Genomic DNA, 57671 nt, shown 5'->3' on the forward strand with positions numbered 1-57671 from the left:
TACCTGCTACCCAACACTCCAGTTCTGGTCGGCACGACCGCCGCGCTGGTGAGTGTGACGGCGGTGTTGATGTGGGTGATCAACCGGCACGCACCACCGGCGGGGCGAGTCACGCCGAGCACAGTGCGGAAGGCGCTCGGCACACCGCTTGGCCGGACGGTGATCGGCTACACGGTAGCCACCGCGGTGGTCGCCACCTTGATCGCCGTCGGCCCGATCCCGGGTTACGTCGCGCTCGCCGGTTTGATCGCCTTCGCGGTGCGCGGCACCGCGAACCTGCTCAACCTGAGGTTCCCGAACCTGCCGCGCTGGGCCAAGACCGGCCTGGCCGCACTGGTCGCGGTCTCGTGGCTGGTGAACCTGACACTGCACCTGCCGGCGGCGTTCGCGACCGGTGGTCTGCCCGCGTTGATCAACGGGCTGTTCGCGGCCGCCGACGCGTTGTTCCTGGTCGCCGCGCTCCCGACCGCGCTGCACCTCCTGGTCAAGGCGCGGAAGCCGGACAACCAGGCGACCCGGTGGGCGGAGTGGCTGGCGTTCCCGACCATCACCCTGGCGGCCGGCCTTCTCGGCTACCAGCTCGGGTTCGTCACCGGCCCCTGGTTCGCCGCGCTCCCCATCGCCACCCTGACCGTCGGATTCGTCTACCTCACCCAGACCAAGCTCGCGGCCTCCCCGTTCGGCACGAAGCACATGAGCGCCTGGACCTGGTGGTCCGGCAGCCGCGTCGTGCCGGGCGCACTGGTGACCGCGAACATCTCCCTCGCCGGTTACGGCCTGCTACGACTGTGGACCGAACACCACGACACGGCGATCCCCACCACGATCGCACTGGCCGTCACCACGATGGGCCTCTGGGCGATCAACCCCCGAGGCCCGAACCCGCCCGCCACGCGAGTCCGTGCGGTGGGCATCGGGCTGGCCGCCGTCGTGTTCGTCGCGCTCTGGCCCGGGCTGCTGCCGTGGGCGCTGAACCTCGCCGGTCTCGGCGCGGGAGCCGTGGTCGGCCTGGTCATCGGCGTCTTCGGCGCGGGTGGCGCGTTGGTCACGATCCCCGCACTGAGCTTCGGCTTCGGACAGAGCCCCGTGCACGCCGCGACCGGGAGCCTGGTCATCGTCGGGGCGACGGCACTGATCAACACCGTGCACGGGCTGGTCAAGAAGGACCTCGACTGGCGAACCGGAGCGCTGCTCGGTCTCGCCGGGTTCGGCCCCGCGATCCTCGGCGGGCTACTGGCCGCGCGGCTGAACCCCAACGGTCCCGCGCTGGCGCTGGCGGCGCTCATGGGAGTGGCCGCGCTCAAGACGTGGAGTGGTTCGAACACCACCGGTGGAGCGACGAGCGTGACCGGCCTGCCCCGGCTCGTCCGGGTCGCCGTGATCGGGCTCGGCGCCGGCTTCCTGACCGGCATGCTCGGCATCGGTGGCGCGTTCCTGATCATCCCGGCGCTCGTGCTGGCGAAGGTCACCGACTTCAAGACCGCCGGTGCCACCGTCGTGATGGTCACCGCGATCAACTCGATCTCCGGGCTCAGCAGCCGTCTCGGCGAGCTCGCCACGCTGGACTGGAAGCTCATCGGCCCGTTCGCGGTCGCCGCGGTCCTCACCGGGCTGATCGGTAAGCAGATCAAGAACAAGCTGCCGATGACCGTCCTGCAGCGAGGCTTCGCCGGGTTCCTGTTCGGCGTCGCCGGACTCACCGCCTACCAGGCGCTCACCGCACTCACCGCGTCCCGCCTGACCGCGGGAATCGGCACCGCACTGCTCATGGCGGGGTTCGTGGCCACGAACGCCATCCGGGCGCACCGAGGGTCGAAGGGCAGCGGGGGACCGGTCGCCGACGGCGTCCCGAGCGATACCGCACGGCGGACGATGACCGAGCTGGTGCATGGCCTGCTCACCCGATCCCGTGTCCTGGACGGCACGGAGTTCCCGAACCTGGCCCGCGGGCCGCCTGCGCTGACCCGCCTCGTGCGGATCACCGACTCCCGGCCGCTGGACGGCAAGCTGGTCGCCTTCGGATGGCGCCCGGACGGCACCTCGCCCGCCGACGGCGTCATCCTCGTCCCGGCGCACGTCGCGGCACTCGTGGAACGGCTGATCGACGCGGACCCGAGCTTCGCCTCGTGGTGGGCGGACCTTCTGCGCCACGAGTGGACGTTCCACATCGACGGCCACACCCATACCGGCGCCCGTCACGATCGTTCCTCGGACCGCCTGGTCGCGAGGCTGCGAGCCGCGCAACGGGCGCTGTTGATCGCCGAACTGACCCCGATCCTGCGTGGTGATGCGTCACCGAGCCCCGGGACACGTCTCCTCCTGCCCGTCGCCTTCGACCAGGGCGGTACACCGGTGACGTTCGAGCCTCCGGTCATCGCCGCGGTGAGCGAGTTGGTCGCGCGGCTGCGCGAGCAGGGGCGGACGCCGACGAACAGCGACCACCTCGCCAAGGCCAGCCCGTCCGGCCTGTGGTCCGCCCAGGGCACGAGCTACCGGCTGCTGCTGGGCGACGCCGAGCTCCATGAGCTGCTGGCCGCGGCCCGACTTGGCACGACGACGGTCGTCTACCTGCTCGATCCCGCCGACAATGCGGTTCTGGTGACCCTGCGCACCGGCGGCGACATCCTCGACCGGTCCGACACCCAGCCCGCACGTGACGTGCTGGAACACGTGGTCGCTCGGTGGTTGCGCGAGCCGGACACCACCGTGGAGAACCTGTGGGCCGACCGGCAGCCCGCGACGGTGACGGCACGGCTGTTGCTGGGTGTCGCGGGGACAGCGGAAACCGCGCTCGACAGCTGGGGCGAGGTCGTCGAGGGCCTGGAGCGTGACGGCGCCGCGGCGGACCCGGCCGACGCGGACCGGGCCGGCGCCAACCTGGACCGGGCCGGTGTGCTCCTCGACCGCATCGCCAGGTTCCTCGGGGACAGTGGAACAGCCGAGGACGCCGCGCTGGGCGAGCTTCGCGTACGCCTCGCGGCGGCGCACGAGCAGCTCGGCTCACTGCGCGCCCGATTCGCTTCGGTGACCGAGGCACTACGCCGCTACTCCGGCCTGGACGACGAGGAACGTGACATTGCGCGTCACGCCGAGGAGACCGCCGAGTACTACCAGATGATGCTGGAAGATCTCACCTCGGACAGCCCGGCCGGCCGTGCCGAACAGCTGGGTGAGCTGCTGGACCGCGAACCCGGGCCCGGCGCCGAGGAGCTGGCGGCGGCGTTCGACGAGCTCACCGAGCTGCCACAGACCTCGCTGGTTCTCACCCTGTCCGTGGCGACCGACCGGCTGCGCCGCGAGTACCAGCAGATGCACGACGCGGTGCATCCTGAGGAACAGAACACCACCCACCGGGCCGTGATCGACCATGCGAGGTCCGTCGTGCGGGACTACCGCGAGTACCTCGACTGGCTCACCGGCGCCGATCCGGCCACGCGGGCCGCACAGCTCGGCGAGCTGCTGGACCTCGAACCGGGCCCGCTGGCCGTCGAGCTCACCGGGTTGCTCGACGAGTTGGCGACACTGCCGCCCACGACAGCGATCGCCGAACTGGTCGAGGCGGCGGACCGGCTGCGGGCCGAGTACCAGCTGATGCACGACGCCACCGACGTCGACGGCGGCACCGTGGCGGACGGCGTGGACAGCGCGGTGGCACGGATGGCCCTGCTGCCCCAGAGACGCCGGCTGGCCGAGGGTTCCCGGCCACTGGACCGCGGGGAGTTCCCCCACCTGGCGCGAGGACCGCCCGAGCTCGTCGCGCTGGTGCGCATCACCGACGAGGAGCCGCTCGACGGGAAGCTGATCGGCTTCAGCTGGCGCGACGGCGACGGCACCTCGGTGATCCTGGTCCCGGCACGGGTCGCCGCGCTGGTCAACCGCCTCATCGACGCCGACCCGACGTTCCTCGAATGGTGGCTGGACCTCCTCCGGCACGAATGGGAGTTCCACCTCGACGGCGACGAACACACCGGCCACCGCCACGATCGGCATGCAGCCGCGCTGGTCACGCGGTTGCGTGCCGCCGAGGGACTGCCCGCGCCGCGACCGGTGCTGCTCTTCAGGGCCCTGCGCGAGGGGGAGTCGGAGGCGGGGGTCAGCCGCGCCGGGATGGACGCCGACGTTCAGCCGTGGCAGCACCTGCTCGCCGATCCGCGGTCACCGTGGATCTCGGTCACCCGCGAGATCGACATCATGTACTACCGGTACGGCGAGGGCGGCAGCCACACCGACGGAGGCGCCCAGGGCTATCTCATGATCGACCGCGAGCGCCTCACGACCGACGTGGTCGACATCGCCGACGGCGTACGGATCCCCGCTCACGTGCGGGAGTTCATGCCGGACCTGGGGGACTGGGGCTTCAACAGCAGAGAAGTGCTGGTCAAGTGGAGCATCGGGCCCGAGTCCGTGGTGCGCTACTGGCCGGCCGGAACCAGCTACCCCGAGATGCTCTCCGACATCCACCGCCGGTACGGGCGAGGCGCGGTCGTCGACCAGGCCTGGGCGGTCATCTCTCAGCTGGCCGAGGGCATCACCCAGGGCGACCGCCTCTCCGTGGACCAGGTCACCGGGCCGCTGCTCGCCGTGGGTGCGCTGCCCGACCTGGCGGGAATGAACAGCCGGCTCGGCCGGATGGAACAACGATGGGCCGTCGACCAGCTGCTCACCGTCGCGTCCTGGCTCGCCGCGAGGGCCGACCGCTCGGGCGGCCCGGTCACCGAGCTGTTCGACGAACCCGTCGAGCACCTCGTCGACGACGCGTTCCGGCTGCTCATCGCACCGCATCAGAGCTCATCCGTCCCGACCGGGCGCTGGGACGAGCAGCTCGTCGTGACCGCCGCCCACTGGCACCTTCACCGGCTCGAGCGACTCCTCGCACTCGGGACGTCGAGCACCGAGGCGCACCGGTTGTTGCTCGCCGAAGGGCGGACGATTCTGCGTGCGGTCTGGGTGCTGACCTGGCGTAAACCCGGCCCTCTCGCCGACCGGGCAGCGGCGCTGCAACAACGGTTGGACGAGTCGGAACGGTCCTCGCGTGACGACGACGACCCGGGGGCCACCGGCGGCCATCCGGACGCGGCGAACAGCGATGGCGCCGCCTCGGGTTCCGCCGACGAAGCCGGAACCGGGCACGAAACCGGAGCGGAGTTCCGAGCTGAACGCCCGAGCGGATCGTGGGAACGCTGGCGGAAGCTGCTGCGCGGGCTGTGGCCCTCGGTCGTCGCCGCACAGGTCATCGCGGCGCCCCCGGCGCTCGCCGCCGAACCCGGCAGCGCATCCGGTGGCGGCCCGGTCCTGGTCGTCGTCGCGGCGGGCGTCGTCGTCGTGCTGACCCACCGCTGGGTGCGTGGTGTGCTGACCGGCGCCCGAGGAAAGATCGTCGCGTGGTTCGGTCGGCTGATCGGTGCCGCCGGCCGCGTCGGCGCCGGTGTCGGCACCGGGTTCGTGCTCGCGGCGCTGGTCGCGCATCCGCTGGCCGTGGGGCTGGTGCTGTGGGGCGGGCTGGTCCTGGCCGGGGGAGACCTGCTGCTACGGCTGCTGCCCGTCGAGTTCGCCAGGGAGCTGGGCAAGGCCTGGACCGAGCGCGGACCTCCGGCGCCGCGACTGTTCGGCGTCGGCACCGCGCTGGGCGCGTTCTGGTGGCTGCACACCAGCGCGCCCGACGCGCAGGCCGTCGCGCTGGTGGCGCCGGTCGTGGCGGTCGTCGGAATCTCGGTGCTGATCCACGGGCGCGCGCTGCTCCTCGGCTGGGCTCGTCAGGTTTTCGTGCTGCTCGCCAAGGCCACCGTCGAGCAGTGGGCGATCGCCGGTCTCGGTGTCGTGGCGGCGATGGTGGCCGGTTGGCCGGTGGCCGCGGGTGCGTTCGTGGTGCTGCTGGGCGGCCGGCTGACGCGACACCTCGTCCGGGCCGAGCATCCTGCCCTGGGCGTGACACTGTGGTTGATCGCCGAGTACCGCCTACCCCTGTTCCTGGGCGCCCTGACCGGCACACCGTTCTGAGAGCGACTTCGTGCGACCACGTCGGCTACGCGAAGTCGTCTCGGTGAGCCCACTTCGCCGCGGCCGCGCGGTCGTGGCTGGCGACGACCTCGATGCTGGCGGGGAGCGCGTGGAGGCGGTGCACGGTGGCGAACGCCGCCGCCCTGTCCGCATCGGTGAACCGGCCGGGGAAGGGGGCCGTCCCGCGCACGAGCGTGACCTGCAGCCCGTGCCACACCGCGTCGCCCGCGAGCAGCACCCGGTCGCCGCCGTCGACCGCGAGCAGAACGCCCACGCTGCCGGGGGTGTGTCCGGCGAGGTCGACGAGCACCGCCGAGCCGTCGCCGAACAGGTCGTGGCTGCCGGTGAAGGTCAGCACCGGCGGTCCGTCCAGCTCGAACGGGTCGAAGTGGCGGGACAGCAACGGTCCCCTGGCGACGCCGTGGGGCGCGACCGGCCCGGCAAGCGCCCAGTCACGCTCGACCGCGAGCGTGCGGACCGGCAGCTCGTGGGGGAGCTCGAGCAGGCCCGAGACGTGGTCCCAGTGCAGGTGGGTGGGCAGCGCGAAGTCGATGTCGGCCGGGTCGAGGTTCTCCGTGGCCAGGACCTCCGCGAGACCGGCGACCGGCTTCTCCGGCGCGATCGCGGCCCGCAACACCGGGGAGAGCTCGGGCAGGACGACGTCGTGGACATCCGTGCACATCGCCGGGTCGACCAGGAAGCGCGCCCTCGGGTGTTCCACGAGGAAGGTCGTCATGCTCAGCCGCAGCCGGCGCGGTCGCCTCGCTCCTTCCGCGACCACCGCGGCGGGGGCGCTCTGCCGGGCCTGGGGCAGCGCGGTCAGCCGGACGGTGGCGCGCGTGGGTGGGAGGCCGGCGTCACCGAGGGTGGCCAGGAGGCGACGGTCGGCGCGGCGCGGCCGCACCAGCCGCCCGGCGGTGGCGGCCAGCGCGCCGCAACAGGTGACGAGCGTGCTGCCCAGGGGAGGGTGGGGTGAGGTGGATGCCATGAAGCAAAATATAGAGACTGGTCTACTGATTCGCCAGGCGTCGTAGGCTGACGACGTGAGCGAACTCTCCCCCGAAGTGGTCAAGTTCCTGTCCGAGGGCACCCGCACCGGCAAGCTCGGTTACCTGGCATCCGACGGGCGGCCACTGGTCGCGCCCATCTGGTTCCTCGTCGAGGACGGTGAGCTGGTGTTCAACACCGGCGCCGACACCGCGAAGGGCAAGGCGCTGGCCAGGGATCCCCGCGTCGTGCTGTGCGTCGACCTGGAGACGCCGCCGTTCGGTTTCGTCCAGGTCCAGGGGATCGCGGTCACGAGCGAGGACCCCGCCGAGCTGATCGACACCGCGACCCGGCTCGGCGCCCGCTACATGGGGGCCGAGCGCGCCGAGGAGTTCGGCAAGCGCAACGGCGTGCCCGGCGAGCTGGTCGTGCGGATCCGGCCGACCAAGGTCATCTCAGGGCTCGACGTGACGGCCTGACCCGGCGGCGGTGATCGGCCGGACCGGTGCGTCCGAGGTTCTGACCAGCCACGGCCCGTCCGGACCGAACACCGCGCGCGGCTCGGGGAACAACGTCAGCGCGCCCAGGTAGCTCACGGCCGCCACCAGCATGGACAGCGGAAGGCTGACGTCGATGCCGCCCGCGAGGGTGCCCAGCGGCCCGACGAACTGGTCGGGGATGTTGCTGAACAGCAGCGCCAGCACCGCCGAGACCAGCCATGCCCCGACGCCGCGCCAGTTCCAGCCGTGCTCGAACCAGTACCGGCCACCGTGCTGGCGACGGTTGAACACCTGCAGCGCCTCCGGGTCGTACCAGCCGCGACGCGTCGCGAAACCCAGGATCATCACGACCATCCACGGCGCGGTGAACGTGATGATCAGCGACGCGAACGTCGAGACGCTCTGCACGACGTCGAAGGTGAACCGGCCGAGGAAGATCAGGCCGATCGAGACGACACCGATCAGCACCGTCGCGGCGACCCGGCTCAGCCGGGGGAAGATGCTGGAGAAGTCCAGCCCGGTGCCGTAGAGCGACGTGGTCCCTGTCGACATGCCGCCGATGACCGCGAGCAGCACCAGCGGGACGAAGTACCAGCTCGGGGACACCGCCAGCAGACCACCGACGTAGTTCGGTGCGCCGGCGAGGAACTCCGGTGCGTGCACCGCGATGACGCTCGCCGTCGTCAGGCCGAAACCGAACGGCAGCAGCGTGCAGACCTGTGCGAGGAACGCGGCCGCCAGACAGCGGCTTCTCGGCGTCGCCGCCGGGATGTAGCGGGCCCAGTCGCCGAGGAACGCGCCGAACGAGATCGGGTTCGAGAGGACGATCAGGGCGGAGCCGAAGAACGCCGCCCAGAACGCCGGACCCGACGCCTCGGCGAACCGGCCCGGGTACCCGGCGTCGAAGACCCCGGCGAAGGCCGGGACGCCGAGTGCGAACAACGCGCTCGCCGAGACCACCGCGATCTTGTTGACCAGCAGCATGAACCGGAACCCGTAGATGCACACGACGAGCACCAGCAGCGCGAACCCGCCGTAGGCCACCACGAACGCCGGCGTCGACGTGCCGATCCCGGTCATCCGGTCGAGCGCGCCGACCAGCGCATCCCCCGAGCTCCACACCGAGATCGAGAAGAACGTGATCGCGGTCAGCAGCGACAGCAGCGACCCGACGATCCGCCCGTGCACCCCGAGGTGCGCCGAGGACGACACCGCGTTGTTGGTGCCGTTGCGCGGCCCGAACAGCGACATCGGACTCAGGATCAGCGCCCCCACCAGCAGTCCCAGCACGGTCGCGGTCGCGCCCTGCCAGAACGACAGCCCGAACAGGATCGGGAACGACCCGAGGAACGCGGTGGCGAACGTGTTCGCGCCGCCGAAGCTCAACCGGAACAGGTCCAGCGGGCCGGCGTCGCGTTCGGCGTCCGGGATGCGCTCGACACCGTGCTGCTCGACGACGGTGACCGGTGGCGGGCTCTGCATCGGCCGACTCTAGGTTTGCCACGGTCGCCCCTCCTATGGACGCACCGTCGAATCCGATCCGGTGGGATGGACGTACTGTCCGATCTGGCTGTGGTGCCCGACGAGCGCAGGCGAAGGTGAGGACGACTGATGACTGGTCCGGTGGCGATCGTGACGGGGGCGGGCAGCGGGCTGGGCAGGGTCATCGCCCGCGCGCTGCTGGCGGACGGGTGGGCCGTGGGGCTGGCCGGTCGCCGGGCCGAGCCGCTCGCCGACACCGCCGGTGACCACACCGAGGCGCTGGCCGTGCCCACGGACGTCGGCGACGCCGAATCGGTGTCGGCGCTGTTCGGTGCGGTCACCGACCGCTGGGGGCGGGTGGATCTGCTGGTCAACAACGCGGGCGCGTTCGGCCCCGCCGGTACCCCGGACGAGATCGGGGTCGACGCCTGGCGGGCCGCCGTGGACACCAACCTCACCGGTTCGTTCCTGTGCGCGCGCGAGGCGTTCGCGATCATGCGCCGACAGGACCCGCGAGGCGGACGCATCATCAACAACGGGTCGATCTCCGCGCACAGCCCCCGCCCGGGCAGCATCGCCTACACCGCGACGAAGCACGCGATCACCGGACTGACCAAGTCGCTCTCGCTCGACGGCCGCCCGTTCGACATCGCCTGCGGCCAGATCGACATCGGTAACGCCGCCACCGAGATGACCCAGGGCATCGCCACCGGCGCGAAGCAGGCCGACGGCGCGGTGCGCCCCGAACCCACCTTCGACGCTCAGCACGTCGCCGACGCGGTCCGCTACATGGCGGGCCTGCCGCTGGCCGCGAACGTCCAGTTCCTGACCATCACGGCCACGACCATGCCCTTCATCGGCCGGGGCTGACCGTTCTGAAGGTCCGGCGGTAGGCGCCGGGGGTCGTGCCGAGCGCGTGGTGGAAGTGTCTGCGCAGGTTCGTCGCCGAGGACAGGCCGACGCGGCGCGCGATCGTGTCCAGCGGCAGGTCTGAGGACTCCAGCAGCTCACGGGCTGCGGCCACCCGCTGCGCGAGCACCCACTGACCGGGACTGATGCCCAGCTGTTCGTCGAACCGGCGCGCGAGGGTGCGGGGCGAGACGCCGAACCGCGCGGCGAGGTCCTCGACGGTCAGCGGCTCGGCGAGCCGGGCAGCCGCCCAGTCCAGCATCGGGGCGAGCGAGCCGTCGATCAGGCTGGGTGGGGCGGGCCGGGCGTACTGCAGCTGGCCGCCCTCGCGGTGCGGCGGCATCACCATGCTCTGCGCGATGTGCGCGGTGTACCCGGCGCCCTGGTCGACCGCGACCAGATGCAGGCACAGGTCGATCCCCGCGCCGGCCCCGGCGCTCGTCGCGACGTCGCCGTGGTCGACGTACAACACGTCCCGATCGACCTGGACCAGCGGGAACCGCGCCGCGAACTTGTCGACACTCGCCCAGTGCGTGGTCGCGCGCCGGCCGTCCAGCAGGCCCGCATGGGCGAGGACGAACGCGCCGGAACAGATGCTCGCCACCCGCGCGCCCCGGGCGTGCGCCCGCCGCAACGCCTCGACGACCGGGGGAGCGGGCGCTTCACCGACGGGCAGCCAGCCAGGGACGAGCACGGTGTCCGCGCGATCCAGTGCCTCCAGGCCGTCGGTCACCAGGATGGGATAACCGGCGAGCGTGGGTACCTGTCCGGGACGTTCGGTGCACACCCCGAACGTGTAGCGCGCGGGCAGCCCTGGCCGGTCCAGCCCGAAGACCTCCGCCGCGCAGGCCAGCTCGAACGTCGACTGGGGCGGCTGCACGATCGCCACCACATGATGCATGGCAAGAAAGTATCGGAAGATGTCAAACCTGACACTGGGGGCAGGGGTCCCCGTTCGTCAGGCTGGCCCCATGAGCACAGAGTCGAGCATGGCCGGCTACGAGTGGGCGAGCGTCGCGGAGTCCCCGGCCCGCGAGCTGTTCCCCGGCATCCACCTGCACTCGCTGTGGAAGGGCGACGGCGGCGCCGCGGCGTACGTCCTGAAGATGGACCCTCACACCCGCTGGCGTGGCATCGACGTCCACGACCCCGGCCCCGAGGAGGTCTACGTGATCTCCGGAGTCTTCAACGACGGCGAACGCGACTACCCCGAGGGCTCCTTCATCCACGCCCCCGCCGGCTCATCCCACGTCCCCCAAACAACAACAGGCTGCACCCTGTTCCTCTTCTACCCCCACGGTTAACCCGCCACCCGCCCGTCCAGGCGGCACGAATGTGGCTTTAGGGACGTTCAACGTCCCTAAAGCCACATTCGTGTCATCGGGGGGTGGGGTTCTGGGTGGTCCATTCGTCGTCGAGGATCGCGTAGTTCAGCTCGTCGGCCCAGGAGCCCTTGAACCATTCGCTTCTGATCAGGTGTGCTTCCTGGCGCATGCCCAGCCGCAGCGCCACTCGGGACGACGCCGTGTTGAGGGCGGCGACCCTGGCGATCACCCGGTGCAGGCCCAGCTCGTCGAACGCCAGCTGCAGCATCCGGTGGGCCGCCTCGCTCGCGTAGCCGTGACCGGCGTGCGCCGGGCTGAACACGTACCCGAGCTCGCCGCAGCGATGTTCCCGGCTGACCAGCCGGAGCATGACGTCCCCGACCAGCTCGTCGGTGGCCGCGAGATGGGCCCCGAGCACCAGGGCGTCATCGTCGCCGACGAGCTCGCGGGTCGCCCACGAGCCGTGAATCCGGCTGAGGACGTCGTCGAGGCTCATCGGCTCGAACGGAACCCAGCGGCACACCTCGGGCAGCGACCGGTACGCCAGCACGGCACGGGCGTCCGCCTCGACGATCGGGCGCAGCTGTAGTCGGGCGGAACGCAACGGATACCGCGAAGCCATGCCCGCATCCTCCCAGCGATCTTCCAGGAGGTTGCGGCACGACGCGGAGCCGTGAGTGGCGAGTGGTTTCGGGAGACCACTCGCCACTCACGGGGTACTTGACACCGACAGGTCGCGCGGATTCTACTGACTCGACCGCCCGGTCGGTCGGGAAGCGCGACGTGGCGCTCCCGGCCGGGTGACCAGGAGGACCCGTCGTGCATGACTACCCGCTGGAGCAGCGCACCGTCGGCCACATCCTCGCCGACAAGGCGGCGCGCCTCGGTACCAAGACGTACCTGACGTTCCGGGACCGGACGTTCAGCTACGCCGACGTGCACGCGCTGACCAACCGCTACGCGCACGGATTCCGCGAGCGGGGCATCGGCCGGGGCGACCACGTCGCGCTCATGATGCCCAACCGTCCCGAGCTGCTCTGGGCGATCTGGGGCCTGGGCAAGATCGGCGCCGTCGCGGTCCCGCTCAACACCGCCGCCAAGGGCGAGCTGCTGCGCTACCTGCTGGAACAGTCCGACTCGGTGCTGCTGTGCGTCTCCGACGAGCTGCGCGACCGCGCCGCCGGACCCGCCGCGCAGGCACCCGCCATCCGGGGCGTGCTCGGACCGGACGAGCTGCGCGGGTTCGAGGCGCACCCGGCGACCGACCCGCCCGGGATGGCCGACGTCCGCGCCGAGGACCCGCACCTGCTGCAGTACACCTCCGGCACCACCGGTCCGTCCAAAGGCGTCGTCTGCCCGCAGTCCCAGGGCCACGCGGTCGGCAGGCAGATGGCCTCGCTCACCGGGTACCGCCCCGACGACGTGCTCTACACGTGCCTTCCGGTGTTCCACGCCAACGCCCTCTGGTACACGATCTACACCGCGCTCTGGGCCGAGGCGGCGGTCGCGTTGTCGCCGGGGTTCTCCGCGCGCCAGTTCTGGGATGAGATCCGCGATACCGGGGCGACCGCCTTCAACTGCCTCGGCGCGATGGCCAACATCATCTGGCAGCTTCCGGAGTCGCCGCGAGACACCGAGCACCGGGTGCGCACCGCGATGATGGTGCCGCTGTCCAAGACCCTCGTCGACGGCTTCGGCGAACGCTACGACATCGCGGTGACCTCGGTGTTCGCCATGACCGAGAACTGCGCGATCACCGTCTTCGGGCCGGACGACCCACCGGCCAAGGTCCCGTCGGCGGGCCGGATGCGCGACTACATGGACATCCGGATCGTCTCCGACGACCCGACCGGCACCGAGCGGGTCCTGCCCCCGGGCGAGGTCGGCGAGATCTGCATCCGGCCGACCGAACCGGGCAGCGTCATGCTCGGCTACTACAAGATGCCCGACGCCACCGAGGCCGCGCACACCGACGGCTGGTTCCACACCGGCGACCGAGGCCACCTCGACGCCGACGGCTACCTGTTCTTCTCCGACCGCAAGAAGGAGGCGATCCGCCGCCGCGGCGAGAACATCTCCGCCTACGAGGTGGAGACCGTGCTGTGCCGCCACCCCGGCATCGAGGAGGCGGCCGCCGTCCCGGTGCCCTCGGAGCTGGGGGAGGACGACGTGATGGCCTACCTGGTGCCGGCGCCCGGGGTCGAGCTGTCGTTCACCGAGGTCATCGAGTACTGCGCGGAGAACATGGCCTACTACATGGTGCCGCGCTACCTGGCGACGATCGACGCGCTGCCGAAGACTCCCAGCGAGAAGATCGAGAAGTACAAGCTCAAGGTCGACGCGGCGGGGCGCCTCGACCAGCTCTGGGACCGGGACAAACTCGGCATCACGATCCGCCGCTGAGGTAAGGAGAGCGCATGTCCGTGGTCGTCGAGGTGACCGGGCCGGTCGCCAGGGTGCTGATCGACCGGGCCGGTGCGATGAACTCGCTGAGCCCCGAGGTCCTCACCGGGATGCACACCGCGATCGACACCGCCCGCGACGCCGGGTGCTCGGTGTTCGTGCTGCGCGGCGCGGGCGGGACGCTGTCCGCCGGTGCCGACCTGAAGTACCTGCGGACCATCCTCGCCGACCCGAAAGCCGTGGAGAGCTATCTCGTCGACATCGGCGCGATGATCGACGCGCTGGAGGCGGCGCCGTTCGTCACGGTCGCGGTCGTGCAGGGCTACGCGCTGGCCGGAGGCTGCGAAATCCTGCTCGGCTGCGACCTCGCCATGGTGTCCGCGGAGGCCCGCATCGGCGACCGGCACCTGGAGTACGGACTGCTGCCCGGCGCCGGCGGCTCGGTCCGGCTGCCCAGGGCACTGCCCGCCGCGCTGGCCCGCCGCCTGCTCTACACCGGCGAGATGATCGACGGTGCCACCGCGTTCGAGTGGGGACTGGTCAGCCACGTCGCGCCACCCGACCGGCTCGACGCCGAGCTGGACGCGCTGGTCGCGAGGCTGTCGAGGCACTCGACCGACGCCCTGCGCACCATGAAACGGCTGTACCGGGGCTCGGTGGACACCCCGATGGCGGCCGCGCTGGCCGCCGAACGCGCGGTGCTCGTCGAGCACCTGTGCGAGTCCGCCTCGGTCGCCGAAGGGCTGGCCGCGTTCGGGTCCGGACGGGCCCCCGACTTCCAGACGAAAGGAACACGATGAGCGCACGCGCGGTGTCCGGGCGGTGGTTCGAGGACCTGGCGGTGGGCACCGTCGTCCAGCACGCCACCCGGCGCACGGTCACCGAGACCGACAACGTCCTGTTCACCACGATGACGATGAACCCGGCGCCGCTGCACCTCGACCACGACTACGCCGCCGGCACGGAGTTCGGCAAGCCGCTGGTCAACAGCATGTTCACCCTCGCGCTCGTGGTGGGCCTGTCGGTGCCGGAGCTGACCCTCGGCACGATCGTCGCGCAGCTGGGTATCGACGACGTGCGGTTCCCCGCGCCGGTATTCCACGGCGACACCGTGCGGGTCGAGACCGAGGTCGTCTCGGCGCGCGAGTCGAAGTCCCGGCCCGACGCGGGTCTCGTCGTGTTTGAGCACCGTGCCCACAACCAACGCGACGAGCTGATCTGCCAGGCCCGGCGCACCGGGCTCATGTACCGACGACCGTCCGAATCATGACCGGCCCGCCGTCGATGCGCCGGGTCGCCGCTTCGGTGCTGATCGGCACGACGATCGAGTGGTACGACTTCATCCTGTACGGCTCGGCGGCCGCGCTCGTGCTCGGTCCACTGTTCTTCCCCGGCAGCGACCCGGTCGCCGCGACACTGCTCGCGTTCAGCACGTTCGCCGTCGGGTTCTTCGCCCGCCCACTCGGTGGTGTGGTGCTCGGCCACTTCGGCGACCGGCTCGGCCGCAAACGCATGCTCGTGGCGTCCCTCAGCATGATGGGCGTCGCCACGTTCCTGATGGGGCTGCTGCCCACGTACGACTCGATCGGCGTGGCCGCGCCGATCATCCTGGTACTGCTACGTCTCGTGCAGGGCTTCGGCGTCGGCGGCGAATGGGGCGGCGCGGTGCTCACCGCGGTCGAGTTCGCCAGCCCCGCGAAACGCGGCTTCTACGGCAGCCTGCCGCAGATCGGTGTCCCCGCCGGGCTGTTCCTGGCGACGCTCGCGTTCTTCGGTGTGGCGCAGCTGCCCAGGGAGGACCTGCTGTCCTGGGGCTGGCGGCTGCCGTTCCTGGTCAGCATCGTGCTCGTCGGCATCGGCCTGTACATCCGGTCGACGCTTGTCGACACCCCGGTGTTCGAACAGGTCAAACACGCAGGCGCCGCGTCGAAGCTGCCGCTGCTGGAGGCACTGCGCGAGTACCCCCGCTCGATCCTGCTGGCCACCGGTTCGATGATCAGCACCGGCGCCTACTTCTACGTCGTCAACACCTACGCCCTGTCCTATGCGGCCACCTCGAAGGCGCAGAGCGGCAACGCGATGCTGATCGCGGTCCTGGTGTCGGCGGTCGTCTCGGTGGCGGCGCTGCCGTACTTCGGCGCGCTGGCCCAGCGCCGAGGCCGGCGAACCATGATCCTCATCGGCCTGGCCGCGATGACGATCTGGATCTTCCCGACGTTCCTGGCGATCGACAGCGGCAACGTCGCGCTACTGCTGGGAACCTACGTGGTCGGCGCGGTGCTGTTCAGCATCTCCTACGGCCCGCAGGCCACCTTCATCACCGAGCTGTTCGACGCACGGGTCCGGTTCAGCGCGGCCTCGACGTCGTTCCAGCTGGGCGTCCTGCTCGGCGGCGCGGTGGCCCCACTGATCGCGGCCGCACTGGTCGCCGCGACCGGAACGTCCCTCTCGGTCGCCTGCTACGTCGCGGCGCTCTCGCTGCTGTCGCTGGCCTGCGTCCTGCTCGTCTCCCAACGCGACCTCGACCGAGGAAGCCGCGACCTGAACGCGACCGAGGAGGTCACATGATCACCGCATACCTGGACGACATCTCCGTCGGCGACAAGCACATCACCGGCGGCCGGACCATCACCGAGACGCACGTGGTGAACTTCGCGATGTTCAGCGGCGACTGGCATCCCATCCACACCGACGTGGAGTACGCGGCGGCCGACTCGCGGTTCTCCGGCCGGATCGCCCACGGGGCTCTGGTCCTGTCGGTCGCGCTCGGCCTGGTGACCTTCTGGCCGCCAGCGATGAAAGCGTTCTACGGGATCGACCGGTTGCGGTTCGTGGCTCCCACCCGGATCGGGGACACCGTGCACGTGGAGACCTCGGTGCTCTCGGTCGAGCCCCGGGAGAGCGACGGGGTGGTCACCTCTCAGTTCGTTGTGCGCAACCAGCGTGGGGAGGACGTCCTGGTCGCCCAGCTCAAGTCACTGGTCGACCGAAAGCCGGCGGCTGAGTAGGACGCGGCCAAAGAACTAGCCCATCCGCTTCAATTGATTCCGACAAGTCGGAGTCTTCCGGGGTGTTCAAATGTCCTCCATTGCTGAAAACTATGCGCATCCCGCCATCTTTGAATCCGACAGTGGACAGTAAATGAGCGCCGACCACGTTTCGAAAGGACTCAGGACTGTAATCGCCGAGTTTTAAGGCGGCAGCTTCAGTATCTCGAAGAGCTCCTTTTGTGAACAGCGCGTCTCGGCCGACCTCGATTCGCCCGGCTGGGTTCAGCTCGAACACGACGCGTTCACCCCAGACTATCTCCGCAACTGTGTAATCGCGCATCTTGAATATCCAACGATCGTCCGTCTCGGTGAACTCGGGTGGCACAATCGGACCTACTTTCCTGAGACTTCGACGTTTCCTTAGTTGTGCGTCCCGTGTCCTGGGTGATCTTCCCGACGTCTTTCGTTGTGTTCTTTGGTGTTGGATTCCACACTCAATCGAATCCATCTGAGATTGCGTTCATTGTATCGGATATTTGGCCGGTCGCGTGGTCGGCTGCTATGTCGACTGCGGCTGTGAGGGTAACTCCCCCAGCTACCAGGAATCCGACCTCGACGGCGCCGCCAGCAATTGGGGCAACGAAAGCAATATCTTTGCGGGGTGGGATTGCGGCGGCGGTGGGCTGGACCGGCAGCACCGACGGTTTGGCCTGGCATCCTGCGGGCCCAGGCAGGCTTGCACGCTGTCCATGGCCATCGAGGCGGGTTTCACAGCGCCTGTCTGTTCCTGTGTCAGTCCGAGGGGCACGACTCGCCCGGCGGAGGCGTCCTGTTCGGTGCTGGGCCTCGGAAGGACGGAGCTTTGCCGGTTTGCCTCCTCGAGCCGTTGCCTCGGGGTGCCGGGTGGTGTGGGGGAAGCGCGCCGGTCTGGGGTGTCCTCTCCGGCTCGGGCTGGAGGACCATTCGACCACCACTCGGACCCTGGCGGACGACGTCCCGCTGTGAGCCGCGCGCCCAGGTCGCGTCATCTCTCGTGACCGGGCCGTAGGCCGTCCAGGACGATTCGGAGGTTGCGGCGCCATTGCTGGTCGGCCGCCGGTAGTCCGATGGTGTGGTCGCCGGTGACGACACCACCGAGCACGAAGGCCACGTCGGCCCATTCGACGTCCGCGCGGAGCACGCCGTCGCGCTGCCCCCGCTCCACCAGCGAGCGCAGCTGGTCCCGGAGCCTGGCCAACTGTGGGTCCAGGTCCAAGCCGTGGTCGCCACCGAGAGCCTCGTTGACCCCGCAGCTGAGGGCGCGCAGCTCGGCGAACCTCTCGGCGAATCCGGCGAACCCGGCCCACGGGTCGGGATCGGCCAGGCCGGCCGCTGCGGCCGCCACCAGCTCGTCCACCAGATCGGCGAGCACCGCTTCGAGCAGGGCTTCCCGCGAGGCCAGGCGGCGGTAGAACGTGCCGATGCCCAAGCCGGCCCGCCTGGCGATCTCGTGTGCGGTGACCGTGACGCCGTCGTCGGCGATCGCCTCACGGGCAGCGGCCACGAGCCGCTCGACATTGCGCTGGGCGTCCGCGCGCGGACGGTGACCGGAGTCGGAGTCGAGTAGTCGCTGCACGGCGCTGGTCACGGCACCGACTCTAGCAACAAGCGGACCCAGTAAGTCCGTTTAGTGCTACCGTCGACCTTATCCGGACGGTAAAAGTCCGTTTAGAGGGAGGTTCTGGTGATCGGTGTCGGCATAGTGGGGGCTAGCCCGGAGCGCGGCTGGGCACTGCGTGCGCATGTCCCGGCGTTGCGCTCGCTGCCCGGGTACCGGCTCGCGGCGGTCGCCACGTCACGGCCGGAGAGTGCGTCGTTGGCGGCCTCACGGTTCGGTGCCGCGCACGCCTTCACCGACCCACGGCGGCTGGCCGAGCATCCGGCGGTCGACCTGGTGGTGGTGACCGTCCAGGTCGCCGCGCACGCCGAGCTGGTCGGGGCCGCGCTCGCGGCCGGGAAGCACGTGTACTGCGAATGGCCACTCGGGCGAGACACCGCAGAGGCCGCCGAGATGACCGAGACGGCACGGTCGGCCGGGGTGCTCGGAGTCGTGGGGCTGCAGTCCCGCTTCGCGCCGGCGATGCGACGGGCCGTCGAGCTCGTCGCGGCGGGAGAGCTCGGGCGGATCACCTCGGTGACCGTGCACGCGAAGCGGAGCAAGGGCGCGGAGGACACCGTGCCGGGGTGGACCGAGTACACCTATCGCGGCGACGGGGGAGCGGGCCTGCTCGAGGTGTACGGCGGGCACGTCCTGGACGCGGTCGAGACCCTCGCCGGGCCGGTGGCCGAGTTGTCGGCGGGACTGTCGATCCAGCGTCCTCGGCACACGGTCGCGGAGACGGGGCAGGTCATCGAGGTCACCGCGCCGGACCATCTGCTGCTGCACGGCCGGTTCGCCGGTGGCGCGGTGCTCTCGGCGCACGTCCACGACGGCGCGGTCGGTCCGCCGGGTGCGCACATCGTGCTCACCGGGACCGCCGGTGAGCTGACCATTCAGACCGCACCTTCGGAGGGTGCGCTCGGCGGCCAGCTGCAGATCGACCCGCTGACGCTGCACCACTCGTCCCATGAGGTGTCGCCGCGGGTGGGTCCCGAGGTTCCGGACCAGGCGCGCAACGTCGCCGCGCTCTACGCAGTCCTCGCCGGTCACCTGGCCGGTTCCGAGCCCGCGCCGCCCACGTTCGCCGACGGCCTGCGCGTGCACCGCCTGCTCGATGCCGTCCGGACCAGTGCGGCACTCGGCGGCACGGTGGCCGCCTGACTTCGCACACCGTCGTGCTGCATCGCACACGTCCGGACATGTGCGATGCAGCACGACGATGTGCGAAGTCGGCTGGGCTACTCGGTGTCGCGCAGGAACAGTCTTTGGACGATCGGGTGCAGCTGTTCCGAGGTGATCGTCGGGTCGGCCGGCTCGTTGGGCGCGTTCGTGTGCAGGCCGTTGAGGGTGAACGTGAGCTGCCTGCGCCATGCTCTCGGCGCGATCTCGATCGAGGCGGGGATCATCATCTGCACGGAGAACAGCGCCATCAGCACGTCCTCGTGCGTGACGCCGGGCTGTAGTGCGCCCTGGCGCTGAGCGCGCTCGATCAGGGCCCGCATCGGGATCTCGACGCGGTCCCAGCCCTCCATGGGTGAGTGGTGGCCCGGCGTGCTGACCATCATCAGGTCGCTGTACGCGCGGTTGGTGACCGCGAGCTCGCAGCACTGCTCCAGGTAGCTGCAGAACGCGACCCAACCGTCCTCGATCAGCATCGCCTTGCGGCCGAGCTGGTGGATGGTCTCCTGCGCCTCGGCGAACACCGCCGCGTGCAGGTCCGCGCGGGTGGGGAAGTGGCGGTACAGCGTCGCGTTGCCCACGCTGGCGCGGCGCGCGACCTCGATCAGCGACGCATCCAGGCCCTGCTCGGAGAACACCTCGGTCGCCGCAGCGACCAACGCATCCCGGTTGCGCCGCGCGTCCTGCCGCAGTGTGCCTTCCGTGGCTGCCTCCTTGCCGATGGTCATCCCAGCCAGGCTAACAGAACGAACAGGCCTATCCGTTTCTCTGTTACCCTGACCCGAGACCCGGATAGGGCTATCCACTTATCTCCTCGGGAGCGACGTCCATGTCGAGTGCTGTCGGCGAACAGACGCGTACCCAGGAAGCAGAGAGCAACTGGCTGCTGCCGATGTCCGTGCTGATCATCGGCACGTTCATGTCGGTGCTGGACGGCAGCATCGTCAACGTCGGCGTGCCGAAGATCCAGGCCGAGCTGAGCGCCGCGGCCGACGACGTCGAGTGGATCGTCACCGGCTTCACCCTGGCGCTCGGCGTGGCCGTGCCGCTGACCGGCTGGCTGGGCGACCGGCTCGGCGGCAGCCGGCTCTACGTGTACGCGCTGCTGGGCTTCGCGTTCACGTCCGCGCTGTGCGGGCTGGCCTGGGACCTGAACAGCCTGATCGCCTTCCGGGTGCTGCAGGCCTTCCCCGGCGGCATCATGCCGGTCGTCGCGATGACGCTGGTCTACCAGATCGTGCCGCCGCACAAGCTCGGCGCGGCGATGGGCATCTACGGCGTCGGCGTCTCGGTCGCGCCGGGCATCGGGCCGCTGCTGGGCGGTTACTTCGTCGAGTACCTCGACTGGCGGATGATCTTCTTCATCAACGTGCCGATCTGCCTGTTCGGCGCGGTCGCGGCGCAGATGGTGTTCCCCCGGTACCGGCCGACGAGCTGGCCGCGCTTCGACCTGTGGGGCTTCGTCACGATCGCCTACGGGCTGTTCGCCGTGCTGCTCGCCACCGCGGAGGGCAACGACTGGGGCTGGGACGGCTACCGCATCCGCATCCTGTTCGTCTCCGCGCTGATCAGCTTCGCGCTGTTCGTCGTCATCGAGCTTGAGTCGGACAACCCGCTCATCAACCTGCGGGTCTTCAAGTCCTGGACCTACACCGCCGCGGTCCTGCTGATCAGCATCGTCCTGGTCGCGCTGACCGCGATGCTGTACTTCGCGCCGCAGTTCCTGCAGGTCGTGCAGGGCAAGCAGGCGTTCGAGGCGGGCCTGATCCTCGCGCCGGCCGCGCTCATGCTGCTGCTGGTCAACCCGCTCACCCAGAAGCTGTTCGCGACGTTCGGCGCGCGCATCCCGATCGCACTCGGCTTCGCGATCATGGCCTACGGCATGTCGCTCATGGCCACCGCGACACCGGACACGACCCGGCTGACCATGATCTTCTGGACCGGCATCGTCAACCTGGGCGCCGGGCTGATCTTCATGCCGGTCTTCTCCGGCGGCCTCATCGAGATTCCGCCGGAGATCACCAGCTCGGCCACCGGGATGATCAACGTCGCGCAGCGGACCGCCGCCAGCATCGCGGTGGCGCTGTTCGGCAGCCTCAGCGCGTCGGCGTCCGCCCAGCTGATGCTCGACCGGGGTTCGCTGCTGTCCGGCGGCGCGCAGGCGTTACCCGAGGTCACCGAGGCGGCCGCGCACGGAGTCGCCGGGATGGGTGGCATGTACCAGACGCTCAGCCGTGCCGTGCTCACCCAGACCTACGGCAACGGCTACTACCTCGTGAGCTTCCTGTGTCTCGCGGGCTCGGTGATCGCGCTGACGATGAAGTCCAGCAAACCCGTCCCCGGCGCGGTAGTCCACGTCGAAATGTGAGTCCGGGCTGGCGTCACGATGCAGAGATCATCACCGCCTCAGGGCTGTTTTCGCGCCGGAAATCAGCCCTGAGGCGGTGATGATCTTGGGCTAGCCGCGCGTTGGTTCGGACGGGTCCAGGTCCCTGTCGACGCCGTGCGGGGTGACCTTCTGGCCCGGTTCCAGGGTCAGGACCTTGTCGTCCAGCAGGACCGTCACCTTGTCCGGCTCGAAGGACACCAGGTCGCTGACCCGGGCCACCTCCGGCCAGGCCTCGCGGTAGCACCACGCACCCCTCGGTGCTCCGGCGACGTCGTAATAGCTGGCCAGGCCCTTGTATGGGCAGAAGGTCTGGCCCTCCACGGCGGTCAGCGCCGACTCGTCGATGTCCGCGCGCGGCACGTACCAGCGCGGGGCGAAGCCGGACTCGTAGAGCACGAGCGGGGCGTGGCTGTCCGCGACCACCCGATCGCCGACCCGGACCACCAGGTGGCGGGATGTGGACCGGATGTCGTTGCGGTGATAGGCGTCGGCGGCGTGCCCGACGATGCGCTCGTCCTCCTCGTAGAAGGCGTCCATCGCGCGCCAGGCGAACGCGACCCGGTCGGTGAGCTCTACGGCGTGGTCGGGCAGGGCGACGTGCTGCCAGGCGCCGCGCGGCGCGGTCCGGTCACCGCCGCGCACCTCGAACCAGGACGTCTCGCCCAGGTCGTGGTGGGAGGTCACGGTCGGCAGACGCTTCAGTGCCTCGGGTGCGACGTCGGCGATCGGGAAGTAGGCGACCGGGTAGCGGTCCGGCTCGTGCAGCAAGACGACGTCCTCGCTGTCGGCGATCCACGTCCCACCAAGGCGGACTCGCATGCGGCGGCGCAGCGGCTCGGCGAACAGCAGTCGCTCGGGCAACGGTTCCGGTGTCAGGAAGCGGCCCACCGCTCGGGGGGCGAGCGGCCCTTGCTGCCAGGACAGTCCCATCGTCCTACCTCCGCGACGGCCATCTCTAACCTTATTAGATGGCATTGAGTGGTTAGTTGATGAGGCTATGAAAGCGCATCAGGTCTAACCTGTCAAGTGTCTAGTAAAGGTTATAGGTGGTCGCGTTCACGGGCGCCCCTGGGACAACCGCTGTCGCAGGCGGGCCTTCGTGGTCGGCCACTCGTCGGCGATCACCGAGAACATCGCCGAGTCGCGCAGGAGTCCTTCCTCGCCGGGAGCGTGTGAGGGTGACCATTGCCGAAGGACGCCTTCGAAGTGCGCGCCCAGCGCTTCGATGGCGCGGCGGGAGCGGGTGTTGCGGGCGTCGGTCTTGAGATCGACCCTGGCGACGCCCAGCGTCTCGAAGGCGTACCCGAACAGCAGAAGCTTCGCCTCGACGTTGATCCCGGTCCGCTGGGCCGACGCCGCCAGCCAGGTCCAGCCGACCTCGATGGCGAACAGCACCGAGTCATCCGGCCGGAAACGGGGATCCCAGTACGCGGTGCATCCCACCGCGCGGCCGTCGCCGCGCCGGATCTGCGCGAACGGCGCCATCCTGCCGCCCCGTGCCCGCTCCACATGGGTGGCCAGGAACGCGGGGACCTGCGCGCCTCTCGGGACGCTGGTCATGCCGTAGCTGCTCCGGTCCTCTTCCGCCGCGACCGCCAGGTCCTCGGCGTGAACCGTGGACAACGGCTCCAACCGCACGAGCGAGCCTTCGAGCACCGGAACAGCGGGCAGGACGCTCATCGGATCCTCTCGTCGGTCCTGGCTGTGTCTCGGTCAGTCGCGTTGGGCGCGTTGTTGCGGCGGCAGGGGGCGAACAGGGCGTACGTCGGTATGGGAGAAATCCTCGCCTTTGTAGAGCAGTGGTTCTCCGCTCACCTGGGTGAGGGCGTACGTGAAGCAATCGCCGTAGTTGAGTCCGGCAGGGTGTCGCCCTTTGCCGAATCGGCGATAGGCGACTCGCGCGGCCTCGGCCTGGTCGCCGTCCACTGCCACCAGCTGCACGTCGGCTCGATGCAGCCAGAGATCGAGTTCTCGCCCGCCGGCCTCCCCGTATCGGCTTTCGACGACGATCGCCGTCTCCAGAAAGGTCGCTGTGGACATCAGTCTCACCGGGTCGGCTTCGATGGCCTCTTCGAACGTGGATGCTTCTGGCTCGTCGGAGAGCATGGCGACCATCGCGGAGGTATCGATGACCATCAGGCGGGAAGACCGTGGTCGTCGTAGCCGAGGATCTCGTCGGGGCTGCGATCGTCAAGCCGCGGCAGGGTCGAGCACCTCGCGCGAATGGCCGCAAGGTCGTCGCGCAGCGGTACGGCGCGGGTGCGTCCCTGCTGGCGTGCCAGACGCTCACGAAGCGCGACGATGACAACCTCTGTGAGGGACTCCCCGGTGCGTGCCGCGAGTTCCCTTGCCAACCTGTCGGCTTCAGGATCCTTGATACTGAGCGCCATGTCTTGATTCTACCTGAATGGCAACATTCTATAAATGGTGTCCTGAATGTTGACCAGCGGGGAAGGCGAAACGGGGAGCGTCGCCGAGGCCGCCGATGTAGCCGTCGGGGCGCACGAGCACCACCGTGTCCCCGGTCAGCCCGTAGGTCCGGGCGAACTCGCCGGTCGGGTCGGTCAGTGAGTCCTCGGCACCGGATTCGACGGCGAGACGTTCGAGCCGTGCCCCGGCCGAGGGCCAGTCGAGCCGGGGACTGCTCCGGCCGTAGGCGATCGCGGTGAAGTGTGGACCCCGGAACGCCTCGAACAGCCGCAGCGGAGTACCGGAGGGGGCGCGCAGGACTGCGTCGGGGGCACGGTCGCCGACCCGCAGCGTCGCGGTGCCGGCGGCTGAGGCTAGCGGGCCGTCGCGGTAGGTCAGGGTCAGCTGCTGTTCGTCCGGACCGCGCCGCATGCTCGACGGTGCGAACCTGCCCAGGCCCTCGTACCTCTTGCTGGACAGTCCCAGCACGCCGGCGGCGACCGGCCGCCGCTCCGCCTCGTAGGTGTCCAGGAGCTTCTCGTCGGCGCCGGCCAGGACCTGTGCCAGCTTCCAGCCCAGGTTGTAGGCGTCGCCGATGCCGGTGTTGAGGCCCTGCGCACCGGCCGGTGTGTGCACGTGGGCGGCGTCGCCCGCCAGCAGCACGGGCCCTCGACGGTACCGCCGAGCCAGCCGGACATTGGGGCGGAACACCGACTGCCAGCGGATGTCCCGCACGGCCAGGCTCCTGTCGCGGGTGTGGGACCGGATCCGGCGGGTGATCGCGTCGGCGTCGCCCGGCGGGTCCTCGTCCGGAGCCAACCGGATCATCCACTGGAACAGGTCGCTGTGCGGCAGCGGGCAGGCACCGATGAACCGTCCGCGCATCCCCGGCCAGATGTGCCAGTAGCGGCGGGACAGGTCGCCGGCGACGGTGCTGTCGACGATCAGGATGCGGTCCGCGTCGTCGGTAGAACCGTCGAACTCGATCCCGGCCTGCTTGCGCACCCGGCTGCCACCGCCGTCGGCGCCGACCAGGTACCGCGCGCTGACGTCCTCGGTCCCGTCGGCGGTCGACAGCCGCGCGCTGACCCCGGTGGGCCCGGCGGTGAAGTCCACCAGCTCGGTCCCGAACTCGACTCGCCCGCCGAGCGCCTCCAGCCTCGCGTGCAGCGCCCGGTCGGTGCTGTACTGCGGGATCAGCCAGGTGTCGGGGTACGGGACGTCGGGGCTCGGCGTCCCCTTGGCCATCATTCGCCGGGGCAGGATCACCGGGCCGAGGTGGATGCCCAACTGCGGATACAGGCTGCCCCGGTCCAGCACCTCGGGCAGCGCGCCGAGGTCCTCCAGCACCTCCAGCGTGCGCGGCTGGATCCCCTTGGCCCGCGACCCGTCGAAGGCCGAGGTGGCGCGGTCGATGAGCCGCACGGTCACGCCGCGCCTGGTGAGGTCGATGGCCAGCGCGGTTCCGGTGGGTCCGGCTCCCACGATCAGTACGTCGACAGTCATCGCTGTGGCCTCTCCGCGTGAGCCGCCACCAGGTCGGCGACGGTGGTCGGACGTTCGAACGGGACCATGTGGCCGCAGTCGGAGACCACCTGGCAGTGCGTGGGCCGCAGCAGGGAGCGGACCCGGTCGAGAGAACCGATCGGCGTGACCGTGTCCCGCGCTCCCCAGATCAGCGTGATCGGCACCGGCAGCTCGCCGGCCCGTCGGTACAGCTCGGCGCGGTCGAACAGCGGGAAGTGGCGCAGCGTCGCGAACAGCGCGTATCGGGAGCCCTCGCACCGGTAGGCATCGCGCACCAGAGCGGCCAGCTCGGCCCCGAGCACCGGATCCCGCACCTCGTGCCCCAGGTGGTGCTCCAGCAGCCGCCCGCCGAAACGCCGGGCGAGAAGACCCACCGTCAGGTCGGTGCCGAGCAGGAGCCGGTACGGAACAGGCCTCGGGCCGAGACCGGCCGGGCCGACCAGGGTCAGCGTGCTCACGGGGTGGGCGAGGGCGTGCGTCATCGCCACCAGCGCACCCATCGACGTGCCGACCAGGTGGTGCGGCGTCGGCAGGTCGAGCTCGCGGACGAGCTCGTCGAGCTGACGGGCGAACAGCGCCTCGTCGTAGCGCCCCTGGACCCGATCGGACCAGCCCCGCCCGTAGCCGCTGTAGGTCAGGGTCCGCAGGCCGTGCGCATGCAGCGCCGCGACCGTGGAATCCCAGTAGAACAACGGCACCGTCAGACCGCCCACCAGTACGACGACGTCGCCGCCGTGCGGTCCGGTCAGCTCGTAGTGCGTCACGCCGTCGGACAGCCGGACGAAGCTGCCCCGCAGCGTGGACCGGGTCGCGGCGTCGAGCCGACGGTCCTCACCGGGGGTGACGAAGTACCTCACCGGCTCACCGCCCGCGCGAACTCCGCGACCGCCTCGGCGACCCAGCGAGGATCCTCCTGCGGCAGCAGATGGCCGCCGTCGGGATGGACCTTCTCGGTGCAGCCGGTCAGGAACCGGGCGAAGTGCTGCCCGTCCATTCCCGCGCTGCGCAGCACCAGCGTCGGCGCGGTGATCCCCGGGATCTCCGCACTGCGGTCCGGCTGGTCGGTGCATGCCAGGTCGACCATCGCGCCGCGGTTGCCCGGCCGGTTCCACAGCCGGTGCGCGCGCTCGACCAGCTCCTCGTCGACGACGCCGCGATGCGCCGGACCGACGGCCTGGCGCAGACCCCGCGCGACCGCCGACCGGGGCACGAACCGCCGCAGCACCTGGCCGAACACAGGGTTGCGCGCGAGCCGCATGGCTGCCGGGACCCGCTTGCCCGGATAACCGGTGGCGTTGACCAGTACCAGACCCGCGACCCGGTGCGGGGTGTCGAGCGCGAGGTTCCAGGCGATGTTGCCGCCCAGCGAGTTGCCGACGACCACGCAGCGGGGTACCTCGACCGCGTCCAGGAACCGTGAGAGCGTCCCCGCGTAGGTCCGCACGCGGTAGTCGCGGTCGGGCCGGGGTCCGGTCACCCCGAACCCGGGCAGGTCCGGCCGAAGCACGTCGAACGAGTCCTCCAGTCGTCGAGCCACCGCCTCGACACCGTGCAGCGAGGATGCGCTGCCGTGCAGCAACACCACCGTCGGACCCGTCCCCGAACGCTTGTAGTGCATCCGCATGCCGTCCACCACGGCGAACCGCGAGTCGGGGTGCACGTCGTGATCACTCATAATGGTTACAGCGTTGCCGTTATTGGCACCGGTGTCAACCCTCGGCATACTGGGCCGCGTGACCACGCGCCCCGAGCTGTCCGACCGGCGATCCCCGGGGCGTCCACCGGTCCCGCTGGAGCGGATCATCGCCACGGCCATCCAGATCCTCGACGAGGAGGGTGCCGACGCACTCTCGATGCGGACCCTGGCCCGGCGGCTGAACTCCGGCACGGCAACCCTGTACCGGCACTTCAGCGGCCGGGCCGAGCTCGTCGCCCACGTCATCGACGGAGTGCTCGGCGAAGGTCGGGTCGAGCCGGAGGTGATGCGGACGCTGTCCTGGTCACAGGCCTGCGAGACGCTCGCGCACGCCATGTTCGAGGTGTTCCGGCGCCACCCGGGTGTCGCGCCGCTGCTGGTGGATCAGGTCCCGGTCGGTCCGCACGCGATGGCGCAACGTGAGCAGGGGATCGCGCTGCTGCTCGACGCGGGCTTCTCGCCGGCGGACGCCGCGCAGACCTGGGCGACACTGGCCAGGTACGTACTGGGGTTCGCGATCCAGCTCGCGGGCGGCGGATCGGAGGCGGGCGAGCCGTGGGCGGCGCCCGACATGAGTGCGTTTCCCGCGACGCTCAGCGTGGTGGAGCACCTGCCGATACCGCTGGAGCGGGAGTTCGCCTTCGGGCTGAACCTGCTCATCGGCGGGCTCGGGCGACTCAGGGGGCACGACTGAGGCGTTGACCCGATCGCCCCATAATGGCTACGGTGTATCCATTATGAAGGCTTTGCTGCGCGGCGCCCAGGTGATCACGATGACCCCGGGCAGGCCCGACTGGGAGCGCGTCGACGTCCTGGTCGAGGGAACCCGTATCGCCGATGTCGGCCGGGACCTCGACGGCGGCGACGCCGAGGTCCTCGATCTCTCGGGCCGGGTCGTCATGCCCGGCCTGGTCAACGCCCATCTGCACACCTGGCAGACCGGGCTGCGCACCGTCGGCGTCGACTGGACGCTGTCGCGGTACCTGACGCTCGCCCACGGCACCCTCGCCGGCTACTACCGCCCGGAGGACATGCGCATCGCGAGCCTGGCCGGTGCGCTGAGCCAGCTGAACAGCGGCGTGACGACGGTGGGCGACTGGTGCCACAACACTCCGACCCCCGAGCATTCCGACGCCGCGATCGAGGGGTTCCTCCGGTCCGGCATCCGGACGGTCTTCCTGCACGGCAGGCGGTACAGCCTGCCGGAGCCCCACCCGGTGACCGAGATCGACCGGCTCCTCGCGCGCAGCCACGAGCTGCTCACCGTGGGGATGGCGATCCCCGGCCCGCAGCTGTCCCCGGCCGACGTCGCCGTCGCCGACTTCCGGGCCGCCGCCGAGCGCGGCATCGTCGTGTCTATGCACCAGAGCGGCGGCGACCCGCAACCCGCGTGGGACGTCGTCCGAGAGGCGCGGCTGTTCGGCCCGCTCACCAACATCGTCCACGGCGCGGGCCTCACCGACAGCTGGACCAGGACCCTCGTCGACGCGGGTGTCAGCTTCACGACGACCGCGGAGAACGAGCTCGGTCAGGGCCACGGCGCCCCGATCACCGCGCGGCTGCTGCCGATCGGCGCCGCGCCGTCGCTCGGCACCGACACCGACGCCGTCGTGCCCGGCGACCTGCTGGTGTCCGCCCGCGTCGCACTCGCCCAGCAACGCGGCCTCGACCACGACCACCACCGACAGGCCCACGGGGTCTTCTCGCACGAACCGACGGTCACCGCGATGCAGGCGCTGCGCTGGGCGACCGTCGAAGGAGCCCGCGCGCTCGGCCTCGCCGACGACGTCGGCCGGCTGGAACCGGGCATGCGGGCGGACCTCATCGCCGTCGACGCGCGCGCACTCAACCTGTGGCCGGCGCACGACCCGGTCGCGGCGGCGCTGCACGCGGGCGTCGGCGACATCGAGTCGGTGATGGTCGCCGGACGCTGGCGCAAGCGCGACCACACACTCGTCGACGTCGAGGTCGAACGGGTGAAGGAGGAGCTGGCGGACTCGGCCGGGCACATCGTCGCCGCCCTCGGGGCCACGCGCTCCTAGGTATGCGCCGAGGGCGGGTCGCGGTATCGCTATCACCGTCTTCTCCCCGGGGCCACGGCCGGTCATCATGCTGGGAACCCGGTCGGGCAGACGTCGCCGGGAGAGCCCAGGCGGGGACCGGTGAGCGCTCATGCCGATGATCGACACCTCGGTGCTGGTCGACGGCTTCTTCTCCCCGACCGAGTCGAACCCGGTGGCGGGACAGGCCGAGGACCAGGTCGTCGAGTGGCTGTGGCGGGTCGGTTTCCTCACCAGCCCGCGCCAGGAGGCGCATCTGCGGTCGTTCGAGCTCGGGCTCTACCACGGCATCGTCACACCGCGCGCCGACGTGGCGGCGATGGTGCTCGGTCTGAAGTGGTTCTGCTGGGGCTCGCTCGCCGACGACCAGTACGACAACTACGAGGGCAAGGACGGGGAACGGCGGTTCGCCGAGGTCGTGAGCGACATGCGCGCGGTGATCGCGGGGCAGGGGATATCGCCGTCGAACCCGGTCGTCGCCGGGTTCGCCGACTACTGGCCGGACCTGACCCGCTGCCTGGACGAGGTGGGGCGGCGCCGGATCACCGTCGACTACCTCGGCTACCTGGAGGCGGTCGCGCTGCAGAACCGGTACCACGCGCGCGGTGAGGTGCCGGACGAGGCGACGTTCGTCCCGATGCGCAGGCGCACCGTCGCGATGATCTTCCAGGTCGACGTGCTCGAAGTGGTCAGCGCGTACCGGATCCCCGAAACGCTGCGGGACGGTGCGGTGTTCCGCGAGCTGGTGCGGTGTTTCGCGGATGTCGCCGCGTGGCACAACGACGTCTACGGGGTGGAGAAGGACGTCGCCGACGGCCAGACCTGCAACATGGTGCGGGTGCTCGCGGAGTCGACGCGGTGCGGTCTCGACGAGGCGGCGGCGCGGGTGGTCGAACGCGCGAGGCACCGGCAACACGTGTTCCTGACCTGCGAACGGCAGCTGCCGGGGCTCGCCACGGAACTGGGACTCGCGCCGGAGTCCGCCGAGCAGGCACTCGGTCTGGCGCGCGATCTGCGGGCATACCTGTACGCCAACCTGATCTGGTGCGGGCGGACCCGCCGCTACGACCTGGAACTGCCAAGGACCCGAGGCACGTTCGACGACGTGCTGTCTGGCTGAGTGCGCCCGAAGGTGTCTGACCTGGGATTATGCTCAGCGTGTGAGCCAGCCTCCGCACGCGGTCCTGGTGGCTTTCGGAGCCACGGAGCCTCCAGTCGGTCTGGCCGGAGGCAAGGGTGAGACGTGGCGGGCCGGCCGGCTGGCGTTGAAGCCGGTGGAGTTCGAGCCGGAGACGCTCTGGCGCGCCGACGTGCTCGCCGCACTGCCGGACTCGCCCGAGTTCCGGATCGCCCGGCCCGTCCGGACGTTGGGCGGGGCGTGGATCGCCGAGGGCTGGGAGGCGACCACGATCGTCGCCGGTGACCCGGACGTGTCGCGGCCCGACGACGTGCTGCGCGCCGGGAACGCCTTCCACACGGCCATCGCGGACCTGTCCAGGCCCGCGTTCCTGGACGACCGCGACGACCCGTGGGCCTTCGGGGACCGGGTGGCGTGGGAAGAGCTCCCGGCCCGGGTGTCCCCGGGGGCGTCGGACCTGCTGGAGCAGCTGGTTCGGTCGCGCCGCCCGGTCGAGCTGGAATCCCAGGTCGTGCACGGCGATCTGCTGGGCAATGTGCTGTTCGCCGACGGGCTGCCGCCGGCGGTCATCGACTGGCCCGCGTACTGGCGGCCGGCGTCCTGGGCGTCGGCGGTCGCGGTCGTCGACGCCCTGTGCTGGTACGGCGCTGCACCCGAGCTGGCCGCGCGATGGTCGCACCTGCCGGAGTGGGGCCAGATGCTCGTCCGCGCGCTGATCTATCGCATCGCCACCGACGACGCGGCACTCGGGTCGGTCGGCTGGACACGGGCCCAACTGTCGGCCTACCGGCCCGTGGTCGATCTCGCGGTGTCGTTCCCGGGGGTAAATGTGCTGGACCGCGGCTGACGGGCAACTAGGTTGGCTCGATGCTGACCACCCGACTGTCGCGAGTGCTGTCGCTCGCGGTGCTGTGGGCCTGCGCGGTGTGCTGGGCGGTGTCGGCGACCGTGTGGCAACCGGTCGCCGAGCAGGCGCACGGGCCGGGCCCGCTGGAGATCGGCACCTACTGGATGCGGGACCTGCGGATCGCGGTCATGGTGCTGGCCGCCTCGGCGATCGTCTGGCGGGGCAGCGGCCGACGTGGGGTCGGATGGTGTGCGCTCGCCGTCGGGGCGGCCTGGCTCGTGCTCGACGTGGTCGTCGATCGCGCCGACCCGGCCGGTGCCGGCGCCTGCGTCGGCCTCGCGACGACCGCCGGTCTGCTGCTCACCGGTCTGTGGTGGTGGGCGGGCAGGGGCGGACCCGGCGACTTGACCGAGGGCCTGTCGGTCGCCGCGGTGCTGGCGGTGACGGTGGCGAACAGCCAGATGTGGGTTCCGACGGCACCGGAGTCGGTTTCGATGCTGTGGACGCCCCTTCGCCTGGCGCTGCTGGCCGTCGGGTGCGTCGTCGTTCTCGGCTGCGTCGCGGCCGCCGGTCGGGGCTCGGTCGTCATGTTGCGCACCGTGCTGGGCGCGCTCGTCGTGGTGAGCCTGGCGCTGTCCTTCGGGCCCGTTCCCTGGCTCTGGACGATCCTGCTGTTCGCGCTGTACGTGTGGGCACTGACCGCGACCACCGGTGCGCTGTGGGCGGCCCGCACACCCGCGGTGTGGCTGGGCGCCTGCGCCGCGGTCGTCCTGGGCTGGGTGCTGCCCCTCTCGCTGGTGATGATGACCTGGGCGCAGTGGTGGCACTTCCTGTCCCGGTACAACGAGTGGGTGATCGGGGACTACCTGACCGCGCTCGCCGGCAACCCGCCCGTCTACGACCCGCAGGCGTACACGCCCAGCCTCTACCTGGCCGGTGTCGTCGGGCTGTTCTTCGGCGCCGTCGTCATCGCTGGGGGAGCGGTGGCCCGGCGGACGCCAGCCAGTCCGTCAGCGCCCGTGCCGTCCGATGCGGCTGGTCCTCGGTGACGTAGGTGAACGCATCGGGCACCGTGCGCAGCTCGGCGTTCAGCGACCGGGCGTAGCGCTCGGCGCTGGCCAGCGGGAACACGTGGTCCTCGGCGGCCCAGAGCAACAGCACGGGCTTGTCGAAGCGGCGGACCAGCTGATCGGCGGCCCGCTTGCTGAACCGGTCGGACACGCTGCCGATGGCCTTGCGGCCGTCGTGACGGATCGCGGCACGGGTCAGCACCGGGCGGATGTAGCTGAGCATCGCGGGAGTGTCGATGGGGTGTTTCGCCAGCCAGCCGTAGGTGTTGCGCCATCGCCAGGTCAGCCGTAGCCGCAGCGCCTGGTGCAGCGCTAGGTAGCTGAGCGGATGGGTCGCGGTGGTCTTCAACAGGCCGAACCCGCCCGGTGTCGGTGGCCAGGTGCACTCCGGTGTCTCGCACGTGGCCAGCACGAGCCTGCCCAGCCGGTGCGGATGGTCGGCGGCGACGAGCTGGCTGTACGCGCCGCCGGAGTCGTTGCCGACGAGCGTCACGTCCGACAGCCCGAGTACGTCCAGCAGCTCGGCGATCATGGCGGCGATACCCGGTGGGGACAGGTCCGCGTCCCGGTCCACCGGGGCGACGTGCGAGCCGAGCGGCAGATCAGGGGTGATGCAGCGGAACCGGCCGCGCAGCAACGGGACGAGCTTGCGCCAGATGTTGGCGTTGACCAGGTAGCCGTGCACGAACACGAGGACCGGCAGGTCACCGCCGCTGTCGTGGTAGCGCAGCGGTCCGTTGCTCAGCGCCGCCTCGCGCGGAATGCCGAGCCGGGAGTCACGCCAGATGATCGGATCGGCCACGGAGCCACCACCTCCTTACTTCTTGCAATGATTATAAGAAGTGGTGACGATCAGGTGCAATGCCGCCGAGGGATTCGGCGGATCGAGCTAGTCGTCGCAGTACTCGTCGATCGCGGTCTGCTCGTCGGCGAAGGCCGTGTCGAAGGCTCGGACGTCGGCGTAGTCCCGTCTGGCCACCTCGAGATACCGGCGGACGTCGTCGGCGTAGTGCTGGCCGCCGTAGTCGGTGGCGTAGCGCTGGGACGGTTCCGACGACGCCGCCCAGGTCAGTCCCCGGTCGGCCATGAACCGGTCGATCAGGGACAGCTGGCGGGTCTCTTCGGCGAACTCCGCGACGCGGTCCTGGTAGATCTCATGAGCGGTCGGGGACTGCCCGAAGACGTGCTCGAACGACTCCCGCGCCGACGGCTGCTCGGCGGCCGGCGCCGCGGTCAGGGCGTTCCAGATCGGCTGGGCGATCAGCGTGGTGACGATCGGGGTGCCGTTGAGGGTCGCCGCCGGCTCGGTCGTCTCGAACACGGAGCCGAGGCTGTTGCGTTCGAAGGCGGCGAGCAGCTCCTCGATGGTGTCGAGCGGTTCTTCGGTGGCGAAGGCACCGTCGCGCAGCCGGGCGTGGAAGTACTCCAGCAGCAGGTCGGTGTTGGCGGTCTCCTCGTCGACGTCGATCGAGCCGAGCCGGTTGTAGTAACCCGGGATGCCCAGTGCCGTCGGCCGGTAGGACCCGTCGGTCCGCTCGAGCATGACGAGGACCGCCTCGCGGCTCAGGCTGAGGCCGGTGATCATGCATCTGCAGTCGTAGAACCCCATGGTTTCCCCTCCCCGAGAGTGTCGGGCGACATCGGTCGGCGCCACTCGAATGCCAACATGTGTTTGCCTACACAATAAGGTAAACAGATCGGTTGGTTACGGGTGGATCGGTGGAGCGGTATTGCCGAACGCGTGGAGCCGCATCAGTGTCCTTAATAGGCTGAAAGCTCACTCTTTGGTGCCTACTTGGCGTCCGTCTGATGCGCGAGTCCGGCCCGTGTCGTCCGACGGCGGGGTGGAATGTTCGCGCTGGTCGGACTCATGATCGCCGGTCGATCCGCTGTCGTGCGTCGCGGATACGTAAACCATAGTTTACCTGGCAAAACTACTTCTGGTCGTTGACTTGTAAAGAATGTTGACTGTCTACTGACGCGCGTCCAGTACTCGTGGGGACGCGGCCACGTCGGACGCTTCGAGGTGGGTTCGAGTGCGAGTGAAGATCAAGTTAATCAAACTTAGAGAAAGCGATAGGGGCTACTCAATGGTCGAGGCTGGTCAGGGAGATCAGCTTCCGCTGTTCTGGACCGACCTCGTGACGGCACACGCGGCCCGATCTCCGGACGCGATCGCGATCCGGGCCGGGCGCGAGGAGCTGAGCTACGCCGCGCTGACCGCGAGCGCGGACCGGTTGGCCCACCGGTTGGTCGAGCTCGGCGTGCGGCCGGAGCGGCGGGTCGCTCTGCTGATGAACCGCTCGATCGAACTGGTCGTCGCCATGCTCGCCGTGCACCGGGCCGGCGGCGCCTACCTGCCGATCGACCCGGGCTATCCCGCCCGGCGGGTGGACTTCATGCTGCGCGACGCCGCCGTGTCGGTACTGATCACCGACCTGGAGCGGACGATCGCCGTGCCCTCGGGGATCGAGGTCGTCGAGCTGCCCGACCGGTCCACCTCGACACCGGCCCCCGTCGATCCCGGCGGTCTACGGCCCGGTCACGCCGCGTACCTGATCTACACCTCCGGTTCGACCGGGCTGCCCAAGGGTGTCGTCGTTCCGCACACCGGCATCGTCAACCTGGTCACCCAGCAGATCGAACGGTTCGCGGTGACCGAGGACAGCCGGGTGCTGCAGTGGGCCTCGACCGGTTTCGACGCGGCGTTCTCCGAAGTCGCGATGGCGCTGGGTTCGGGTGCCTGCCTGGTGATGGCGCCGCCGTCCGCGCTGGTGCCCGGGCCGGACCTCGCCGCGACGGTCGCCGAGCACGCGATCACCCATCTGACGATCACCCCCACCGCCCTCGCGGTGATGGACCCCGCGGACCTGGCGTCGGTGTCCACCCTGATCGTCGCGGGAGAGGCCTTCCCTGCCCGAGCGGTGGCGGACTGGGCGAAGGGTCGGCGACTGATCAACGCGTACGGGCCGACCGAGACGACGGTCTGCGCGACGAGCAGCGCACCGCTGACCGGTGATGTCGCGCCGATCGGCCGGGCGCTGCCCGGAGTCAGTACCCAGGTGCTGGACGAACGGCAGAACCCGGTGCCCGACGGCTCCGTGGGGGAGCTGTGCGTCGGCGGGCTCGGCGTGGCGCGAGGCTATCTGGGGCGATCGGGGCTGACCGCGGAAAGGTTCATCGCCGACCCGTGGGGCCAGCCCGGGTCCCGCATGTACCGGACCGGGGATCTGGTGCGCCGTGACGACCACGGCGAGCTCGAGTTCGTCGGCAGGACCGACGACCAGGTCAAGATCCGTGGGCAGCGTGTCGACACCGGCGAGGTCGAGGCGGTGCTGGGGGAATACCCCGGCCTGCGCGACGTGCGGGTGCTCGTCGAGCGCGATCCGGCGGGCGCGCACTGTCTGGCCGCCTACCTGGTGCCGTCCCCGGAGCAGCCGGCCGACGACGTGGCGCTCGTGGGTGCCGCACGGTCCTGGGCCCGGCAGCGGATGCCCGAGTTCATGGTCCCGTCCCGGATCGTCGTGGTGGACGGTCTGCCCGTAGGTGACCACGGCAAGCTCGACACCGATGCCCTGCGCGCCCGCCGGGTGCCCCGACCGACGTCCGGCGCCCCGCGTGGCGCGGTGATCCCGCTGCTGTGCGACCTGTTCGCCGACGTCCTCGCGCTCGGCGGTGGGCACGAGTGCGGCGAGGACGACGACTTCTTCGAGCTCGGCGGTCACTCGTTGGTCGGGGTCGTGCTGCTCAGCCGCATCCGGGCGCTGTTCGGTGTGACGCTGACCCTGCCCGACCTGGCCGAGGCGGCCACCCCCTCTGCGTTGGCCTCACTGCTCACCTCGACCCGCCGTGCCGGGCCGCGACGACACGCCCCGGTCCTCACGCTCCGCCCCCGAGGCGACGGGCCCGCGCTGTTCTGTCTGCCGCCCGCGACCGGCCTCGGCCTCGCCTACGGCCGGCTGCTGCCCGTGATCGGCCCGGACAGCCCGCTCCACGCGCTGCAGGATCCCGGGCTCGACGCCACCACCACCCCGATCGAGACGATGCGCGGGCTGATCGAGCACTACGTCACGACGATCCGGCGCATCCGGCCGCACGGGCCCTACCACCTGCTGGGCTGGTCACACGGCGGAGTGCTGGCGCACGCGGTCGCGGTCGCGCTGGGTCCCGAGGTCGAGCTGCTTGCGGTCCTCGACGGGTACCCGGGCAGAGGCGGGACCCGCGCCGTGCGGGTATCGGACGCGGCCGAGCTCGACGAACCAGCAGCGCTGCGCCTGCTCCTGGAGTCACTCGGCCACGACGTCACCGCCGCGGCGCACACCCCCGAGTCGGTGAGCGAGCTGTTCACCGCGCACGACTCGGCGCTCGGTGCGTTCGACGCCGGCCAGGTCCGCCGCATGCTCGACGTGCTGCGCCGCAACATCCGGCTGCAACGCGACTTCACCCCCGAGGTGTTCGCGGGCACGCTCACCCTGTTGACCGCCCAGGGTGCCGCGCCGGACCCGATGTCCTGGCGACCGTTCGTGGCCGGTGAGCTCCGAGTCCATCCGACACCGGCGGAGCACCACCACATGCTGGGGCCCGACGCGTTGACGGTGCTCGCCCAGGTACTGGGGACCGATGCGGTCGACGACGTCCCCGCGCCCGAGCTCTCCGGCGCCCAAGCCGAGACCTGTCACGTGCTGCGCAACGACGAGGGCCAGTACTCACTGTGGCCGGCCGGGGTGGCGGTGCCGTCCGGCTGGCACCCGGTCGTCGAGTCACTGCCCCGTGAGCAGTGCCTGGCCTACGTCGACGAGCACTGGACCGACCTGCTGCCCGCAAGCCTCACCGAGCACGAACTGGGAGTCCGATGAGTAGCGCGACCTACGACGTCATCGTGGTGGGCGGCGGCCCCGCCGGATCCACCGTGTCCACCCTGGTGGCCAAACGCGGCCACCAGGTGCTGCTGCTGGAGAAGGAACGGTTCCCGCGCTACCAGATCGGCGAGTCGCTGCTGCCCTCGACGGTGCACGGCGTCGCCCGGCTGCTCGGCGTCGAGAAAGAAATCGAACAGGCCGGGTTCACCGTCAAGCACGGCGGCACGTTCCGGTGGGGTGCCGACCCCGAGCCGTGGACGTTCGACTTCGCCGTCTCCAGCCGCATGGCGGGCCCGACGTCACACGCCTACCAGGTGGAACGCGCCAAGTTCGACACGATCCTGCTCGACAACGCCGCGCGCAGCGGCGTCGAGGTCCGGCAGGAATGCTCGGTGCTCGACGTGCTGCGCGACGGCGACCGGATCACCGGCGTGCGCTACCGCGACGTCGACGGCGTGGAGCACGAGGCGACGGCCGGCTACGTCGTCGACTCCTCTGGCAACACCGGCAACCTGCATCGCCACGTCGGAGGCAACCGCGCCTACTCGGAGTTCTTCCGCAACCTCGCGTTGTTCGGCTACTGGGAGAACGGCAAGCGGCTGCCGGCGCCGAGCGAGGGCAACATCCTGTGCGTCGCGTTCGACGCGGGCTGGTTCTGGTACATCCCGCTGAGCCCCACGCTGACCAGCGTCGGCGCCGTGGTCAACCGCGAGTCGGCCGCGCTCGTGCAGGGCGACCCCGAGCGGGCGATGTCCGAGCTGATCCAGGCGTGCCCGCTGATCAGGGACAACCTCGCGGACGCCACCCGCGTCACCGACGGTATGTACGGGCAGCTGCGAGTGCGCAAGGACTGGTCGTACTGCGCGACCACGTTCTCCGCGCCCGGCATGGTGCTCGTGGGTGACGCAGCCTGCTTCGTCGACCCGGTCTTCTCCTCCGGGGTCCACCTGGCGACCTACGGCGCGACCCTGGCGGCCCGCTCGCTCAACGCGAGCCTGGCGGGCGAGGTCGAGGAGAAGGAGGCGTTCGCCGAGTTCGAGCAACGCTACCGGCGCGAGTACGCGCTGTTCTACGAGTTCCTGGTCGGGTTCTACAACCTGCACCAGTCGCAGGACTCCTACTTCTGGGAGGCCCGCAAGATCGCCAACACCGCGCCGACCGACCTGGAGTCGTTCATCAACCTGGTCGGCGGCGTGGCCGGTGACGAGTTCACCGGACCCCGGTTCACCGAGACCGCGGGCGAGCTCGCCGACACGTTCACCTCCGGTGGCCGGGCGCACGCGGGCGGAGGGTTCCTCGGCACACTGCTGGCCGCGGGCGCGGAGCTGCAGGTCGGCGCCGTCCTCGGCGACCATTCGGCGATGGCCGCTCCGGCCGGGGACGGTGGGCTCACCGTCTCCCCGGACGGCCTGAGCTGGGTCCGGTCCTGACATGCAGGCCAAAGAACCCGTGAGTGGCGAGTGGTCCCCTGGGACCACTCGCCACTCACGGGTTTCTACCAGGGGATTCGGGTGATCCCCCCGCTCGCGGCGCCGGTGCTGGCGACGTTCCTGATGCAGCTCGGGGTGCTGCTCGGGGCGGCGCTGTGCCTCGGCCTGCTCGCGCGCCGGCTCGGCCTGCCCGCGCTCGCGGGCGAGATGCTGGCCGGGGTGCTGCTCGGACCGTCGGTCCTGGGCCACCTCGGCCCCGGGGCGTCGGACTGGCTGTTCCCGAAGAACACCGAACAGGCGCACCTGCTCGACGCCACCAGCCAGGCTGGGGTGCTGCTGCTGGTCAGCCTCACCGCCGCGCACCTGGACACCACCATGCTGCGCACCCGGGCCGGTGACGTCGCACGCATCGGCCTCGGCGCCCTGCTGATCCCTCTCGGCGCGGGTATCGCACTGGGCTACCTCATTCCGGCCGCGCTGCTGCCGCCCGGCGCCGAACGCGGTGTGGTCGCGCTGTTCGTCGGTGTCGCACTGTGCATCACCGCGATCCCGGTGATCGCCAAGACCCTCGCCGACCTGGGCATGCTGCACCGCGACATCGGGCAGCTGACGCTGGCCTCGGCGGCGCTGGACGACACGGTCGGCTGGCTGCTGCTCGCGGTCGTGGCCGCGATGGCGACCATCGGCACCGGCGCGACCAGCGTCGGACTGGCGCTGGGCTACCTCGTGCTGGTGCTGCTGGCGGCCGTTCTGCTCGGCAAGCCGTTGGCCAGGCTCGGGCACTGGCTCAGCGCGCACGCCGCCGGCGCGGTCCCGGCGCTCGCCGTCGTGCTCACGATGCTCTACAGCTGCGCCACCGCGGGCCTCGGTCTGGAAGCCGTCCTCGGTGCGTTCCTCGCCGGTGTGACGGTGCTGCGCCGCCTCAACCCGGCACACCTGGCCGGGCTCAACACCATCACGCTGTGGGTGTTCGCCCCGATCTTCGTCGCCGGGATCGGGCTGCGTATCGACCTGGCCGTGCTGGCGAGCCCGCTCGTCGCGCTCGCGGCCGTCGTCGCCGTGCTGGTCGCGGTGCTGAGCAAGCTACTCGGCGCCTACCTGGGCGCACGGGCCAGCAGGCTGAGCCACTGGGAGGGACTGGCGCTCGGCGCCGGCATGAACTCCCGGGGCATGGTCGAGGTGGTGATCGCGCTCGCCGGGCTGCGCCTCGGTCTGCTCAGCCCCGCCGGCTTCACCATCGTCGTGCTCATCGCGCTGGTCACCTCCCTGCTCGCGCCGCCGATGCTGCGCATAGCCATGCGCCGAGTCCCCTCTGCCCCCGCCGAGATCGACCGCCACAACCGCCACCGGGCCTGGTCGTCCGACCAGCCCCGCGTCAGCACCTCGTCAGGAGAGCCCTCGTGAGCCGCGCACATCCCATCGAGCCGTACCGGATCAAGACCGTCGAGGCGATCCCGGTCACCACCAGGGCGCAGCGCGCCGAAGCGCTGGTGCGCGCCGGCTACAACACGTGCCTGCTGCGCGCCGACGAGGTCACGATCGACCTGTTCACCGACTCCGGCACGAACGCGATGTCCGACCGGCAGTGGTCGGCGATGATGCTGGGCGACGAGTCCTACTGCGGTTCCAGCAGCTTCTACCGCTTCGAGGCGGCCGTTCAGCAGTACTACGGCTACCCGCACGTCATCCCGACCCACCAGGGCCGCGCGGCGGAGAACATCCTGGCCCAGTGCCTGATCAAGCCCGGTCACCACGTGCCGGGCAACATGTACTTCCCGTCGACCCGCGTGCACCTGGAGCGCAACGGCGGCATCTTCCACGACGTGATCATCGACGAGGCGCACGACCCGAACTCCGAGCACCCGTTCAAGGGTGACGTCGACCTGGACAAGCTGCGCGCGATGATCGAGCAGGTCGGACCGGAGAACATCCCGCTGTTCTGGATCCACGCGACGGTCAACATGGCCGGCGGGCAGCCGATCAGCCTCGCCAACCTGGCGAAGGTCCGCGAGGTCGCCGACCAGCACGGCATCCCGATCATCCTGGACGCCGCGAGGGCCGTGGAGAACGCCTGGTTCATCAAGCAGCGCGAACCCGGCCAGTCCGACCGCTCGGTGGCCGACATCCTGCACGACCTGTGCGCGCTGACCGACGGCGCGACCATGTCGGCGAAGAAGGACTCGTTCGCCAACATCGGCGGCTGGCTCGCCGTGCGCGACGACGCACTCGCCGAAGCGGCTCGCGGCCTGGTCGTGGTCTACGAGGGCATGCACACCTACGGCGGCATGGCCGGACGGGACATGGAGGCGATCACCCAGGGGATCGTCGAGTCGGTACAGGAGCACAGCATCGCCGCCCGGGTCGGGCAGGTCGAGTACCTCGGCGAGCGGCTGATCGAGGCCGGGGTGCCGGTCGTCCGTCCGATCGGCGGGCACGCGATCTTCCTCGACGCCGCCGCGATCCTGAGCCACGTGCCCCGCGAGGAGCTGCCGGCGCAGACCCTGATCGCCGCGATCTACCTGATCGCCGGGGTGCGCGGGGTGGAACGCGGCGCGGTGTCGGCCGGGCGCGACCCGTCGACCGGCGAGAACCGCTACCCGCCGCTGGAGCTGGTGCGCCTGGCCATTCCCCGCCGTACCTACACCCAGAGCCACATGGACGCGGTCGCCGACGGGATCATCGACGTCTACAAGGAACGCAGCCAGATCGCCGGCGGTCTGACGTTCGTGCACGAGCCGAAGGCGATGCGCTTCTTCCAGGCCAGGTTCGCCCCGACCGCCGACGTGCTCGTGCGCTGAGTCAGCAGGCCTCTTCCCGCTCGAGTCCGGACACCGTCAGGATCAGGGTGTGTTTCCACGACCGTGCCCCGGGCAGCAGCCAGTCGATCCCCTCGATGCTGCTCGCGGCGCCGGACAGGGCCTGTTGTTGCAGGTACTTGCCGGCCGCGATCAATGCCTCGCCCTCGGTGGGCGCGCTCACCTCGACGATCCTGCACCCGTCCTCCGCCGGGGAGAACGTGTAGTCGATGTTCGCGAGCCCAGCGACGAAGGTGCTGGGGTAGTTCCATGAGTCCGCGCTCTGAGGTTCCATGTCCGCTCTCCCTGCTGTCTGACAGCCCGTGGAGGAACCCCGCTGAGACGTTGAGTTCCTCTTAACTCGTGAGTGCTGCCCAGCGTGGACCTCTGCTCGTCTATTTGATATCGGCGTGTGTCGTCGAATCCCGTGGTCGACTGCGACACCTGTCGGTCTCAGTTGCTCGCGCACGGACCGTGTCACGTTCTACTATCAAGATAGACCGTGACACGAAAGAGGCCGATATGTCGATCTACTCCGTGTGGGAGTCCCGGTTCGCCGCCGAGCGAGCGGGGGAGGGGCGCGCGGTGACCGAAGCGATCTGGCGCGACATGGTGGGTTTCGAGGGCTACCTGAGCCACGAGCTGCTCGTCGACGCCGACGACCCCGGGCACCTGCTGGTGGTCAGCCAGTGGGCGACCCGGGAGGACGCCGACGAGGCGCTCCGGATCTACGCCTCGCACCCGAACGCCCAGGCCGCGAACAGCCTCGTGGCCGAGCCCCGGCGTCGCATCCTCGCGACCAGGGTGGATGGCTGAGTGACTCCCGAGGCGCTGGTCGCGCTCGCCAACCTCGGCCGCCCCCGACGACCGGCGGGGACCTCGGTCGCGCGGGGTGAGCCGATCCTGCCGGACCTCGCCGGGGCATCCGGACAGCTGGCCGGGCTGCTCGACCGGCCGGTCACCGAGCCGGACCTGGCGGGTCTGCGCGGAGTCCACCACGCCGCGGCGCGCGCGGCCGAGGCGATCCTGGCCGGTGAGCCGGTGGACTGCGCCGAGCTCAACGCACTGGCCGCCGACAGCACCGCGCGAATCGAGCTGGTGGTCACCGACGGAACACCGAGCCAGCGGCTGACCTGGGACGACGCCACGCCCGCCTCGGCGCTAGCCCGACGGCTGATCACCGAGCTCAGCGCGCTCGACCCCGCCCGGCTACGGCGCTGCGCCCGCGAGCAGTGCGACCTGCTCTTCTACGACACCACCCGCTCCCGCACCCGCCGCTGGCACGCCGAGGACCCCTGCGGCTGGCGCGAGCGCCAACACACCCACCGCACCCGCCGGTGACGCCGCGGGCCTGAGCGCACCTCGCACACCGTCGTGCTGCGTCGTACACGTCCGGACATGTGCGACGCAGCACGACGGTGTGCGAAGTCGCCCGGTCTGTGCGGGTGGAGGTGTTGGGGTCAGGGGGTGGGGGAGAGGACCTCTGTGCGTAGGCGTTCCAGGGCGTCGACGCGGCGTTGGGCGTCGTCGCCCAGGGCCATGTCGGGGATCAGGAGCTCGTCGATGCCCGCCTCGGCGTAGCGGCCCAGGGTGTCGCGCAGCTCCTCGGCGCTGCCCATCACCACCGGCCTGCCCTGGGCGATCAGCGCGTCCCGGCGCCCGGCCGCTTCGCTGTCGCCCGCGTCGATGACCTCGAACATCGCCTGCGTGGAGCGGCGCACGGTGGCCGGATCGCGGCCGATCTCGTCGCAGTGTGCCCGGAACACCTCACCCTTCTGCGCGGCGAGGTCCGGCAGGCCCCAGTGGTTCCACTCGTCGGCGTGCGTGGCGACGATCCGCAGCGCCACCTTCTCGCCCTGGGCCCCGATCAGCAGCGGCAGCGCGGCGGGCTTCGGCTCCAGCGGCGCGCCGCGCAGCTGGTAGTACGTGCCGTCGAAGTCGGTGCGCGACTGGGTGAGCAGGCTCTTGATCACCTGGCAGGCCTCCTCGAACCGGGCGAGGCGCTGCTTCGGCGCGGGCAGGTCGATGCCGTACGCCTCGTGCTCGTTGATCTGCCAGCCGGCACCCAGACCCAGCACCAGCCGGCCGCCGCCGGCGATCTGGTCGATCGTGGCCACCTGGTTGGCGAGCACCGCCGGATGCCGATAGGTGTTGCCGATGACCATCGACCCTAGCCGGATCCGCTCGGTGCTCGCCGCGAGCGCGGCCAGCAGCGCGAGGCACTCGTGCACCGGGGCGTCGATGCCGTCGTCGCCGTTCTGCATGAAGTGGTCCGCGACCCAAATCCCGTGCCAGCCGGTCCGTTCCGCGTACCGGGCAGATTCGAGGATGTCGTTCCAGGGCCGGGGTGCGGCGGTCCAGAGGGAGAAATCCATGCGGTCAGCGTTGCATCTCGGCCGCGAGTGTGCCCGTGGTGACCCGGTTGTCCTGGTGGAATCTCAGCTCGGCATAGGTGACGGTGGCGATGCCGACGACCACGATGCTCGCCGGGATGGCGAGAACCGCGTGCAGCAAGGCCGTGCTCACCGACGTCGGTCCGCCGCCCAGCGCGCCGCTGATGCCGTAGACGATGAATGCGTAGACGCCGACCAGGAGAAGCGCGACCAGCATTCGGCCGGTCGTGGCCCAGAACCGGCCCCGGATGATGTCGAAGCACCGGCCGATTCCGTTGCGTTCGACCACCACGACGCCCGCGAGTGAACTGAGCAGCACGACAGCCAGGTAAATGCCGGGGATGAAGAAGAAGACCGTCCCGATGCCGATCAGTATCCAGGCGAGAGCCAGCCAGGCGGCGAACAATGGTGCCCGTTTCGCGGCGAATCGCAGACCGTCCGCGGCCGTGGCGGGATTGCCGTCGGCGTCGCGGATCGCCACGAACAGCGATGCGCCCATGACAAATACGGTGACCGCGATCGAGATCACCCAGCTGATCAGCATGGTGACGGCATAGGCGCCGAACGCCGCACCGAACGTGGTCATGTCCGGTGGCGCCCCGGTCTCCGCGCTCGCCTGCAACGCCGTGGCCTGGTCGAGAAAGGCGGTGGCCGGGCCCGCGGTGGCGATGCTGACGACCACGCTCACCACCGCGCTGATCAGCTGGAGGATGCCCAGCGTGACGGCGCTGCGCCTGGCCACGTCGATCGACCGGCGGAACCACCCCGCGAAATCGAGTGGCACCAGCGGGTCGTCGGGGAACCGGGGCCCGGAACCGGGGTAGTTCGGATAGTTCCCGGCACCCGGAAAACCGGGCTGGGGCTCCTCCTGACCGGAGGGATCAGGTCCCGGGTACGGCGGCGGTGTCGACATGGCACGAAGGTATCGGTGAACGGGAGTCCGGTGGCGTTCTTTTCGACCGGATTCCCTCGTCCGCGACCGCTCACGGCAATTCGGGTCGTGGGAGAAATGCGCCGACGAATACCCCCAGAAGTTCGGGAACTGTTCGCCGGTCACCCCTTTGACGATGTGACGCCGACGTGCGCGCCCGGTGCGCCCCAGTTCGACCCCCGGCGCTCCCGCGTCCCTGCTTGCGTACCGCGTCTCCGCAGGCCTACGCTGTTCCATAGATTCATGGAATAGTGGAGTGATGATGAGCGAAACAGGAACCCGGCCGGCGCTGTACGAGCAGATCGCCCGCGTCGGCAGTGCCCTGGGCAACGGCAACCGCCTGGGGCTCATCGAGCTGCTGGCCCAGGGACCGAGGGGAGTGGTCGAGCTGGCCCATGCGGCCGGCCTGCAGGTCACGACGACGTCGGCGCACCTGCAGACCCTCCGGCGAGCGGGCCTGGTCACCTCCGACCGGGACGGCACGACCGTGCGCTACCGGCTGCCCGGTGACGACGTGCTCGCCCTCTACGGCCAGGTGCTCGACGTCGCCTCGGCTCATCTGCCGGACGTCGACGCCGCCGCGCGCCGGCACCTGGGGCCGGACGACACCGAGGCCGTCGACCGCGACGAGCTTCTGCGGCGGGTCGAAGCGGGCGAGGCCGTCGTCCTCGACGTGCGGCCCGCCGTGGAGTACCGCGCCGGACACATCCCCGGCGCGGTGTCGATCCCGCTGGACGAACTCGCGGATCGCATGCGCGAGCTGCCCGCCGACCAGGAGATCGTCGCCTACTGCCGAGGTGCCTACTGCGAGTTCTCGCACGACGCCGTGCGTCTGCTGGCCGCGGACGGCCATCGGGCCTCCCGCCTGGTGGACGGCTTCGTCGAGTGGCGCCTGGCAGGCCACGCACTCGCCACCGCCTGACCTCACTCACATCCCCAGCCAAGATCACCACCGCCTGAGGGCTGATTCTCGGCCCGAAAACAGCCCTCACGCGGTGGTGATCGTGGAAATCAACCGGAACGGAGAGGGCCCGCCATGAGTGCACAGTCCTTGCGCGCCGAGACCGCCGCTGGGCGGCGGCTGCCGCTGGGCGTCTACCTGCTCTCGTTCAGCCTGTTCGCGATGGGGAGCGCGGAGTTCCTGCTGGCCGGAGTGCTGCCGGCGATCGCGGACGATCTCGGGATCACGCTGGCCGCCGCCGGAGCGTTGATCTCGGCGTTTGCCATCGGCGTGGTCCTCGGCGGGCCCTCGCTCGCGGTGCTCACCCTGCGCTGGCCGCGCCGCACCACGCTGGTCGTCACCCAGGCGGTGTTCGCGGCCGGGGTGGCGATCGGGCTGGTCACCGACGACTACGGCGTCCTGCTGGCCGCCCGTTTCCTCAGCGGTCTCGCCTACGCCGGGTACTGGGCTGTCGCCGCCGTCACCGCGATCGCGCTGGTCACCCCCGAGCGCAACGCCCGCGCCTCCGGAGTCGTGGTCAGCGGGCTCAGCCTCGCGATGATCGTCGGTGGTCCGGCGGGTGCGCTGCTCAGCCACTTCACCGGGTGGCGGGGTGGGTTCTGGCTGGTGGTCGCGCTCACCGTGCTCAGCGCTGTACTGAGCCTCGCGGCCATCCCCGCGACCGGCACCGACACCGCGCCCAGTGTGCGGCGGGAACTGCGTGCCATGCGGCGGCCACAACTGTGGATCGTCTACGCGGTGACCCTGCTCAGCACGGCCGCCTACATGGCCTCGTACAACTATCTCGCGGCGTTCCTGGTCGCTGTCACCTCGATCCAGGAGGTGTGGGTCCCGGCGATCTTCACCCTCTTCGGCCTCGGCGCACTCCTGGGGTTGTCGATCGGCGGCAGGATCGCCGACGGACGCCCCTTCCTCGCGCTCCTGGCCGGAGCATCTGGGATCGCGGCCGCGTCGGTGCTGTTGACGCTGCTCGGCTCCCACGTCGTCGTGGTCGTCCCACTGGTGGCGCTACTGGGCATCGCGGGCTTCGTGCTCAACCCGGCCGTCTACGGGCGGGTGTTCACCCTCGCGGCGCAGGCACCCACCCTGGCGGGGGCCACCGCGGTCTCGGCGTTCCAGCTCGGCATCAGCATCGTCCCCCTCCTCGCCGGAACAGCCCTCGACCTCGGAGCCGGCGTCGGATCGATCCCGTGGATCGGCGCGATCCTGGCGCTGGTCACCGTCCCGGTGGTGCTGCTCGACCGAACCCTCTCCCGTCGGCGACCGGTCACCGACGGTCGTGTGCCCACCGAGTGACGGGAACGGACCGGCTGCCCTGCAACGGCGACCCACGCCCAGGCCGGTCTACTCCTGGGCCTCCTCAAGCTCGATGACCGCTGCCAGGGCCTCCTCGAGACGGTGGATCCGTTCGGTGATCTGTTCCCGGTAGCCGGTCAGCGTCTCTCGACGAGTCGCCGGATCGATGTCCGTGCTGGACAACAGCTCCACGAACCGACGAACCTCGGCCACGGACATCCCGCTGGCACGCAGTTTCGTCAGCAGGAGAGCTCGGTCCAGGTCCCCGTCGGAGTACACGCGCCGGCCGTTGGAGCGGCGCGTGATGTCGAGCAGGAGCCCGGCGTTCTCGTAGTAGCGCAGCGTGTGTTGGGGCAGCCCGGTCTTCTTGGCCAGCTGGCCGATGGTGAATCCACTGTTCATCGCTCTGTCTCCTAGCGAGGCCACCGCGCCTCGGTAAGTCAGCGGGGCCAATGCGACACCTGGGAGGGCCAGCGGTGCAGCAGGTCGTCGGTGTCCTGTTCGGTGCCCACGCTGATGCGGATTCCGTGCCCCGGATATCCCTTGACGAGCACACCTCGCGCGGCGAGCGTCTGGACGACCTCCGGGACCTGGGCCGGCATCGGCAGCCAGACGAAGTTGCCGTGCCCGGTTCTGACCTGGAGATGATGGTCGCGTAGTCCGTCGGCGAGTGTCGTCCGCTCGGCGCGGACGCGGCGCACCGCCGCACGGAGCGCCTCGGGCTGGCGCAGCGCCTCGATCGCGGCGCCTTCCGCGGCGGCGCTGATCGCATAGGGGACACCCGCGAGCTCCACCCGCGACGTGAGATCGGGCCGGGCCAGCCCGTACCCCACTCGCAGCCCGGCCAGCCCGTAGGCCTTGGAGAACGTCCGAGTCACCAGCACCCCGGGGTGGACGGCGGTGAGGTCGATCGGGCGTGGTGGGTCGGGGTGGTCGGCGAACTCCGCGTATGCCTGGTCGATCAGCACCAGGACCGACTCCGGTACGAAGGCGAGGAACTCGACGAGTTCTCGATGGCGAAGCCCGCCGCCGGTCGGCGAGTTGGGCGTGCAGATCAGGATCATCGAGGTGCTGGGGTTCAGTGCGGCGAGTACGGCGTCCAGGTCGACGGCACCATCGCTGGCGCGCAGCTCGGTGAGCCGGACCGTCAGGCCACGTGCCGAGGCGAGGCCGGGTAGTGCCTCGAAACTCGGCCATGGCAGCACCAGCTCGCCTGCTCTCGCCACCAGCATGGCCTGTGCGATGACGGCGGCGCTGCCCGCGGCAGCCACCACGTGGTCGGTGGTCGTCGAATAGTGGTGGGCGAGTTCGGAGCGCAGTCCCGCCGCGTCCCAGCCGGGGTAGCCCTGAGCGTGTTCGAGACCGCGTAGAGCCGCCTCGACGACCGTGTCGGGCCATGGCGTACGTAACTCGTTGCGGTTCAGGTCGAGCTGCCGGGTGATCGAGAGGATCTCACGAGGCCTGGTCGAGGGTGCGTACCCAGCGCGTACTGCCATGACAGTTCCCCCTGGTCAGGCCGGGATTCGAGTGAGTATCAGCAGGCCGGCGCACCGCATCGTCGAGAGCCCGCCGTTCGGGGCGATCATCTGGTGTCATGCCGTGCGGGACATCCGCCGAAACACGTAGGGAAATACGTAATTCGGGGGGCCGGCCGTCAATGTGGTGCGGAGGCCCGGATTTCTGTCACAGCGTTATCGGCGACTGTGCGGATTATCGCGCCTGGTGAGGTGCGGTGTGGAGGTCGCTGGACGTTGTCGAGCGTTCAGGTAATCGCCAGGGACATCGCACGGCTGATTCACTGAGAAATCCTTGAGAAGACAGTGCTCCGGACGCACGTTGTCGGCTCGCTGTCAATATAAAGCGTGCCAATCACTCTTTGGTGCAGTTATTTCTAGGCGTGGTCCCTGCTTCCGCGGTCGTCGCCAAGATCTGTTCGTCCTGGTCGGGCCGGTATCGGCGCGGCAGTGCCGCCCTCGCGGCTCTATTAGGATGATGCTTTTCGGGACCTCTGAGAAGCAATTCCCCGTTGACTGGCAAAGATGTCTCCCTGTTCACTCTTCCGCGTCTGGTGGTTTCGCATCGCGGCGGACCGGCGCGTCGATGTATTCGCGGATGTTGAAGTTCACGCGAACTGTAGAAGGTATTCGTCAGGAGTGAAGTGAACCCACGAGAGTTGCTTACTCAGCTGCGTGTGCCACCCGGAGGCTCTGTCGGGGATCGGAGTCGCAAAGAGTTTGGCAGTATACCTCGGATCAAGTATCGACCGCTCGGGTCCTTCAGCGACTATGTGTGCGAGGAGCTCGGTGAACGCAATTCGGATGTTCGATCGGGCCTCATGTCGGCGCACGACCTGTTCGAGCTGAGCGAGTCGCGGTTCGGCCGGGTCGGGCCGGGAACGATCGACGCCCTGCTCGCCCCCTCGGGGTTCGAGCTCCAGCGGATCCGCCGTCGGACCGCATTGCTCGACCTGGTGTGGGTGCTGCGATCACTGGATATCGCGCACGCCGGAGACGGGTCGTACGTACAGGCCAGAGGCCGGTCGGCGTTGTTCGCGGCCGCCCTGCGGCTGGCTGGGGCCGAGCGGCGGTATCCCACACTCCAGTGGTCGGACATCGCCATCCATCACCCCGCTTCCGACCCACGAACCTTCCTGCCGCCCGGTCGCGCGCGCGATGAAGAGGTGCTCATGTATCAGGTGCAGCACGGGATAGAGCGGATATTCAAGGAGATCATCGAATCGGACTGGGAGAAGCTGACGATCTGGCTTCTCGCCGAGATGGTCGAGGGGATCGATCTGGCACTGAAGAGTCTCATGCTGTACAGCGGGGCACGAACAGTAGGCCAATTCTATCAGCTGGACCCATTCCTGGGGCCGAACTTCGAGTACCGTGGGCACGCCACCGGAGCATTCTCCGCGTGGACCTACCTCCTGGGCTTCTTCCTGTCCAAGAACAGGGCATTCGAGGAACGCCTGTGTGATGAGACCAATCTCAAGGCCTTCGACATCGATGCGCGACATCACATAGCCGACGTGCGCGGCTCAGCCTTCCTTACGCTCGAGCAACGACTGGTGAACGCGCGAGGATCAGGCGGACATCAGGTCAAGAACGCGGAGAACATGGCCGAGCTGGCCCGCCGCCGCTTCACTCTCTTCCTGCACAGCCATCGCGGAGCAATCAAGCGACACGCGTCCTCGTCGTTCGCCGACGAATCTCCGTCCCACCCGCCCCGGACGAATATCGAGACGATCACCGAGGCCATTGCCGACATGGCGACCTCGGTCCACACTTCTCACTGAAATCAGATATCACCAGGCCGAGATCGGTCCTGAGGTCAGCGAATTCAGGTCCGGATCAAGTCACCAAGCTGTTGTGGAGGGGTAATGGGAATACGTGCCGTAGTCGTTCGTCGGTCCGAGGTCGACGAGGGGGCCAGTCCGCAGGGCCAGGCTCTCACTCCGATGGTCACCGCTGAACGTGCCGACTGTTCGGGGTTGTCGGGCGGCACGGTCCGGATGCCACCGGGTGGGGTGAGTCGCACTCATCAGCACGCACACTCGGAGATCATCGTGGCCGTGGTGTCCGGTCGAGCGGCGACCGTGGTGTGGCAGGACGGCAAGCCCGAGGCGTTGATCCACACGGTGGGCGAGATGTGTCATGTGCCGGCCGGGGTGCCGCACTGCGCCATCAACCTGAGCTCGACCGAACCGGTTCATGCGCTGGAGTTCCGCACGGACCCGGAGTTCAACGCCGACGTGGTGCTGATGCCCGAGCTGGAAGACCAGGTGGCCGCGCTGGCCGCCGAGTTACGGGCCTGACTCTCTCCGGAACGTGCAGGCGTTGATCCTGAGGAAGATGCTTGTCCTGGGGTCACGGGTCGAGCTCGGCCCGACCCGGTCAGTCCCTCAGCGCCTCGTACGATGCCCCGCCGGCGGAGTCCGGGGGAGCGGGAGGCGTGGTGGAACCGGCCGAGGGTGAGAGCCCTTCGCGTCGGGACCGCCACAGGACGATCTCGTGGCGGCTGTGCATGCCGAGCTTGCGCATGATGTTGGCGACGTGGGTCTGCACGGTGCGCGTCGACAGGACGAGCTTCTCGGCAATCTGCCGGTTGGTCGAGCCCTGGGCCACGATGTCGGCGATCTCGCGTTCGCGGTCGGTGAGCTGGGCTGCTTCGTCGTCGACCGGGAACTCGGGCTCCGATTGGCCGGCGGCGGGCGGGCGCGTGCCCAGCGCCGTCGCCGTGATCTGTTCCGCCGCCTGCTCCCGGCTCTCGGTCGTATGCGCACCCTCGGCGAACGCGCGCTGGAAAGCGTCGTCGCCGAGGATGTCGCGTGCTGTTCGGGCGGCCTGGACGAGATGACTCGTGAACGGGCTGTCCTGAGTGGAGTCTGCTCCGAACCAGGCCGCCATACGCGCGGCACCACCGAGCAGCTCGGCGACGGTCTCGGCGCCCGTCCGCCCGGAGCCCCCGGTCAGGTCCTCCCCCCGTCGTAGGGCGGCGGCGAGCGTCCAGGCGACGGAGAGAAGGCCGAGCAGCGCTCCCCACAGGTCCCCGATGCGGGTGTGGCCCCGGATCGAGTCCCGCGCGTGGTCCAGCGCTAGTTCGTGCCGGTCGGCTCGCATGTGCGCGATGGCCGATGCCCACTGTGCCCACGCGACGTGCCAGGGGGCCTGTCCGCGCTCGGTGTACTCGAGGTGGCGGCTGGTCACGGCCAATGCGGTCTCGAGGTCGCCGAGAGTCGCGGCGGCCACCGCCCAGTTGTGCCCGACCGTCACCAGGTCACGCCCGCCCGCCTCGGCGACCGAGGCGTACAGCTCCCCCAGCAGGCCCACCGCCCGGGCGTCTCCGGTGAACAGCGCGTGGATCCCTTCGAGAAATCGAAGGTCGTGCCGCTGCGGCAGGTCACCGGTGGTTGCTCGGCATTCGTCGATCAGCGACTCGGCACGGGGCATGTCGTGGGTTGCCAGCGCCGTCAGCCCGGCAAGCGCGAGCGCCTTCCCACGTAGCGGATGGGTGGTCCCCGGCACGGCGGCCAGCGCCCGTTCCAGCCAGGCCCGGCCTTCGCTCGGCCAGCCGATGAAGAACCAGACACGCAGGGTGTTCAGGCTGACGGCGATCTCGAGAGCATGGTCGGGACACGGCCCCGCGAGCGCACGCTCCATGGCGGCCCGCAGGTTCTGCATGTTCGTGGACGCCCAGCTCAACCAGTACGGCTGGCGGGCACTGAACCACTCGTTCTCCGCCTCGGCCGCCTGCTTTCGGAAGTACGCCTGGTGTCGCAACTGGTAGAGGTCCACCTGACCGGAGTCGGCGAGCAGCGCGCGTCCGTAGTCGCGCAGTGTGTCCAGCTGTCGATAGCGAGTGCGTGGACCGTCGCGTTCGGCGATGAGCACCGATTGGCGCACCAGCCCGGCGAGCACGTCCAACAGCTCGGCGGCGTCGATGCCCTCACCGGAGCACACGTGTTCGGCGGCGTCGAGATCGAACCCAGCGGGGAAGACGGCCAGCCGAGCCCACAGCAGCCGCTGTGGCACGGTGCACAGCTGGTAGCTCCAATCCATCACGTCCAGCAGAGCCTGCTGACCGGGGTTCTCATGCACCACACCACCGGTGAGCAAGCGGAAACGATCATCGAGTCGGGTCAGGATCTCAGCGACGGTCAGTACGGTGAGGCGACTCGCGGCCAGCTCGATGGCCAGTGGTAACCCGTCCAGCCGGCGGCACAGCTCGGTCGCCGGCGTGATGTCCTCCTCGCTGAGCGGGGCACCGACCGAGGCGGCGCGTTGCCGCAGGAGCTCGACGGCATCGGAGACATGACCGTCGGTGGCATGGACGGTCAGTGGCTGCATCGCGACCACCCGTTCACCGGCGCAGCGGAGCATCTCCCGGCTGGTGGCCAGCACCCGTAACCCGTCGACGCCCCGCAGCAGCTGGCTGACCAGCGTGCCGACCTGTTCGACCAGGTGTTCGCAGTTGTCCAGCACGAGCAGGCAGTATCGGTGCCGTAGATGGCCGATCAACGCCGACCGGGCACCGGCGTCGCTGAAGTCGATCAAACCCAGCGTCTGGGCCACGATCTGTTCCACGAGGATGGCGTCCGCTGTCGGCGGTACCGGGGCGAAGTCTACGAACCAGACGCCACCGGGGAATGCGTTCCGGGCGTCCCTGGCCATACGCAACGCGAGCCTGGTCTTCCCGATGCCGCCGCAGCCGGTGAGCGTGACCAGTCGTGACGAGGACAGAAGTTCGCGTGAGGCACGAATCTCGGTGGCCCGCCCGACGAAACTGGAGGCTTCGGCCGGAAGGTGAGAGCTCACCCCCGGCTGACGGGTCTGTTCGGATTCATTCGCGCGTCGATGCTGGTCCGGTCGATTTTGCACAATAATTCTCAGGGATATCTCAGTCTATGGTCGGGTGTCTTTCCCGTTCGATCTCCACCTTAGGGTGCCGCGTCGGAAGTCGCGTGGCGAAGAGCCCGACTGATGTTGAAGTGCGCATTAAGAAATATCATCACGCGTTGTTCAGGGCCGATGGATGCCCAGAGATTCATCAGCGAGGGAGTAACGGAACTCGTGTCGAATACGCGACAGAGGCTTGGTGGCCGGCTCGGTGTGATGCTCGCAGCGACCGCTGGCCTGCTGCTTTCCGGTGTGGTCGTCGCGCCAAGCGCCTTCGCCGCCAACGGATGTCAGAACGGCAATGGATACCGCTACTGCCGAACCGATGTGGGTACTGACTTCGTCAGCTTGGCGACCTATCCCGGAGTCGTGAAGGCCGGCAGACCCCAGGGAATCACGGAGAATGTCTGGATCGATAGCGACCGGGCCAACCATCTGGCCCATGGAAACGGTTCGACCCAGTACCGCCCCGGCCCACCCGGGGCCAAATATCGGGGATGCTCGTGGTTCGTCTCGCATCCGCTCGGTAATCGATACGTCGTCTGTACAGCCTGGGTTCAGGGTTACTGACGTGCGGTGTCACCCAGGAGGAACTCGGTGACGGTCGCGCGGCCCAGCGGCGGGTTGGCGAGGTCCTGGGTGATGTGCCCAGCGCCCGGCACCACGACGAGGCGGCCGTTCGGGGCGCGCGAGGCCTCCTTGCGCGACCAGTCCAGCGGCGTGACCAGGTCGTGGTCACCGGCGAGCACCAGGGTCGGCACCGGCGGCAGGTCGAGGCCGGTCGGGAACGGCGCGGCGACGGTCTCCGGCCAGAACTGACACGCCACCAGGGCCCCGTTGCCCGAGGCGGTGGCCCGGTCGAACGGGTAGAACGCGGCGTCGGGCATCGGCGCGAGCGCCGCGTCCACCGCCGTCGCCCTGGTGGCCTTCGGGCTCGACGGGCCGCCCCACGGCTGGTTCATGTCCTGGCACACCGTCGCGGTGTGCAGGCCCGCGCTGAACTCCTCCGGCTTCGGACCCGGCCCCTCGGACATCTCTGCGACGGCGGCGTCGAGCTTGCGCGCATCGCCCTGGGCGGCTTCGTGGAACATCACCGGCAGGTCGGCCAGCTCGGGTTTGCCGCCGGTCCGGGACGCCAGCAGGTTGAGCATGTCGACCCCGTTGTGCCTGGTCCGGATGATCGTCGCCAGGTCCGCCACCGGGTCGCTCGCACAGCGGGTCTCCGCGCACGCCATCCGGAGCACCTCGGCCGAGCGCTGCATCAGCGTGATGTTGAGCGGCTCGATACCGTCGTGGGGGACCGGCGAGTCGAGGATCAGCCGGGCCACCCGGTCCGGGTGCACGATCGCGTACCGCGCGGCCAGCATCGTCCCGTACGAGGCGCCCGCGAGCGTCAGCTTGTCCGCGCCGAGAGCCCGACGCAGTGTGTCCAGGTCGGCCACCATGTCGACGGTGCTGTGGAACCGGCGCTCGGCTCCGATGTCGTCCTCGGCGCACGTCGTGACCGCCTTGTCGGTGGGCGCCGCGAAGTCCGACCCGCCGACCTCCTTCTGCAGGTCGGCGCAGTCCAGCGCGTTCGCCCCGGTTCCTCGGATGCTGAACAGCACCAGCCGGTAGTCGCGCAGGACCTTGGGGTCGAACTGGGTGGAGATCTCACCCGCCAGGTGCACGCCCGGCGAGCCGGGACCGCCGACCAACCAGACCAGCGTGCCGCGGGGAGCGTCCGCGTTGCGGGTCATCGCCACGTCGAGGTCCAACGTGCCGTCCTCGCGCGGGGCCGGCGAGCCGAGACCGTGGTCGAGCGCGACGGTCAGCGTCGCGCAGTCGAACGCGACGCCCGGCGGCGGTGCGATGTCCCCCAACGACTCGGCCTCGCACGGCGCGGCATCGCCGAGCCGGCCCGGCGTCCCGCTCGCGCACGAACTGACCGACGACGCCGCGACAACCACCATCACCAACGCCATGACCTGGCGGGATACGCGCACAGATGACCCCCTTCGCTCCGCGACAGCTTGGCAGCGGAAGCGCCCATGATCACCACTCACACAGGTGCTGATCATGGATTTAAGGGAATTTTAGGAAGGGGAAAAGGGAGCACTACTCCCTTCCACTATCAACTTATAGCGCACCGGGGGGCTTGCCACAAGCCCCCCGTTGTGCCGCAGAATCTGCCGGCCAACCCGGGGACCTGCGAAAATGGGAGTCGCTTGATGCGAGTGTTGCTGTCGACGTACGGATCACGCGGGGACGTGGAGCCCCTGGCGGGCCTCGCGGTCCGCCTGCGTGAGCTCGGTGCTCGGGTGCTGGTGTGCGCGCCGCCGGACCAGGAGTTCGCGGACCTGCTGGCCCGTGTTGACGTGCCGCTGGTGCCGGTCGGCTGGTCGGCGCGCGAGCTGACGGTCGCGGCGCCACCGCCGTCTTCACTGCCCCAGCGAGCGGCCGAGCTGATCGTGAGGCAGTTCGACACGGTCGCCGAGGCAGCGCGGGGCTGTGACGCGCTCGTGGCGACCGGGGTGGTCCCCGCCGCGGCGGCCGCGTTGTCGGCCGCCGAGAAGCTCGGGATCCCCTCGGTGTCGGTGACGTTCCAGAAGCTCAGCCTGCCCTCGCCGCACCACCCGCCGATGGCGTATCCGGGACGGCCGCTGCCGGACGGGGTCACCGACAACCGGGGGCTGTGGGAGCACGACGCGGAAAGCATGGACGTGTTGTTCGGCGAGGCGCTCAACGCCAACCGGGTCGCGAACGGCCTGCCGCCGGTGGCACACGTCCGCGACCACGTGATCGGCTCTCGGCCGTGGCTGGCGTCCGACCCGGTCCTCGATCCCTGGCTGGAGCCCTCGGACCTCGACGTCGTGCAGACCGGCGCATGGCTGCTCCCGGATGGCCGTCCGCTGCCGGGGGACCTGCTGGCGTTCCTGGACGCCGGCGCGCCGCCGGTGTTCGTGGGCTTCGGCAGCATGCCGTTGCACGCCTGGACCGACGCCGCCCGGGTGACGATCGAGGCGGTCCGGGCCCACGGTCGGCGCGTTCTGCTCCGGCGCGGCTGGGCCGGCCTGGCACCGGTCGACGACCGGGACGACTGCTTCGTCGTCGACGAGGTCAACCAGCAGGCACTGTTCGCGCGGGTGGCGGCGGTCGTGCACCACGGCGGCGCGGGCACCACGAGCACGGCGGCCCGGGCCGGCACACCGCAGGTCGTGGTCCCGCAGCTGGCGGACCAGCCGTACTGGGCGGGCCGGGTCGCCGACCTCGGCATCGGAGCGGCGCACGACGGTCCGACGCCGACCGTTGCGTCCCTGTCCGCCGCGCTCAGCATCGCGCTGGCACCTGTGACCCGCGCGCGGGCGACCACCGTGGCCGCCGCGATGCGCACCGACGGAACCACCGTGGCCGCGACGCGGCTGCTCGACGAACTGTCACCGGTGTCCGCATGACCATCGATTCCACGAGGGGTTCACACATGATCGACGTAATCATCGCGGGCGGCGGACCGACCGGCCTGATGCTGGCGAGCGAGCTACGGCTGCACGGCGTGCAGGTCGTCGTCCTGGAGAAGGAGGCGGTGCCGACAACCCACGTCCGCGCGCTCGGCCTGCACGTGCGCAGCATCGAGGTGATGGCCCAGCGCGGACTCCTGGAACGGTTCCTCGAGCACGGCACGCAGTACAAGGTCGGCGGCTTCTTCGCCGCTCTCGGCACCACGTGGCCGGACCTGGACTCCGCGCACTCCTACGTCCTCGGCATCCGGCAGCCGGTCACCGAACGACTGCTGGCCGAACGCGCCACCGAGCTGGGCGCCGACATCCGGCGAGGCCACGAGCTGCTCGGGCTGAGCCAGGACGACGACGGGGTGACCGTCGACCTGGTCGACGGCACACAGCTGCGCGCGCGGTACCTCGTCGGGTGCGACGGCGGCCGCAGCTCGGTGCGCAAACTGCTCGGCGTCGGGTTCCCCGGCGAGCCCACCAGGGTCGAGACGTTGCTGGGGGAGATGGAGGTGGGAGTGCCCGCGGAGACGGTCACCGCCGTGGTCGCCCAGGTTCGGGAAACCCACAAGCGGT

General features: G+C 69.9%; 50 protein-coding genes (1 of these 50 running past the window's edge). 28 read left to right on the forward strand and 22 right to left on the reverse strand.

Going from position 1 to position 57671, the window contains the following annotated elements; genetic code table 11:
• Positions 1–123: 123 nt before the first annotated feature.
• Positions 124–5997 (forward strand): sulfite exporter TauE/SafE family protein, encoded by a 5874-nt coding sequence (locus tag G406_RS54125; RefSeq protein WP_211241183.1) that lies wholly within the window; start codon positions 124–126, stop codon positions 5995–5997.
• Positions 5998–6022: 25 nt separating this feature from the next.
• Here the strand turns inward: G406_RS54125 and G406_RS0117810 are convergent, their stop codons facing one another.
• Complete coding sequence (locus G406_RS0117810; RefSeq protein WP_051342277.1) at positions 6023–6985, reverse strand: MBL fold metallo-hydrolase; 963 nt, start codon at positions 6983–6985, stop codon at positions 6023–6025.
• A gap of 55 nt (positions 6986–7040) precedes the next feature.
• Between G406_RS0117810 and G406_RS0117815 the strand changes: the two genes are divergently transcribed.
• Complete coding sequence (locus tag G406_RS0117815) at positions 7041–7463, forward strand: PPOX class F420-dependent oxidoreductase (RefSeq protein WP_028934884.1); 423 nt, start codon at positions 7041–7043, stop codon at positions 7461–7463.
• On the opposite strand, the gene G406_RS0117820 is transcribed toward G406_RS0117815, so the two are convergent.
• Entirely contained in the window at positions 7440–8966 is a 1527-nt protein-coding gene (locus tag G406_RS0117820; protein WP_028934885.1) for a purine-cytosine permease family protein, read from the reverse strand. The genes G406_RS0117815 and G406_RS0117820 overlap by 24 nt on opposite strands.
• 129 nt (positions 8967–9095) lie before the next feature.
• Between G406_RS0117820 and G406_RS0117825 the strand changes: the two genes are divergently transcribed.
• Complete coding sequence (locus G406_RS0117825) at positions 9096–9836, forward strand: SDR family oxidoreductase (protein WP_037077214.1); 741 nt, start codon at positions 9096–9098, stop codon at positions 9834–9836.
• Here the strand turns inward: G406_RS0117825 and G406_RS0117830 are convergent.
• Positions 9820–10776 carry a GlxA family transcriptional regulator gene (locus tag G406_RS0117830; RefSeq protein ID WP_028934887.1) on the reverse strand — a complete coding sequence of 319 codons (957 nt, stop codon included), beginning with the start codon at positions 10774–10776 and terminating at the stop codon, positions 9820–9822. The two genes, G406_RS0117825 and G406_RS0117830, sit on opposite strands and share 17 nt — an antisense overlap.
• A 70-nt stretch (positions 10777–10846) precedes the next feature.
• Here G406_RS0117830 and G406_RS0117835 point away from each other — a divergent pair, with 70 nt between their 5' ends.
• The gene (locus tag G406_RS0117835; RefSeq protein WP_028934888.1) at positions 10847–11179 is read left to right on the forward strand and encodes a cupin domain-containing protein; all 333 of its coding nucleotides are present in this window, start codon (positions 10847–10849) and stop codon (positions 11177–11179) included.
• Between the two features lie 73 nt (positions 11180–11252).
• On the opposite strand, the gene G406_RS0117840 is transcribed toward G406_RS0117835, so the two are convergent.
• Positions 11253–11822, reverse strand: a complete 570-nt coding sequence (locus G406_RS0117840) for a GNAT family N-acetyltransferase (protein ID WP_028934889.1) — start codon at positions 11820–11822, stop codon at positions 11253–11255.
• A 197-nt stretch (positions 11823–12019) separates the two neighbouring features.
• Between G406_RS0117840 and G406_RS0117845 the strand changes: the two genes are divergently transcribed.
• Genes G406_RS0117845 through G406_RS0117865 form a run of 5 tightly spaced genes read left to right on the forward strand, consistent with a single transcriptional unit; the run spans position 12020 to position 16611 of the window.
• Positions 12020–13603 (forward strand): AMP-binding protein, encoded by a 1584-nt coding sequence (locus G406_RS0117845; RefSeq protein WP_028934890.1) that lies wholly within the window; start codon positions 12020–12022, stop codon positions 13601–13603.
• Positions 13604–13617: 14 nt separating this feature from the next.
• Positions 13618–14403 (forward strand): enoyl-CoA hydratase/isomerase family protein, encoded by a 786-nt coding sequence (locus tag G406_RS0117850; RefSeq protein WP_028934891.1) that lies wholly within the window; start codon positions 13618–13620, stop codon positions 14401–14403.
• Complete coding sequence (locus tag G406_RS0117855; protein ID WP_037077216.1) at positions 14400–14873, forward strand: MaoC family dehydratase; 474 nt, start codon at positions 14400–14402, stop codon at positions 14871–14873. Before G406_RS0117850 ends, G406_RS0117855 begins: the two co-directional genes overlap by 4 nt.
• Positions 14870–16171, forward strand: a complete 1302-nt coding sequence (locus G406_RS47685; protein ID WP_037077217.1) for an MFS transporter — start codon at positions 14870–14872, stop codon at positions 16169–16171. The genes G406_RS0117855 and G406_RS47685 overlap by 4 nt, the downstream gene beginning before the upstream one ends.
• Positions 16168–16611, forward strand: coding sequence for a MaoC/PaaZ C-terminal domain-containing protein (locus G406_RS0117865; RefSeq protein WP_028934893.1), 444 nt, complete (start codon positions 16168–16170; stop codon positions 16609–16611). Before G406_RS47685 ends, G406_RS0117865 begins: the two co-directional genes overlap by 4 nt.
• A gap of 1006 nt (positions 16612–17617) precedes the next feature.
• On the opposite strand, the gene G406_RS47690 is transcribed toward G406_RS0117865, so the two are convergent.
• Complete coding sequence (locus G406_RS47690) at positions 17618–18220, reverse strand: TetR/AcrR family transcriptional regulator (protein WP_051342278.1); 603 nt, start codon at positions 18218–18220, stop codon at positions 17618–17620.
• Positions 18221–18316: 96 nt separating this feature from the next.
• Between G406_RS47690 and G406_RS0117875 the strand changes: the two genes are divergently transcribed.
• Entirely contained in the window at positions 18317–19393 is a 1077-nt protein-coding gene (locus G406_RS0117875) for a Gfo/Idh/MocA family protein (protein ID WP_211241184.1), read from the forward strand.
• 77 nt (positions 19394–19470) lie between these two features.
• Here the strand turns inward: G406_RS0117875 and G406_RS47695 are convergent, their stop codons facing one another.
• Positions 19471–20139, reverse strand: a complete 669-nt coding sequence (locus G406_RS47695; protein WP_051342280.1) for a TetR/AcrR family transcriptional regulator — start codon at positions 20137–20139, stop codon at positions 19471–19473.
• Positions 20140–20240: 101 nt separating this feature from the next.
• On the opposite strand from G406_RS47695, the gene G406_RS47700 reads away from it, so the two are divergent.
• The gene (locus tag G406_RS47700) at positions 20241–21779 is read left to right on the forward strand and encodes a DHA2 family efflux MFS transporter permease subunit (RefSeq protein ID WP_051342281.1); all 1539 of its coding nucleotides are present in this window, start codon (positions 20241–20243) and stop codon (positions 21777–21779) included.
• Positions 21780–21869: 90 nt separating this feature from the next.
• Here the strand turns inward: G406_RS47700 and G406_RS0117890 are convergent, their stop codons facing one another.
• The 7 genes from G406_RS0117890 to G406_RS0117920 form a co-directional block, all read right to left on the reverse strand.
• Positions 21870–22730 carry a DUF427 domain-containing protein gene (locus tag G406_RS0117890; protein WP_028934895.1) on the reverse strand — a complete coding sequence of 287 codons (861 nt, stop codon included), beginning with the start codon at positions 22728–22730 and terminating at the stop codon, positions 21870–21872.
• 126 nt (positions 22731–22856) lie between these two features.
• Positions 22857–23480 (reverse strand): GNAT family N-acetyltransferase, encoded by a 624-nt coding sequence (locus G406_RS0117895; RefSeq protein ID WP_028934896.1) that lies wholly within the window; start codon positions 23478–23480, stop codon positions 22857–22859.
• A gap of 33 nt (positions 23481–23513) precedes the next feature.
• On the reverse strand, positions 23514–23936 hold the full coding sequence (locus tag G406_RS0117900) for a type II toxin-antitoxin system VapC family toxin (protein ID WP_028934897.1): 423 nt from the start codon (positions 23934–23936) through the stop codon (positions 23514–23516).
• Positions 23936–24190 carry a type II toxin-antitoxin system VapB family antitoxin gene (locus G406_RS0117905; RefSeq protein WP_028934898.1) on the reverse strand — a complete coding sequence of 85 codons (255 nt, stop codon included), beginning with the start codon at positions 24188–24190 and terminating at the stop codon, positions 23936–23938. The genes G406_RS0117900 and G406_RS0117905 overlap by 1 nt, the downstream gene beginning before the upstream one ends.
• 28 nt (positions 24191–24218) lie before the next feature.
• Positions 24219–25715, reverse strand: coding sequence for an FAD-dependent monooxygenase (locus tag G406_RS47705; protein ID WP_051342282.1), 1497 nt, complete (start codon positions 25713–25715; stop codon positions 24219–24221).
• Positions 25712–26593: an alpha/beta fold hydrolase gene (locus G406_RS0117915; protein WP_028934899.1), complete on the reverse strand. Its 882-nt coding sequence runs from the start codon at positions 26591–26593 to the stop codon at positions 25712–25714. Before G406_RS0117915 ends, G406_RS47705 begins: the two co-directional genes overlap by 4 nt.
• On the reverse strand, positions 26590–27411 hold the full coding sequence (locus G406_RS0117920; RefSeq protein ID WP_037077219.1) for an alpha/beta fold hydrolase: 822 nt from the start codon (positions 27409–27411) through the stop codon (positions 26590–26592). The genes G406_RS0117915 and G406_RS0117920 overlap by 4 nt, the downstream gene beginning before the upstream one ends.
• 58 nt (positions 27412–27469) lie before the next feature.
• Between G406_RS0117920 and G406_RS0117925 the strand changes: the two genes are divergently transcribed.
• The 5 genes from G406_RS0117925 (at position 27470) to G406_RS0117945 (ending at position 32526) form a co-directional block, all read left to right on the forward strand.
• Positions 27470–28126 (forward strand): TetR/AcrR family transcriptional regulator, encoded by a 657-nt coding sequence (locus tag G406_RS0117925; protein ID WP_028934901.1) that lies wholly within the window; start codon positions 27470–27472, stop codon positions 28124–28126.
• Between the two features lie 43 nt (positions 28127–28169).
• Positions 28170–29474, forward strand: coding sequence for an amidohydrolase family protein (locus tag G406_RS0117930; protein ID WP_211241185.1), 1305 nt, complete (start codon positions 28170–28172; stop codon positions 29472–29474).
• 130 nt (positions 29475–29604) lie between these two features.
• Positions 29605–30612, forward strand: a complete 1008-nt coding sequence (locus tag G406_RS0117935; RefSeq protein ID WP_028934903.1) for a terpene synthase family protein — start codon at positions 29605–29607, stop codon at positions 30610–30612.
• Between the two features lie 40 nt (positions 30613–30652).
• Positions 30653–31477, forward strand: coding sequence for a TIGR02569 family protein (locus G406_RS47710; protein WP_037077220.1), 825 nt, complete (start codon positions 30653–30655; stop codon positions 31475–31477).
• A 20-nt stretch (positions 31478–31497) separates the two neighbouring features.
• The gene (locus G406_RS0117945) at positions 31498–32526 is read left to right on the forward strand and encodes a hypothetical protein (protein ID WP_028934904.1); all 1029 of its coding nucleotides are present in this window, start codon (positions 31498–31500) and stop codon (positions 32524–32526) included.
• On the opposite strand, the gene G406_RS0117950 is transcribed toward G406_RS0117945, so the two are convergent.
• Both G406_RS0117950 and G406_RS0117955 read right to left on the reverse strand, forming a co-directional pair.
• Positions 32444–33349 carry an alpha/beta fold hydrolase gene (locus G406_RS0117950; protein WP_051342283.1) on the reverse strand — a complete coding sequence of 302 codons (906 nt, stop codon included), beginning with the start codon at positions 33347–33349 and terminating at the stop codon, positions 32444–32446. The two genes, G406_RS0117945 and G406_RS0117950, sit on opposite strands and share 83 nt — an antisense overlap.
• Positions 33350–33436: 87 nt before the next feature.
• Positions 33437–34156 (reverse strand): hypothetical protein, encoded by a 720-nt coding sequence (locus G406_RS0117955; RefSeq protein WP_028934906.1) that lies wholly within the window; start codon positions 34154–34156, stop codon positions 33437–33439.
• Between the two features lie 481 nt (positions 34157–34637).
• Here G406_RS0117955 and G406_RS47715 point away from each other — a divergent pair, with 481 nt between their 5' ends.
• From G406_RS47715 to G406_RS0117975, 4 genes are all read left to right on the forward strand, one after another.
• Entirely contained in the window at positions 34638–37403 is a 2766-nt protein-coding gene (locus G406_RS47715; RefSeq protein ID WP_051342284.1) for an amino acid adenylation domain-containing protein, read from the forward strand.
• Entirely contained in the window at positions 37400–38836 is a 1437-nt protein-coding gene (locus G406_RS0117965) for a tryptophan 7-halogenase (protein WP_028934907.1), read from the forward strand. Before G406_RS47715 ends, G406_RS0117965 begins: the two co-directional genes overlap by 4 nt.
• Before the next feature lie 81 nt (positions 38837–38917).
• On the forward strand, positions 38918–40240 hold the full coding sequence (locus G406_RS0117970) for a cation:proton antiporter (RefSeq protein WP_245607149.1): 1323 nt from the start codon (positions 38918–38920) through the stop codon (positions 40238–40240).
• Positions 40237–41634 (forward strand): tryptophanase, encoded by a 1398-nt coding sequence (locus tag G406_RS0117975; protein ID WP_028934909.1) that lies wholly within the window; start codon positions 40237–40239, stop codon positions 41632–41634. The genes G406_RS0117970 and G406_RS0117975 overlap by 4 nt, the downstream gene beginning before the upstream one ends.
• Position 41635: 1 nt before the next feature.
• Here G406_RS0117975 and G406_RS0117980 read toward each other — a convergent pair whose 3' ends face one another.
• Positions 41636–41926, reverse strand: coding sequence for a hypothetical protein (locus G406_RS0117980; protein WP_028934910.1), 291 nt, complete (start codon positions 41924–41926; stop codon positions 41636–41638).
• A 227-nt stretch (positions 41927–42153) separates the two neighbouring features.
• Here G406_RS0117980 and G406_RS47720 point away from each other — a divergent pair, with 227 nt between their 5' ends.
• Positions 42154–42447 (forward strand): antibiotic biosynthesis monooxygenase family protein, encoded by a 294-nt coding sequence (locus tag G406_RS47720; RefSeq protein WP_037077222.1) that lies wholly within the window; start codon positions 42154–42156, stop codon positions 42445–42447.
• The gene (locus G406_RS54130) at positions 42448–42972 is read left to right on the forward strand and encodes a CGNR zinc finger domain-containing protein (protein ID WP_028934911.1); all 525 of its coding nucleotides are present in this window, start codon (positions 42448–42450) and stop codon (positions 42970–42972) included. It abuts the gene before it with no gap.
• Between the two features lie 119 nt (positions 42973–43091).
• On the opposite strand, the gene G406_RS0117995 is transcribed toward G406_RS54130, so the two are convergent.
• Both G406_RS0117995 and G406_RS0118000 read right to left on the reverse strand, forming a co-directional pair.
• A complete protein-coding gene (locus tag G406_RS0117995) occupies positions 43092–44006 on the reverse strand; it encodes a TIGR03560 family F420-dependent LLM class oxidoreductase (protein ID WP_028934912.1) in 915 nt (304 codons plus the stop codon).
• A 4-nt stretch (positions 44007–44010) separates the two neighbouring features.
• Positions 44011–44937: a hypothetical protein gene (locus G406_RS0118000; protein ID WP_028934913.1), complete on the reverse strand. Its 927-nt coding sequence runs from the start codon at positions 44935–44937 to the stop codon at positions 44011–44013.
• 280 nt (positions 44938–45217) lie between these two features.
• On the opposite strand from G406_RS0118000, the gene G406_RS0118005 reads away from it, so the two are divergent.
• Together G406_RS0118005 and G406_RS0118010 are read left to right on the forward strand one after the other, a co-directional pair.
• Positions 45218–45877 carry an ArsR/SmtB family transcription factor gene (locus G406_RS0118005; RefSeq protein WP_028934914.1) on the forward strand — a complete coding sequence of 220 codons (660 nt, stop codon included), beginning with the start codon at positions 45218–45220 and terminating at the stop codon, positions 45875–45877.
• A 114-nt stretch (positions 45878–45991) separates the two neighbouring features.
• Positions 45992–47212: an MFS transporter gene (locus tag G406_RS0118010; protein WP_028934915.1), complete on the forward strand. Its 1221-nt coding sequence runs from the start codon at positions 45992–45994 to the stop codon at positions 47210–47212.
• A gap of 48 nt (positions 47213–47260) precedes the next feature.
• On the opposite strand, the gene G406_RS47730 is transcribed toward G406_RS0118010, so the two are convergent.
• Together G406_RS47730 and G406_RS47735 are read right to left on the reverse strand one after the other, a co-directional pair.
• A complete protein-coding gene (locus tag G406_RS47730) occupies positions 47261–47614 on the reverse strand; it encodes a MerR family transcriptional regulator (protein ID WP_037077241.1) in 354 nt (117 codons plus the stop codon).
• A 38-nt stretch (positions 47615–47652) separates the two neighbouring features.
• Positions 47653–48708, reverse strand: a complete 1056-nt coding sequence (locus tag G406_RS47735; RefSeq protein ID WP_051342285.1) for a pyridoxal phosphate-dependent aminotransferase — start codon at positions 48706–48708, stop codon at positions 47653–47655.
• 839 nt (positions 48709–49547) lie between these two features.
• Between G406_RS47735 and G406_RS0118025 the strand changes: the two genes are divergently transcribed.
• Entirely contained in the window at positions 49548–50510 is a 963-nt protein-coding gene (locus tag G406_RS0118025; RefSeq protein WP_028934916.1) for a hypothetical protein, read from the forward strand.
• 84 nt (positions 50511–50594) lie between these two features.
• On the forward strand, positions 50595–51029 hold the full coding sequence (locus tag G406_RS47740; protein WP_084216154.1) for a cupin domain-containing protein: 435 nt from the start codon (positions 50595–50597) through the stop codon (positions 51027–51029).
• Positions 51030–51108: 79 nt separating this feature from the next.
• Here G406_RS47740 and G406_RS47745 read toward each other — a convergent pair whose 3' ends face one another.
• Both G406_RS47745 and G406_RS47750 read right to left on the reverse strand, forming a co-directional pair.
• Positions 51109–53529, reverse strand: a complete 2421-nt coding sequence (locus tag G406_RS47745; protein ID WP_051342287.1) for a helix-turn-helix transcriptional regulator — start codon at positions 53527–53529, stop codon at positions 51109–51111.
• Positions 53530–54173: 644 nt separating this feature from the next.
• Positions 54174–55595 (reverse strand): alpha/beta fold hydrolase, encoded by a 1422-nt coding sequence (locus G406_RS47750; RefSeq protein WP_169736714.1) that lies wholly within the window; start codon positions 55593–55595, stop codon positions 54174–54176.
• A gap of 225 nt (positions 55596–55820) precedes the next feature.
• On the opposite strand from G406_RS47750, the gene G406_RS0118045 reads away from it, so the two are divergent.
• Complete coding sequence (locus G406_RS0118045; RefSeq protein WP_028934917.1) at positions 55821–57044, forward strand: glycosyltransferase; 1224 nt, start codon at positions 55821–55823, stop codon at positions 57042–57044.
• A 26-nt stretch (positions 57045–57070) separates the two neighbouring features.
• A protein-coding gene (gene rox, locus G406_RS0118050) for a rifampin monooxygenase (RefSeq protein ID WP_028934918.1) crosses the window boundary here: on the forward strand, positions 57071–57671 show its 5' portion. It continues 827 nt past the right edge of the window; only the first 601 of its 1428 coding nucleotides appear in the window; it begins with the start codon at positions 57071–57073; its stop codon lies off the right edge, out of view.

This window comes from Actinospineispora spinosispora DSM 44797, assembly GCF_000429025.1.
GTDB lineage: Bacteria > Actinomycetota > Actinomycetes > Mycobacteriales > Pseudonocardiaceae > Pseudonocardia > Pseudonocardia spinosispora.

Excerpts from the sequence above, each read along its gene's own strand:
- G406_RS0118005 (WP_028934914.1), top strand. The coding sequence starts at position 45,218 with ATGAGCGAAACAGGAACCCGGCCGGCGCTGTACGAGCAGATCGCCCGC.
- G406_RS47740 (WP_084216154.1), top strand. The coding sequence starts at position 50,595 with ATGGGAATACGTGCCGTAGTCGTTCGTCGGTCCGAGGTCGACGAGGGG.
- G406_RS0117955 (WP_028934906.1), bottom strand. The coding sequence starts at position 34,156 with ATGGGGTTCTACGACTGCAGATGCATGATCACCGGCCTCAGCCTGAGC.
- G406_RS0117980 (WP_028934910.1), bottom strand. The coding sequence starts at position 41,926 with ATGGAACCTCAGAGCGCGGACTCATGGAACTACCCCAGCACCTTCGTC.
- G406_RS47685 (WP_037077217.1), top strand. The coding sequence starts at position 14,870 with ATGACCGGCCCGCCGTCGATGCGCCGGGTCGCCGCTTCGGTGCTGATC.
- G406_RS47705 (WP_051342282.1), bottom strand. The coding sequence starts at position 25,715 with ATGACTGTCGACGTACTGATCGTGGGAGCCGGACCCACCGGAACCGCG.
- G406_RS0117920 (WP_037077219.1), bottom strand. The coding sequence starts at position 27,411 with ATGAGTGATCACGACGTGCACCCCGACTCGCGGTTCGCCGTGGTGGAC.
- G406_RS0117890 (WP_028934895.1), bottom strand. The coding sequence starts at position 22,730 with ATGGGACTGTCCTGGCAGCAAGGGCCGCTCGCCCCCCGAGCGGTGGGC.
- G406_RS0118025 (WP_028934916.1), top strand. The coding sequence starts at position 49,548 with ATGTCGGCGCACGACCTGTTCGAGCTGAGCGAGTCGCGGTTCGGCCGG.
- G406_RS0117830 (WP_028934887.1), bottom strand. The coding sequence starts at position 10,776 with ATGCATCATGTGGTGGCGATCGTGCAGCCGCCCCAGTCGACGTTCGAG.
- G406_RS0117825 (WP_037077214.1), top strand. The coding sequence starts at position 9,096 with ATGACTGGTCCGGTGGCGATCGTGACGGGGGCGGGCAGCGGGCTGGGC.
- G406_RS0117895 (WP_028934896.1), bottom strand. The coding sequence starts at position 23,480 with ATGAGCGTCCTGCCCGCTGTTCCGGTGCTCGAAGGCTCGCTCGTGCGG.
- G406_RS0117965 (WP_028934907.1), top strand. The coding sequence starts at position 37,400 with ATGAGTAGCGCGACCTACGACGTCATCGTGGTGGGCGGCGGCCCCGCC.
- G406_RS0117935 (WP_028934903.1), top strand. The coding sequence starts at position 29,605 with ATGCCGATGATCGACACCTCGGTGCTGGTCGACGGCTTCTTCTCCCCG.
- G406_RS0118010 (WP_028934915.1), top strand. The coding sequence starts at position 45,992 with ATGAGTGCACAGTCCTTGCGCGCCGAGACCGCCGCTGGGCGGCGGCTG.
- G406_RS47730 (WP_037077241.1), bottom strand. The coding sequence starts at position 47,614 with ATGAACAGTGGATTCACCATCGGCCAGCTGGCCAAGAAGACCGGGCTG.
- G406_RS0117820 (WP_028934885.1), bottom strand. The coding sequence starts at position 8,966 with ATGCAGAGCCCGCCACCGGTCACCGTCGTCGAGCAGCACGGTGTCGAG.
- G406_RS0117930 (WP_211241185.1), top strand. The coding sequence starts at position 28,170 with ATGAAGGCTTTGCTGCGCGGCGCCCAGGTGATCACGATGACCCCGGGC.
- G406_RS0117835 (WP_028934888.1), top strand. The coding sequence starts at position 10,847 with ATGAGCACAGAGTCGAGCATGGCCGGCTACGAGTGGGCGAGCGTCGCG.
- G406_RS0117905 (WP_028934898.1), bottom strand. The coding sequence starts at position 24,190 with ATGGCGCTCAGTATCAAGGATCCTGAAGCCGACAGGTTGGCAAGGGAA.
- G406_RS47700 (WP_051342281.1), top strand. The coding sequence starts at position 20,241 with ATGTCGAGTGCTGTCGGCGAACAGACGCGTACCCAGGAAGCAGAGAGC.
- G406_RS0117900 (WP_028934897.1), bottom strand. The coding sequence starts at position 23,936 with ATGGTCATCGATACCTCCGCGATGGTCGCCATGCTCTCCGACGAGCCA.
- G406_RS0118045 (WP_028934917.1), top strand. The coding sequence starts at position 55,821 with ATGCGAGTGTTGCTGTCGACGTACGGATCACGCGGGGACGTGGAGCCC.
- G406_RS0117995 (WP_028934912.1), bottom strand. The coding sequence starts at position 44,006 with ATGGATTTCTCCCTCTGGACCGCCGCACCCCGGCCCTGGAACGACATC.
- G406_RS0117840 (WP_028934889.1), bottom strand. The coding sequence starts at position 11,822 with ATGGCTTCGCGGTATCCGTTGCGTTCCGCCCGACTACAGCTGCGCCCG.
- G406_RS0117855 (WP_037077216.1), top strand. The coding sequence starts at position 14,400 with ATGAGCGCACGCGCGGTGTCCGGGCGGTGGTTCGAGGACCTGGCGGTG.
- G406_RS0117850 (WP_028934891.1), top strand. The coding sequence starts at position 13,618 with ATGTCCGTGGTCGTCGAGGTGACCGGGCCGGTCGCCAGGGTGCTGATC.
- G406_RS0117810 (WP_051342277.1), bottom strand. The coding sequence starts at position 6,985 with ATGGCATCCACCTCACCCCACCCTCCCCTGGGCAGCACGCTCGTCACC.
- G406_RS47715 (WP_051342284.1), top strand. The coding sequence starts at position 34,638 with ATGGTCGAGGCTGGTCAGGGAGATCAGCTTCCGCTGTTCTGGACCGAC.
- G406_RS0118000 (WP_028934913.1), bottom strand. The coding sequence starts at position 44,937 with ATGTCGACACCGCCGCCGTACCCGGGACCTGATCCCTCCGGTCAGGAG.
- G406_RS47720 (WP_037077222.1), top strand. The coding sequence starts at position 42,154 with ATGTCGATCTACTCCGTGTGGGAGTCCCGGTTCGCCGCCGAGCGAGCG.
- G406_RS0117945 (WP_028934904.1), top strand. The coding sequence starts at position 31,498 with ATGCTGACCACCCGACTGTCGCGAGTGCTGTCGCTCGCGGTGCTGTGG.
- G406_RS47735 (WP_051342285.1), bottom strand. The coding sequence starts at position 48,708 with ATGGCAGTACGCGCTGGGTACGCACCCTCGACCAGGCCTCGTGAGATC.
- G406_RS0117865 (WP_028934893.1), top strand. The coding sequence starts at position 16,168 with ATGATCACCGCATACCTGGACGACATCTCCGTCGGCGACAAGCACATC.
- G406_RS47695 (WP_051342280.1), bottom strand. The coding sequence starts at position 20,139 with ATGACCATCGGCAAGGAGGCAGCCACGGAAGGCACACTGCGGCAGGAC.